Source organism: Streptomyces sp. NPDC057010 (genome assembly GCF_042673805.1).
Classification (GTDB): Bacteria; Actinomycetota; Actinomycetes; order Streptomycetales; family Streptomycetaceae; genus Streptomyces.
The window spans coordinates 1-52,737 of the sequence record NZ_JBHUSC010000042.1 but is presented as its reverse complement, the minus strand read 5'-3'; the positions used below and the strand labels follow the sequence as shown (position 1 = coordinate 52,737).

General features: G+C 72.4%; 60 protein-coding genes (1 of these 60 only partly in view). 29 read left to right on the top strand and 31 right to left on the bottom strand.

All coding sequences use genetic code 11. From position 1 onward, the window contains the following. Together ACFTXQ_RS27820 and ACFTXQ_RS27815 are read left to right on the top strand one after the other, a co-directional pair. Positions 1–428 carry the 3' portion of an ADP-ribosylglycohydrolase family protein gene (locus tag ACFTXQ_RS27820; protein ID WP_382645498.1) on the top strand. The gene continues 943 nt to the left of window position 1, outside the view, so only the last 428 of its 1,371 coding nucleotides appear in the window; its start codon lies beyond the left edge, outside the window; it ends in the stop codon at positions 426–428. A 98-nt stretch (positions 429–526) separates the two neighbouring features. After that, on the top strand, positions 527–1,387 hold the full coding sequence (locus tag ACFTXQ_RS27815) for a TIGR03619 family F420-dependent LLM class oxidoreductase (protein WP_382645473.1): 861 nt from the start codon (positions 527–529) through the stop codon (positions 1,385–1,387). Positions 1,388–1,418: 31 nt separating this feature from the next. On the opposite strand, the gene ACFTXQ_RS27810 is transcribed toward ACFTXQ_RS27815, so the two are convergent. From ACFTXQ_RS27810 to ACFTXQ_RS27800, 3 genes are read right to left on the bottom strand one after another with little or no spacing between them, the layout of a single operon-like run. Further along, positions 1,419–1,823 carry a PIN domain nuclease gene (locus ACFTXQ_RS27810; RefSeq protein WP_382645470.1) on the bottom strand — a complete coding sequence of 135 codons (405 nt, stop codon included), beginning with the start codon at positions 1,821–1,823 and terminating at the stop codon, positions 1,419–1,421. Then, positions 1,820–2,068, bottom strand: coding sequence for a type II toxin-antitoxin system VapB family antitoxin (locus ACFTXQ_RS27805; RefSeq protein WP_382645468.1), 249 nt, complete (start codon positions 2,066–2,068; stop codon positions 1,820–1,822). Before ACFTXQ_RS27805 ends, ACFTXQ_RS27810 begins: the two co-directional genes overlap by 4 nt. 44 nt (positions 2,069–2,112) lie before the next feature. After that, positions 2,113–2,538: an ATP-binding protein gene (locus ACFTXQ_RS27800; RefSeq protein WP_382645465.1), complete on the bottom strand. Its 426-nt coding sequence runs from the start codon at positions 2,536–2,538 to the stop codon at positions 2,113–2,115. A 127-nt stretch (positions 2,539–2,665) separates the two neighbouring features. Between ACFTXQ_RS27800 and ACFTXQ_RS27795 the strand changes: the two genes are divergently transcribed. Genes ACFTXQ_RS27795 through ACFTXQ_RS27780 form a run of 4 tightly spaced genes read left to right on the top strand, consistent with a single transcriptional unit; the run spans position 2,666 to position 4,718 of the window. Continuing rightward, positions 2,666–3,502 carry a helix-turn-helix domain-containing protein gene (locus ACFTXQ_RS27795; RefSeq protein WP_382645462.1) on the top strand — a complete coding sequence of 279 codons (837 nt, stop codon included), beginning with the start codon at positions 2,666–2,668 and terminating at the stop codon, positions 3,500–3,502. Beyond that, a complete protein-coding gene (locus ACFTXQ_RS27790) occupies positions 3,499–3,738 on the top strand; it encodes a DUF397 domain-containing protein (protein WP_382645459.1) in 240 nt (79 codons plus the stop codon). Before ACFTXQ_RS27795 ends, ACFTXQ_RS27790 begins: the two co-directional genes overlap by 4 nt. A gap of 24 nt (positions 3,739–3,762) precedes the next feature. Beyond that, on the top strand, positions 3,763–4,323 hold the full coding sequence (locus ACFTXQ_RS27785) for an NADPH-dependent FMN reductase (protein WP_382645456.1): 561 nt from the start codon (positions 3,763–3,765) through the stop codon (positions 4,321–4,323). After that, positions 4,320–4,718, top strand: coding sequence for a VOC family protein (locus tag ACFTXQ_RS27780; RefSeq protein ID WP_382645453.1), 399 nt, complete (start codon positions 4,320–4,322; stop codon positions 4,716–4,718). The genes ACFTXQ_RS27785 and ACFTXQ_RS27780 overlap by 4 nt, the downstream gene beginning before the upstream one ends. On the opposite strand, the gene ACFTXQ_RS27775 is transcribed toward ACFTXQ_RS27780, so the two are convergent. Beyond that, positions 4,682–5,503, bottom strand: coding sequence for a DUF4239 domain-containing protein (locus ACFTXQ_RS27775; protein WP_382645450.1), 822 nt, complete (start codon positions 5,501–5,503; stop codon positions 4,682–4,684). The two genes, ACFTXQ_RS27780 and ACFTXQ_RS27775, sit on opposite strands and share 37 nt — an antisense overlap. Before the next feature lie 36 nt (positions 5,504–5,539). Next, a complete protein-coding gene (locus ACFTXQ_RS27770; RefSeq protein WP_382645447.1) occupies positions 5,540–5,842 on the bottom strand; it encodes a hypothetical protein in 303 nt (100 codons plus the stop codon). Between the two features lie 148 nt (positions 5,843–5,990). Here ACFTXQ_RS27770 and ACFTXQ_RS27765 point away from each other — a divergent pair, with 148 nt between their 5' ends. Then, positions 5,991–6,350, top strand: coding sequence for a type II toxin-antitoxin system RelE/ParE family toxin (locus ACFTXQ_RS27765; protein WP_382645444.1), 360 nt, complete (start codon positions 5,991–5,993; stop codon positions 6,348–6,350). Continuing rightward, entirely contained in the window at positions 6,347–6,688 is a 342-nt protein-coding gene (locus ACFTXQ_RS27760; protein ID WP_382645441.1) for a helix-turn-helix domain-containing protein, read from the top strand. Before ACFTXQ_RS27765 ends, ACFTXQ_RS27760 begins: the two co-directional genes overlap by 4 nt. A 76-nt stretch (positions 6,689–6,764) precedes the next feature. Here the strand turns inward: ACFTXQ_RS27760 and ACFTXQ_RS27755 are convergent, their stop codons facing one another. From ACFTXQ_RS27755 to ACFTXQ_RS27730, 6 genes are all read right to left on the bottom strand, one after another. After that, a complete protein-coding gene (locus tag ACFTXQ_RS27755; protein WP_382645438.1) occupies positions 6,765–8,336 on the bottom strand; it encodes an APC family permease in 1,572 nt (523 codons plus the stop codon). A 282-nt stretch (positions 8,337–8,618) separates the two neighbouring features. Then, positions 8,619–10,100: an aldehyde dehydrogenase family protein gene (locus tag ACFTXQ_RS27750; RefSeq protein ID WP_382645436.1), complete on the bottom strand. Its 1,482-nt coding sequence runs from the start codon at positions 10,098–10,100 to the stop codon at positions 8,619–8,621. After that, positions 10,097–11,839 carry an amidohydrolase family protein gene (locus ACFTXQ_RS27745; RefSeq protein ID WP_382645433.1) on the bottom strand — a complete coding sequence of 581 codons (1,743 nt, stop codon included), beginning with the start codon at positions 11,837–11,839 and terminating at the stop codon, positions 10,097–10,099. Before ACFTXQ_RS27745 ends, ACFTXQ_RS27750 begins: the two co-directional genes overlap by 4 nt. Before the next feature lie 308 nt (positions 11,840–12,147). Then, positions 12,148–13,269: an LLM class flavin-dependent oxidoreductase gene (locus ACFTXQ_RS27740; RefSeq protein ID WP_382645430.1), complete on the bottom strand. Its 1,122-nt coding sequence runs from the start codon at positions 13,267–13,269 to the stop codon at positions 12,148–12,150. 107 nt (positions 13,270–13,376) lie between these two features. Next, the gene (locus ACFTXQ_RS27735; RefSeq protein WP_382645427.1) at positions 13,377–14,165 is read right to left on the bottom strand and encodes an SDR family NAD(P)-dependent oxidoreductase; all 789 of its coding nucleotides are present in this window, start codon (positions 14,163–14,165) and stop codon (positions 13,377–13,379) included. 24 nt (positions 14,166–14,189) lie between these two features. Further along, a complete protein-coding gene (locus ACFTXQ_RS27730; RefSeq protein WP_382645425.1) occupies positions 14,190–15,137 on the bottom strand; it encodes an LLM class F420-dependent oxidoreductase in 948 nt (315 codons plus the stop codon). Positions 15,138–15,336: 199 nt separating this feature from the next. Here ACFTXQ_RS27730 and ACFTXQ_RS27725 point away from each other — a divergent pair, with 199 nt between their 5' ends. Together ACFTXQ_RS27725 and ACFTXQ_RS27720 are read left to right on the top strand one after the other, a co-directional pair. Beyond that, on the top strand, positions 15,337–15,609 hold the full coding sequence (locus ACFTXQ_RS27725; RefSeq protein ID WP_382645422.1) for a hypothetical protein: 273 nt from the start codon (positions 15,337–15,339) through the stop codon (positions 15,607–15,609). After that, complete coding sequence (locus tag ACFTXQ_RS27720; protein WP_382645419.1) at positions 15,606–15,998, top strand: type II toxin-antitoxin system VapC family toxin; 393 nt, start codon at positions 15,606–15,608, stop codon at positions 15,996–15,998. Before ACFTXQ_RS27725 ends, ACFTXQ_RS27720 begins: the two co-directional genes overlap by 4 nt. A gap of 12 nt (positions 15,999–16,010) precedes the next feature. On the opposite strand, the gene ACFTXQ_RS27715 is transcribed toward ACFTXQ_RS27720, so the two are convergent. From ACFTXQ_RS27715 to ACFTXQ_RS27705, 3 genes are read right to left on the bottom strand one after another with little or no spacing between them, the layout of a single operon-like run. Beyond that, positions 16,011–16,805, bottom strand: a complete 795-nt coding sequence (locus ACFTXQ_RS27715) for a hypothetical protein (protein ID WP_382645416.1) — start codon at positions 16,803–16,805, stop codon at positions 16,011–16,013. A gap of 32 nt (positions 16,806–16,837) precedes the next feature. After that, complete coding sequence (locus ACFTXQ_RS27710) at positions 16,838–18,070, bottom strand: sensor histidine kinase (RefSeq protein WP_382645413.1); 1,233 nt, start codon at positions 18,068–18,070, stop codon at positions 16,838–16,840. Continuing rightward, positions 18,067–18,726, bottom strand: coding sequence for a response regulator transcription factor (locus ACFTXQ_RS27705; protein WP_382645410.1), 660 nt, complete (start codon positions 18,724–18,726; stop codon positions 18,067–18,069). The genes ACFTXQ_RS27710 and ACFTXQ_RS27705 overlap by 4 nt, the downstream gene beginning before the upstream one ends. A gap of 90 nt (positions 18,727–18,816) precedes the next feature. Between ACFTXQ_RS27705 and ACFTXQ_RS27700 the strand changes: the two genes are divergently transcribed. The 5 genes from ACFTXQ_RS27700 to ACFTXQ_RS27680 all read left to right on the top strand — a co-directional run bounded on the left by ACFTXQ_RS27700 (position 18,817) and on the right by ACFTXQ_RS27680 (position 23,056). Then, complete coding sequence (locus tag ACFTXQ_RS27700; protein WP_382645407.1) at positions 18,817–19,341, top strand: hypothetical protein; 525 nt, start codon at positions 18,817–18,819, stop codon at positions 19,339–19,341. Beyond that, positions 19,338–20,474 carry a peptidoglycan-binding protein gene (locus ACFTXQ_RS27695; RefSeq protein WP_382645404.1) on the top strand — a complete coding sequence of 379 codons (1,137 nt, stop codon included), beginning with the start codon at positions 19,338–19,340 and terminating at the stop codon, positions 20,472–20,474. Before ACFTXQ_RS27700 ends, ACFTXQ_RS27695 begins: the two co-directional genes overlap by 4 nt. Continuing rightward, positions 20,471–21,205 (top strand): ABC transporter ATP-binding protein, encoded by a 735-nt coding sequence (locus ACFTXQ_RS27690; RefSeq protein WP_382645401.1) that lies wholly within the window; start codon positions 20,471–20,473, stop codon positions 21,203–21,205. The genes ACFTXQ_RS27695 and ACFTXQ_RS27690 overlap by 4 nt, the downstream gene beginning before the upstream one ends. After that, complete coding sequence (locus ACFTXQ_RS27685) at positions 21,202–22,413, top strand: ABC transporter permease (RefSeq protein ID WP_382645398.1); 1,212 nt, start codon at positions 21,202–21,204, stop codon at positions 22,411–22,413. The genes ACFTXQ_RS27690 and ACFTXQ_RS27685 overlap by 4 nt, the downstream gene beginning before the upstream one ends. Positions 22,414–22,615: 202 nt before the next feature. Continuing rightward, complete coding sequence (locus ACFTXQ_RS27680; protein ID WP_382645395.1) at positions 22,616–23,056, top strand: NUDIX hydrolase; 441 nt, start codon at positions 22,616–22,618, stop codon at positions 23,054–23,056. A gap of 60 nt (positions 23,057–23,116) precedes the next feature. On the opposite strand, the gene ACFTXQ_RS27675 is transcribed toward ACFTXQ_RS27680, so the two are convergent. Then, positions 23,117–23,962, bottom strand: coding sequence for a trypsin-like serine protease (locus tag ACFTXQ_RS27675; protein ID WP_382645392.1), 846 nt, complete (start codon positions 23,960–23,962; stop codon positions 23,117–23,119). A gap of 439 nt (positions 23,963–24,401) precedes the next feature. Beyond that, positions 24,402–24,890: a DUF3995 domain-containing protein gene (locus tag ACFTXQ_RS27670; RefSeq protein ID WP_382645389.1), complete on the bottom strand. Its 489-nt coding sequence runs from the start codon at positions 24,888–24,890 to the stop codon at positions 24,402–24,404. Positions 24,891–25,060: 170 nt separating this feature from the next. Here ACFTXQ_RS27670 and ACFTXQ_RS27665 point away from each other — a divergent pair, with 170 nt between their 5' ends. Then, positions 25,061–25,564, top strand: coding sequence for an FBP domain-containing protein (locus ACFTXQ_RS27665; protein ID WP_382645387.1), 504 nt, complete (start codon positions 25,061–25,063; stop codon positions 25,562–25,564). Between the two features lie 45 nt (positions 25,565–25,609). Here the strand turns inward: ACFTXQ_RS27665 and ACFTXQ_RS27660 are convergent, their stop codons facing one another. From ACFTXQ_RS27660 to ACFTXQ_RS27645, 4 genes are all read right to left on the bottom strand, one after another. Continuing rightward, entirely contained in the window at positions 25,610–26,158 is a 549-nt protein-coding gene (locus ACFTXQ_RS27660) for a DUF1062 domain-containing protein (protein WP_382645384.1), read from the bottom strand. A gap of 194 nt (positions 26,159–26,352) precedes the next feature. Beyond that, a complete protein-coding gene (locus ACFTXQ_RS27655; RefSeq protein WP_382645381.1) occupies positions 26,353–26,769 on the bottom strand; it encodes a PIN domain nuclease in 417 nt (138 codons plus the stop codon). After that, positions 26,766–27,020, bottom strand: a complete 255-nt coding sequence (locus tag ACFTXQ_RS27650; protein ID WP_382645378.1) for a type II toxin-antitoxin system VapB family antitoxin — start codon at positions 27,018–27,020, stop codon at positions 26,766–26,768. Before ACFTXQ_RS27650 ends, ACFTXQ_RS27655 begins: the two co-directional genes overlap by 4 nt. 113 nt (positions 27,021–27,133) lie before the next feature. Continuing rightward, positions 27,134–28,354: an amidohydrolase family protein gene (locus tag ACFTXQ_RS27645; protein WP_382645375.1), complete on the bottom strand. Its 1,221-nt coding sequence runs from the start codon at positions 28,352–28,354 to the stop codon at positions 27,134–27,136. 131 nt (positions 28,355–28,485) lie between these two features. Here ACFTXQ_RS27645 and ACFTXQ_RS27640 point away from each other — a divergent pair, with 131 nt between their 5' ends. The 4 genes from ACFTXQ_RS27640 (at position 28,486) to ACFTXQ_RS27625 (ending at position 33,440) form a co-directional block, all read left to right on the top strand. Continuing rightward, positions 28,486–31,548: a BTAD domain-containing putative transcriptional regulator gene (locus ACFTXQ_RS27640; RefSeq protein ID WP_382645373.1), complete on the top strand. Its 3,063-nt coding sequence runs from the start codon at positions 28,486–28,488 to the stop codon at positions 31,546–31,548. A 186-nt stretch (positions 31,549–31,734) separates the two neighbouring features. Further along, positions 31,735–31,923 carry a hypothetical protein gene (locus ACFTXQ_RS27635; protein ID WP_382645370.1) on the top strand — a complete coding sequence of 63 codons (189 nt, stop codon included), beginning with the start codon at positions 31,735–31,737 and terminating at the stop codon, positions 31,921–31,923. 145 nt (positions 31,924–32,068) lie between these two features. Further along, positions 32,069–32,839 (top strand): class I SAM-dependent methyltransferase, encoded by a 771-nt coding sequence (locus ACFTXQ_RS27630; RefSeq protein ID WP_382645368.1) that lies wholly within the window; start codon positions 32,069–32,071, stop codon positions 32,837–32,839. 28 nt (positions 32,840–32,867) lie between these two features. Next, positions 32,868–33,440 carry a Uma2 family endonuclease gene (locus tag ACFTXQ_RS27625; RefSeq protein WP_382645365.1) on the top strand — a complete coding sequence of 191 codons (573 nt, stop codon included), beginning with the start codon at positions 32,868–32,870 and terminating at the stop codon, positions 33,438–33,440. Between the two features lies 1 nt (position 33,441). On the opposite strand, the gene ACFTXQ_RS27620 is transcribed toward ACFTXQ_RS27625, so the two are convergent. Further along, positions 33,442–35,112, bottom strand: a complete 1,671-nt coding sequence (locus ACFTXQ_RS27620) for a FadD3 family acyl-CoA ligase (protein ID WP_382645362.1) — start codon at positions 35,110–35,112, stop codon at positions 33,442–33,444. Between the two features lie 93 nt (positions 35,113–35,205). On the opposite strand from ACFTXQ_RS27620, the gene ACFTXQ_RS27615 reads away from it, so the two are divergent. From ACFTXQ_RS27615 to ACFTXQ_RS27605, 3 genes are all read left to right on the top strand, one after another. Continuing rightward, positions 35,206–36,357, top strand: a complete 1,152-nt coding sequence (locus ACFTXQ_RS27615) for a lipid-transfer protein (protein WP_382645360.1) — start codon at positions 35,206–35,208, stop codon at positions 36,355–36,357. Positions 36,358–36,427: 70 nt separating this feature from the next. Beyond that, entirely contained in the window at positions 36,428–36,880 is a 453-nt protein-coding gene (locus ACFTXQ_RS27610; RefSeq protein WP_382645357.1) for a Zn-ribbon domain-containing OB-fold protein, read from the top strand. Beyond that, on the top strand, positions 36,877–37,653 hold the full coding sequence (locus ACFTXQ_RS27605) for an enoyl-CoA hydratase/isomerase family protein (RefSeq protein WP_382645355.1): 777 nt from the start codon (positions 36,877–36,879) through the stop codon (positions 37,651–37,653). Before ACFTXQ_RS27610 ends, ACFTXQ_RS27605 begins: the two co-directional genes overlap by 4 nt. Here the strand turns inward: ACFTXQ_RS27605 and ACFTXQ_RS27600 are convergent, their stop codons facing one another. After that, positions 37,654–38,265, bottom strand: a complete 612-nt coding sequence (locus ACFTXQ_RS27600) for a hypothetical protein (RefSeq protein ID WP_382645352.1) — start codon at positions 38,263–38,265, stop codon at positions 37,654–37,656. Positions 38,266–38,442: 177 nt separating this feature from the next. Here ACFTXQ_RS27600 and ACFTXQ_RS27595 point away from each other — a divergent pair, with 177 nt between their 5' ends. Together ACFTXQ_RS27595 and ACFTXQ_RS27590 are read left to right on the top strand one after the other, a co-directional pair. Then, the gene (locus ACFTXQ_RS27595; RefSeq protein ID WP_382645349.1) at positions 38,443–39,018 is read left to right on the top strand and encodes an NADPH-dependent FMN reductase; all 576 of its coding nucleotides are present in this window, start codon (positions 38,443–38,445) and stop codon (positions 39,016–39,018) included. 98 nt (positions 39,019–39,116) lie between these two features. Beyond that, positions 39,117–39,620 (top strand): hypothetical protein, encoded by a 504-nt coding sequence (locus ACFTXQ_RS27590; protein WP_382645346.1) that lies wholly within the window; start codon positions 39,117–39,119, stop codon positions 39,618–39,620. A gap of 57 nt (positions 39,621–39,677) precedes the next feature. Here ACFTXQ_RS27590 and ACFTXQ_RS27585 read toward each other — a convergent pair whose 3' ends face one another. The 3 genes from ACFTXQ_RS27585 to ACFTXQ_RS27575 form a co-directional block, all read right to left on the bottom strand. After that, positions 39,678–40,175 (bottom strand): peptidylprolyl isomerase, encoded by a 498-nt coding sequence (locus ACFTXQ_RS27585; RefSeq protein WP_382645343.1) that lies wholly within the window; start codon positions 40,173–40,175, stop codon positions 39,678–39,680. Between the two features lie 67 nt (positions 40,176–40,242). Continuing rightward, positions 40,243–42,666 (bottom strand): PQQ-binding-like beta-propeller repeat protein, encoded by a 2,424-nt coding sequence (locus ACFTXQ_RS27580; RefSeq protein ID WP_382645340.1) that lies wholly within the window; start codon positions 42,664–42,666, stop codon positions 40,243–40,245. Between the two features lie 244 nt (positions 42,667–42,910). Then, positions 42,911–43,711 carry a VOC family protein gene (locus tag ACFTXQ_RS27575; RefSeq protein WP_382645338.1) on the bottom strand — a complete coding sequence of 267 codons (801 nt, stop codon included), beginning with the start codon at positions 43,709–43,711 and terminating at the stop codon, positions 42,911–42,913. Between the two features lie 296 nt (positions 43,712–44,007). On the opposite strand from ACFTXQ_RS27575, the gene ACFTXQ_RS27570 reads away from it, so the two are divergent. After that, positions 44,008–44,655: a TetR family transcriptional regulator gene (locus tag ACFTXQ_RS27570; RefSeq protein WP_382645336.1), complete on the top strand. Its 648-nt coding sequence runs from the start codon at positions 44,008–44,010 to the stop codon at positions 44,653–44,655. Between the two features lie 130 nt (positions 44,656–44,785). On the opposite strand, the gene ACFTXQ_RS27565 is transcribed toward ACFTXQ_RS27570, so the two are convergent. Then, positions 44,786–45,301 (bottom strand): nitroreductase family deazaflavin-dependent oxidoreductase, encoded by a 516-nt coding sequence (locus tag ACFTXQ_RS27565; protein WP_382645333.1) that lies wholly within the window; start codon positions 45,299–45,301, stop codon positions 44,786–44,788. After that, positions 45,301–46,527: an acyl-CoA dehydrogenase family protein gene (locus tag ACFTXQ_RS27560; RefSeq protein WP_382645330.1), complete on the bottom strand. Its 1,227-nt coding sequence runs from the start codon at positions 46,525–46,527 to the stop codon at positions 45,301–45,303. The genes ACFTXQ_RS27565 and ACFTXQ_RS27560 overlap by 1 nt, the downstream gene beginning before the upstream one ends. 156 nt (positions 46,528–46,683) lie before the next feature. Here ACFTXQ_RS27560 and ACFTXQ_RS27555 point away from each other — a divergent pair, with 156 nt between their 5' ends. Further along, complete coding sequence (locus ACFTXQ_RS27555; protein WP_382645327.1) at positions 46,684–47,874, top strand: acetyl-CoA acetyltransferase; 1,191 nt, start codon at positions 46,684–46,686, stop codon at positions 47,872–47,874. Positions 47,875–48,558: 684 nt separating this feature from the next. On the opposite strand, the gene ACFTXQ_RS27550 is transcribed toward ACFTXQ_RS27555, so the two are convergent. Beyond that, positions 48,559–48,765: a DUF4287 domain-containing protein gene (locus ACFTXQ_RS27550; protein ID WP_382645325.1), complete on the bottom strand. Its 207-nt coding sequence runs from the start codon at positions 48,763–48,765 to the stop codon at positions 48,559–48,561. Positions 48,766–48,860: 95 nt separating this feature from the next. On the opposite strand from ACFTXQ_RS27550, the gene ACFTXQ_RS27545 reads away from it, so the two are divergent. Next, positions 48,861–49,523, top strand: a complete 663-nt coding sequence (locus tag ACFTXQ_RS27545; RefSeq protein WP_382645322.1) for a pyridoxal 5'-phosphate synthase — start codon at positions 48,861–48,863, stop codon at positions 49,521–49,523. Positions 49,524–49,529: 6 nt separating this feature from the next. On the opposite strand, the gene ACFTXQ_RS27540 is transcribed toward ACFTXQ_RS27545, so the two are convergent. From ACFTXQ_RS27540 to ACFTXQ_RS27530, 3 genes are all read right to left on the bottom strand, one after another. Then, entirely contained in the window at positions 49,530–49,940 is a 411-nt protein-coding gene (locus ACFTXQ_RS27540) for a Zn-ribbon domain-containing OB-fold protein (protein ID WP_382645319.1), read from the bottom strand. Further along, entirely contained in the window at positions 49,937–50,389 is a 453-nt protein-coding gene (locus ACFTXQ_RS27535; RefSeq protein ID WP_382645495.1) for a DoxX family membrane protein, read from the bottom strand. The genes ACFTXQ_RS27540 and ACFTXQ_RS27535 overlap by 4 nt, the downstream gene beginning before the upstream one ends. Positions 50,390–50,459: 70 nt before the next feature. Beyond that, positions 50,460–51,230: a maleate cis-trans isomerase gene (locus ACFTXQ_RS27530; protein ID WP_382645316.1), complete on the bottom strand. Its 771-nt coding sequence runs from the start codon at positions 51,228–51,230 to the stop codon at positions 50,460–50,462. Between the two features lie 151 nt (positions 51,231–51,381). Here ACFTXQ_RS27530 and ACFTXQ_RS27525 point away from each other — a divergent pair, with 151 nt between their 5' ends. After that, positions 51,382–52,539: a flavin-containing monooxygenase gene (locus ACFTXQ_RS27525; protein ID WP_382645314.1), complete on the top strand. Its 1,158-nt coding sequence runs from the start codon at positions 51,382–51,384 to the stop codon at positions 52,537–52,539. Positions 52,540–52,737 lie beyond the last annotated feature (198 nt).

Below are 52,737 nucleotides of genomic sequence, written 5' to 3'. Positions count from 1 at the left end.
GCCTGCTGGCGGCCCGCCCCGGCCACCAGCCCGTGACCGACGCCCTCCAGCGCGCCCTCTCGGCCGTCACCCAGGGCCCGCCCACCCCCGACCGCGTCGGGGCCCTCTCCCCCACCGCCGACGCCGAGCACGCCCTCGCGACCGCCGTCTACTGCACCCTCGTCGCCGAGGACATCCCCCACGGGCTGCACCTCGCCGTCACCCACAGCCCCGACCCCGCCGCCACCGGCGCCCTGTGCGGGGCCCTGCTCGGCGCCCTGCACGGCGAGACCGCCCTGCCCGCCGCCCGCCTCGCCACGCTCGAAGGCCGCGCCACGCTGCTCGAACTCGCCGACGACTTCGCCCTGGAGATGACCCAGGGCCCCGCCCTCCACGGCCCGGCGGCCCCCTCCGCACCCGGCTGGACCGACAGGTACCCGCCGCTCTAGCGGCGGGGTCCGCCCCCGCACCTCCCTGACGCCCCCTCAACTTCCGTACGCTCAGCCCGTACCGTTGCGGTTCCCACGTCCCGGAGGTGCCTGAAGCCATGCGGATCGCCACGACCGTCTTCCTCACCGACCGCACCGTCTCCCCCGTCCGTCTCGCCCGGAGCCTGGAGGAGCGCGGCTTCTCCGGCCTCTACCTCCCCGAGCACTCGCACATCCCGGTCTCCCGCGACACCGGCGCGCCCATGGGCGGCGAGCTCCCCGAGATGTACGGGCGCACCCTCGACCCCTTCGTGGCCCTCGGGCAGGCCTCCGCCGTGACCGAGCGGCTCCAGCTCGGCACCGGCATCACCCTCGTCGCCCAGCACGACCCGATCGACCTCGCGAAGCGGATCGCCACGCTGGACCACCTCTCCGGCGGCCGCTTCACCCTCGGCATCGGCTACGGCTGGAACGTGGAGGAGGCCGCCGATCACGGCGTCGAGTGGCGCACCCGCCGCGAACTGGTCCGCGACCGGATGGCGCTGATGCGCGCCCTGTGGGCCCCCGAGCCCACGGCGTACGTCGGCGAGTTCTCCTCGGTGCAGGCCAGCGCCGCCCACCCCAAGCCGGTCCAGCCCCCGCGCGAACTCAGCCCGGGCCACCCCCTCCACGGCCCCCGCACCCTGATCGGCGGCGCCGCCGGCCCGAAGCTCTTCGCCGCCATCGCCGACCACGCCGACGGCTGGCTCCCGATCGGCGGCCGCGGCCTGACCGAGTCCATGCCGGTGCTCCGCCGCATCTGGGAGACCGCCGGCCGCGACCCGAAGACCCTCCAGGTGATCCCGTACGCGGTCCAGCCCACGCCCGGCAAGATGGCCCACTACGCGGACCTCGGCCTGGAGGAGATCGTCCTCCAGCTCCCCTCGGCCCCGGAGGCGGAGATCCTGCGCACGCTGGACGACTTCGCGCAGTACCTCTGACCTGCGGTGCACACCCGGCCGTCCGCCCCGGTCAGTCGAGGATGCGGCGCACGGGCTGACCCGTCACGCGCGCGATGGTTTCGAAGTCCGAGTCCTGGTGGAGGACCGTCAGCTTGTGGTGCCGGGCGATAACGGCAACGAGCAGGTCGACCGGACTTGCGCACTGGTGACAGCCCTCGTCCGCCAGCCGCAGCTGAAGGGCCGAGGTTTCCTCCCATACGGAGTCCCGTGCCACGAAGTACGGGAAGGTCTCGCGCAGCAGACCGTCGGCCTCGTAGTAGGCGGGGCGGCCGCCGACGGCGCGCAGGAACTCCTGACGTACCGGTTCACACAGGCCCACTACGCCGGAGGTGACCAGTTGGTCCCATGCGGGACCGGTCTGCCCGCGATAGAAACGGACAAGTGCGCTCGTGTCGATGAGGAAGCTCTCGCTCACGCGGCCGGTCGCCCTCCCGGCCCGTCCTCCGCCTCGGCCCGGGCGCCGCCGTCCTCGATCGCAGAGAAGTCGATCTCACCATCGGCAACCATCTGGCGCATGCGCTCCACCGCCGCGGCTCTGCGGCGGCGGTCGGCGATCTCCCGCAGTGCCGCGTTCACGGTGTCCCGCTTCGTCGTCGTACCGAGGTGCCGGGCGGCCTCCGCCAAGGCCTCGTCGTCCAGGTCGATCACCGTTCGGGACATGCCGACCTCCAGAAGCCGCGTATATACGATCCCCAAAAAAGATATCACCGGCGGGGGAGCTCGGCCCAGACCGTTTTGCCGATCAGGCGGTCGAGGACGCCCCAGTCGGTGGCCACGGCATCCACGATGCGCAGGCCGTAGCCCGTTTCTGCCTGGTACGCGTGCGGCTGGAGGGCCGGGCGGCGGTCCCGGCGGGCGTCGGAGACCTCGATGCGCAGGACCCCCGCAAGCAGGGTCATGCGCAGCTCGAAGTCCCGGCCGGGGACGCGGCCGTGGGTGACGGCGTTGGCGGCGAGCTCGGCGACGAGCAGCCCCGCGTCGGCCGAGAGGGCGGTCGGTTCGGGGATCCCCCACGCGTCCAGCTCCACGAGGGCCAGCTGCCGCGCGAGGCGGGCCCCGCGCCGGGTGCAGCTGAAACGCTGAGTGAACGTGCGTACGAAGGTCACGGCGGGGCCGGATGGTGCGGTCATGATGCACAACGTCCCGCGTGAGCAGGGGAGTTCCCAGCACCGCAACTACTACTTTTCAACTGTACGAGCCCACTCTCTGGACAGTAGCGGTCACCGTCCGTGAACCTGGCTTGCGGAGGTGACCGCGATGACGCATGCCGACGAGAGCGGTGACGGCGAGGTCGAGCCGGACAACGACCTGCGGAGCTTTGGGGAGACGCTCAAGGCCACCCGTAAACGGGCCGGCATGACGCAGGAGCAACTGGCCGCGGCGATCGGCTACTCGGTCCAGTACGTCGGCTCGGTGGAACAGGGCCGACGCCACCCGTCCACGAGGTTCGTCGACCGGGTGGAGGTGGCGCTGGACGCGTACGGCGTCATCCGCATCGCCGCCGCCCAGCTGTCGCGGAGGCGGGGGCTGGCGAGGTGGTTCCGGAGGTGGGCGGAGCTGGAGGAGAAGGCCCGCACTCTCAATACGTACGAATCCCGTTCGATCCCGGGCCTGTTACAGACCGAGGCCTACGCCCGCGCCCTGGTCGCGGCCGTCCTGCCGCCGCCCACCGCCGAGGAGGTGGAGGCCCGCATCACGGCCCGGCTGGGCCGACAGCAACTCCTGTACCGGACTCCGTACACGGTGTTCAGCTTCATCATCGACGAGGCGGTGATCCTCCGGCAGACCGGAGGTCCCGACGTGACGCGCGAGCTGATCGACCACCTGCTGGAATGCGCCCGACTGCCCAACGTCGACCTGCAGATCATGCCGCTGGTCAGCCCCGAGCACGCGGGCCTCGGTGGCCCCTTCCGCCTCCTGGAAACCGAGGAGCACGAATGGGCTGGGTACAGCGAGGGCCAGCAGTCAGGCAGGGTACTGACCGACCCGAAAGACCTCAGCCTGCTCCACCAGCGGTATGCCAAACTTCGCATCCAGGCCCTCAATCCTGCGGACACCGTGGGCCTGTTGATGCGATTGCGAGGATCCCTGTGAACAGCTCCCGACTCCGGTGGTTCAAGAGCAGTTACAGCAGCGGTGATGGCGATGACTGCGTCGAGGTCGCGCTCTCCTGGCACAAGTCCTCCTACAGCGGCAGCCAGGGCGACGACTGCGTCGAGGTAGCCACCTGCGCCGACACCATCCACATCCGGGACTCAAAGGTGCCGGCCGGCCCCCAGCTGGCGGTCGGCCCGGGTGCCTGGGCGGGGTTCCTCGGCCACCTCGTCTGAACCGGCGCGCATAGGGTGATCGGCATGAAGATCCTCGCCCTGTGCGGAAGTTTGCGTGCCGGTTCCCTGAACGCGTCCGCCCTGCGGTCCGCGGCCGAGCTGTGCGACCGCGATCCGTCCTGGGAGTTCACCCTCGAACCGGCGCTGAGCCGGCTGCCCTACTTCGAGGCCGACGTGGAGCAGCACGACCTCCCCGAGGTCGTTGCGGGTCTCCGGGCCCGGCTCGGTGCGGCGGACGGGCTGCTCATCTCGACCCCCGAGTACGCGCACGGCACCTCGGGGGTCCTGAAGAACGCCCTGGAGTGGCTGGTGGGGGGCGGGGAGATGGCGGGCAAGCCGGTCGCCCTGATGAGCGCCTCGCCCGCCGCCACGGGCGGCAACCGGGCCCAGGCGTGGGTGGCCGAGACCCTGACGGTGATGGACGCCCGGGTGCTCCCGGACGGGCTGCTGATCCCGCAGGCCACCCGCAAGATCGCGGACGGGCGCATCACGGACCCCGCCACCCTGGAGGAGCTGCGGGGTCTGCTCATCCGCCTCGCGGAAACCGGCGCGGCCCGCACGGGGTTTCGTACGCTGGCCGCATGATCGACTCACGTACGCACATCCGTGTCGCCCGGCCCTCCCTCGACCTGAAGGCCGCCGAGCGGTTCTACGTCGACGGGCTCGGGCTCCAGGTCCAGTGGCGCAGCGCCGAGAGCGTGCCCGGGGAGCACGACCTGCTGATGGTCGGGCCGGCCGGGGGTGGCTGGCACTTCGAGCTCACCCGGGACGCCGCGAACCCGATCGCGCCCGCGCCCACCGTCGACGACCTCTTCGTGGTCTACCTGGGCGAGGCGCCGGACGAGGCCCTCGTCCAGCGCCTCGTCGACCACGGCGGGACGCGGGTGGCCGCCCACAACCCGTACTGGGACGAGTGGGGCGTGACCGTCGAGGACCCGGACGGCTACCGGCTCGTGCTCTGTTCCCGCACCTGGGGCTGAGCCCAGAACTGCGCCAGGGCCGCCTCCTTGTAGGGCTCCGGGTTCACGCTCAGGTCCCCCGCGAAGGGGCGGTCCATGGCCATCACCAGCAGCAGGCTGAAGCCGATCAGCCCGGCCACCGCCGATACGAAGAGCAGCTGCATCTTCAGGCTGCGCAGCCCGAACAGGAAGGTCAGGGGGACGATCACGAGCGCGCCCCCGTAGACGAGGACCTGGAGCAGGATCGGCAGCGAGGCCTCGGCCATCGTGATGCGGGCCCGGCGCTGGGCGGCGACGTCGTTGAGGCGGGTGACCGCTTCGGCGTAGAAGGTCTCGGCGCGCGCGCCCTGCGGCTCGTACGCCTGGAGGGCCTGGTAGAGGGCCCGCGTTTGCCGCGATGTCGCGTCGTAGCTCGGCTCGCCGTCGCGCATCAGCGGCCACTGCACCTCGACGACGGCGTGCGTGTAGGCGCCGACGGCCTCCTGCACGCGCGCGCGGTCGGCCTCGGGGAAGGCGTCGGCGCTGCGCACGACGAGGGCCAGGTCGGTGGCCTCGGTGGCGACGATGGTCTGGGTGTTCTCCAGCTGCGTCCAGAGGGTGACGACGACGAAGGCGAGGATGATGCCGTAGATCGCGCCGAACATGCCGAGCGCGACCCCGACCATCTCGTTGTGGTCCCCGCGGGCCAGGTGCGGGTAGCGGCGGCGCGCGGCCATGCTTCCGGCCACGGCGATGGCGGTGAGGCCGCCGACGAAGAGGACGGCCATGACGAACGTGCTGAGGTGATTGAGCAACCAGAGGGTCATGCGCTGCTCAACGAGCGCCGCCGCCCGACCGCGCTGCTAGCCGCCGACCTTCGGGGTCTTCGGCAGGCCGTGCAGGGCCGTCTTGGTGCCGGTGAGGGAGCTGCCGGTCGCCTTCGAGGCGGAGCCGACCGCTCCGGTGGTCGCCCCGACGGCCGTCTTCGTGTCCTGGACGGCCTGTCCGGGGTGGTTGGCGATCTCGCCGAGGCGCCGGGTGATCGGCGGCCCCTCGATGGTGCGCCCGTCGGCGTTCGCGTCGGCGTGCGCGGCGACGGGGGTGAGGGCGAGGGCGGCGCCCCCGGACAGGACCAGGGCGGCAAGGGTGCGCTTGATGGCAGTCATGCCCCGCCCAACGACCCCGCCGCTCCCCGGGTCACCGTCTCCGCCCCCCTTTGGAGTGAGACTGCCGAAGGCCCACACCCACCGATATGACACTTGCGTAATATGCCGCACCTGTCATACTCGAAAGGGAAGGTCCGTGGACTGAGAAGTGATCGTCGTGGAGCCTGCACTTTCCTGGCTGCACGCTCTGCGCCAAGACGACCGGCCTACGCTCATCCAGATCAGCAAGGCCATTACCGCTCTGCGGCAAGAAGGACCGTCCACAGGCCGCCCCCTGGTGGACACCGTCAAGGGATCCCGGCTGGCCAACCTCAAGGAGCTTCGGCCCGGGTCGGTCGGCACCAGCGAAGTGCGGCTGCTGTTCGTCTTCGACCCCCTGCGGCGCGCGGTGTTCCTCGTCGGCGGGGACAAATCCGGCGACTGGCAGGGCTGGCATCACTCCGCGATCCCCCGCGCCGAGAAGGCGTACGAGGATTACCTGACGCAATCGGAGGAGGACACACCATGAGCCAGAAGCCCGAGCGCCCCGCGCAGGTCGCCCGCTGGGACGACCTCGTCGAGGAATTCGGTTTCTCTCCCGCCGAGCGGGCCGAGATCGACCGTGGCGCCGCGGAGATGATCTCCGTCGTCCGCGCCCACCGCCTGGCGGAGGTGCGCAAGCGACAACACACCACGCAGGTTCAGGTCGCCGAAGCCATGGGGGTCACGCAGGCACGCGTCTCGCGAATCGAAAGCGGCGAATTGGAACGCAGCGAGGTCGAAACCCTCGCCGCATACGTGCGCGCCCTCGGCGGCAAGCTGAAGATCGTGGCCGAGTTCGGGGACGAGCAGTACGTTCTCGGCTGAACGCCCGCGGCCCCGGATCGGGGGGATCCGGGGCCGTGGGGATGACTCGGCTGGCGGGGGCGCTGGGCCCTCGGGGTCAGTCCTCGACGACCAGGGCCGGGGTGGACTTGGTGAGGACCTCGCCGCGGAAGAAGGCGGGGCTGCGGCGCTCGGTGATGAACATGATCACCAGGCCGAGGGCCAGCAGGCCGACGCCGATGACGAAGACGTTGCCGACGTCGAGGCCGGGGAGGTGGGAGCCGGAGCCGTAGGCCGGGTCCCAGGCGTCGTAGAGGGTCTTGAAGAAGACCGCGGCCAGCAGCACGCCGCCCAGGATCGGGAAGACGCCCTTGAAGAAGAGGTCGCGGGCGGAGCGGCCGAGGTCCTTGCGGAAGTACCAGACGCAGGCGAAGGCCGTCAGCGAGTAGTAGAAGCAGATCATCAGGCCGAGCGCGAAGATCGTGTCGGTCAGGACGTTCTCGCTGACCAGGGTCATCACCGTGTAGAAGGCGCCGGTGGCGAGGCCCGCCATGATCGTGGCGCGGCCCGGGGTCTTGAACTTCGGGTGGACCTTGGCGTAGGAGGCGGGCAGGGCCTCGTACGTGGACATGGCCAGGACCGTACGGGCCACCGGGATGAAGGTGGTCTGCAGGGAGGCGGCGGCGGAGGCCAGGACCGCGACGAAGAGCAGGATGCCGAGCATCGGGCCCATCACGGGGCCGGCGAGCGCGGCGAAGACGTTGTCGGAGGTGTCCGGGTTGCCGAGGCCGAGGCCCTCGTCGCCGGAGCCGACGGCCATCTGGGCGGCGATGCCGGTGGCCAGGTAGGAGCCGACCAGGACGACCATCGCGATGAGGGAGGCGCGGCCGGGGGTCTTGGCGGAGCCGGTGGTCTCCTCGTTGGTGGCCAGGCAGGCGTCCCAGCCCCAGTACATGAAGATCGAGAGCGAGAGTCCGGCGGTGAAGGCCGCCATGGACTCGACCGCGAAGGGGTTCATCCAGGACCAGGAGAAGTCCAGGCCGGTGTCGAAGGTGCCGGCCGAGGCCTTCTGGAAGGCCATGGCGACGAAGATGGCGAGCACGACGAGCTGGAGGCCGACCAGGGCGTACTGGATGCCCTTGGTGGCGGTCATGCCGCGGTAGCTGATGGCGGTCGCGATGCCGATCAGGGTGAGGCAGGTGGCGATGTGGGCGAACTTGTTGTCGTCCAGGGCGGCGATCGACGGGTTGTTCGTGATCTCGCCGGCCAGCAGCCAGAAGTACGAGGTGGCGACGCCGGCGAGGTTGGAGAGCACGATGATCGTGGCGATCACCAGGCCCCAGCCGCACATCCAGCCGATCCGCGGGCCGAAGGCCTTGACGGTCCAGGTGAAGGAGGTGCCGCAGTCCGGCATGGCCTTGTTGAGCTCGCGGTAGGCGAAGGCCACCAGCAGCATCGGCAGGAAGCCGGCCAGGAACACCGCCGGCATCTGCACGCCGACCTCACCGGCCGTGGAGCCGAGGGTCGAGGTCAGGCAGTAGACGGGGGCGACGGTGGAGATGCCGATGACGGCACTGCCCACCAGTCCGACGGACCCCTTGCCGAGGCCCTTGCCGCGGACGTCGCCCTCGCCCTGGGCTACGCCGCTTACCGTGTCTCCGACCTGAGGCCGAACGTCCAGCTCTGTCATGAGTCAGGACGTTAGACGCTGCGTTTTCCATATCCGGAGGTCTTAAGTCCGCATCACGGACCGGCAAAATGCCTTGGATCCTTGAAGTCAAGACACTTCACGGGCTCGTAATACAAGGTTCACTTGACTTCTCGGCCGCCGTTCGGCAGGTGGCGGACATGGCGTTCCGTTATGCGGAAACCGCAGCCTTGTCCGTTTTCTACCCGTTTCAACTTTCCCGTGTGACGGCCGCCACTCCCCGGGCAGCGGCCTGGGCGGGGGGCCTCCCCCGCCCAGGTCATCTCAGCCCGTCCAGACGATCGACTGCACCTCGCTGTAGGCGTGCAAGGCGTACGAGCCCACGTCCCGGCCCACGCCCGACCGCTTGAAGCCGCCGAACGGCGCCTCCATGTTGCGGCCGATGGTGTTCACGCCCACCCCGCCCGCCCGCAGCCGGCGCGCCACGCGGAACGCGCGGGCCGAGTCCCCGGACCACACGTAGCTCAGCAGGCCGAAATCGCTGTCGTTGGCCAGCCGGACCGCCTCGTCCTCCCCGCTCTGCCCGTCCCCGTCGAAGGGGACCACCACGACCACCGGGCCGAAGATCTCCTCCCGGACCACGCGCATGTCGTTCGTGCAGTCCACCAGGAGGGTGGGCGCCACGTAGAAGCCGCGGCCCTCCCCCACCACCGGGCGCTCGCCGCCGTAGGCGATCCGCGCCCCCTCCTTGCGGCCCAGCTCGACGTACGACTCGACGCGGTCCCGGTGCGCCGCCGTGATCACCGGCCCCACCACCGTGCCCGCCGCGCCCGGGTCGCCGACCTTCATGAAGGCCAGGTAGCCGGTCAGCTTCTCGATCAGCCGGTCGTAGACCGACCGGTGCGCGATCACCCGGGTCGGAGCCGTGCAGATCTGCCCGGAGTAGAAGGAGAAGGTCGTCCCGATGCCCATGACCGCCGCGTCCAGGTCGGCGTCGTCCATGACGACCGCCGCGCCCTTGCCGCCCAGCTCCATCAGCTGCCGCTTCATGCCGCGGCCGCAGACCTCCGCGATGCGCTGGCCGACGGCCGTGGAGCCGGTGAAGGACACCATGTCCACGTACGGGGAGTCGACGGCGGCCTCCCCGACCTCCACCGACCGGCCCGACACCACGTTCACCACGCCCGCCGGGGCCCCGGCCTCGTGCAGCGCCTCGGCCATCTTGAACACCGACAGCGGATCCTGCGGGGCCGGTTTGACCACCACCGTGTTGCCCATGGCCAGGGCCGGGGCCACCTTGCCCGCCGGGTTCGCCCACGGGTTGTTGTAGGAGGTGATGCAGGTGACCACGCCGACCGGCTGGCGCACCTCCAGCGCCCCCAGGATGCTCGCCTTCCCCATTGGGCCGGCCTCCGTCACCTGCGGCGGAAGGCCCCGCTCCACCGGCTCCAGGGCGCCCTTCGCGTACCGCCGGAAGCGGGAGACCCCGACCCCGACCTGCATGCCGCGTGCGATCCCGGTCGGGGCGCCCGTCTCGGCCCGGGCCAGCGCGGCCCACGGCTCGAACTCCCGCTGCATGATGTCCGCGGCCCGGTCGAGGATCGCCGCCCGCTCCTCCGGCCTCGTACGCGACCAGGCCTCGAAGGCACCGGCCGCGGCGCGCGCCGCCTCCTCGACCTGGGCGCGCGAGGCCTCGGGCGCGAGGCCGACGACGGATTCGTCCGCCGGGTTGACCACCTCGTAGTGGCCGCCCGCCGGCTCCACCCACTCGCCGCCGACGTACAGCCGCTGGGCGTCGTCCGTCATCGCGTGCTCACCGTCCTCGTGTCGCGGCCGGACCGGAGCACGATGCCCGGAACCGCGCCCGTCACCTCGTCGTCGCGGATGGTCTCCACGCCGTTGACCCGTACGGACACGATCCCGATGGCCCGCGCGTCCAGCCGCGGGCTGTCCCCGGGCAGGTCGTGGACGAGCGTCGCCGGGCCGGCCTCGATGCGTTCGGGGTCGAAGAGCACCAGGTCCGCGTGGTAGCCCTCGGCGATGCGGCCGCGTTCGCGCAGCCCGAACAGCTGCGCCGGGTCGTCCGTGAGCATCCGTACCGCCTGCTCCAGCGGGACCAGCTTGCGGCCGCGCAGGCAGTCCCCGAGGAAGCGGGTCGTGTACGGGGCCCCGCACATGCGGTCCAGGTGCGCGCCGGCGTCGGAGCCGCCGAGCATGACGTCCTCGTGCTGCCAGGTCTCGGCGCGCAGGGCCCAGCTGGCCGGGTCGTTGTCGGTGGGCATGGGCCACAGCACCGTACGCAGGTCGTCGTTGGCGCAGATCTCCACCAGGCAGTGGAAGGGGTCCTGGCCGCGCTCGGCCGCGATGTCGCCCACGACGCGGCCGCTGAGGCCCTCGTTCTCCTTGCTGTACGTGTCGCCGATGACGTAGCGCCCGAAGTGGGCGAGGCGCCGGAAGACGCCGGCCTCCTTGCTGTCGGCGCGGCGCAGCATCTCGGCGCGGACGTCCGCGTCGCGGAGCTTCTCGATCCGCTCGGGGACGGGCAGGCCGAGGACCTCGCCCCAGCCGGGGATGAGGTTGAGCGCGCAGAAGGTGCCGAGGGACATGTTCATGGGGGTGAGGATCGGCATGGTCAGCGCGACGATCCGGCCGCCGGCCTTGCGGGCGCGTTCGCTCGGGACCAGCTGGCGCGGGACGCGCTCGGGGACGGCGGCGTCGATGGTGAGGACGTTCCAGTTGAGGGGCCGCCCGGCGGCGGCGCTCATCTCGACGAAGAGGTCGATCTCGGCGTCGGAGAACTGGTCGAGGCAGCCGGCGACGATCGCTTCGAGCTGGGTGCCTTCGTGGTCGGCGACGGCGCGGGAGAGGGCGAGCAGTTCGGCCGGCTCGGCGTGGCGGGAGGCCACGGGGGCGCCGGCGCCGTCGGAGTGCGTGGAGGACTGGGTGGTCGACAGGCCCCAGGCGCCGGCGTTCATGGCGTCGTGGAAGAGGGCCAGCATCTCGTCCATCTGCTCGGGGGTGGGCCTGCCGCCGACGGCCGCCTCGCCCATCACGTGGCGGCGGAGCGCGCAGTGGCCGACCATGAAGCCGGCGTTGACGGCGATACGGCCGTCCAGGGCGTCGAGGTACTCCCCGAAGGTGGACCAGGTCCAGTCGACGCCCTCCTCCAGGGCCTTGAGGGCCATGCCCTCGACCTTGCTCATCATGCGGCGGGTGTAGTCGGCGTCCTCGGGGCGGGCCGGGTTGAGCGGGGCCAGGGTGAAGCCGCAGTTGCCGCCGGCGACGGTGGTGACGCCGTGGTTCATGGAGGGGGTGGCGTAGGGGTCCCAGAAGAGCTGGGCGTCGTAGTGGGTGTGCGGGTCGATGAAGCCGGGGGTGAGGACGAGGCCGGTGGCGTCCTCGGTGGTGCGGGCCTCTTCCGTGACCGTGCCGCCTGGCTCGGCGATGACGACGATCCGCCCGTCGCGGATACCGACGTCTGCGACGCGGGCGGGGGCGCCGGTGCCGTCCACGACGGTCGCGCCCTTGATCAGGTGGTCGAGCATGACGTCCCTTCTCGGGTGAGTTGGGGCTCCGCCCCAAACCCCGCGCCTCAAACGCCGGCGGGGCTGGCTTGCCCGGAGGGCAATTTCAGCCCCTCCGGCGTTTGAGGAGCGGGGGTCCGGGGGCTGGCCCCCGGCAGCGGCGCCGCAGACGGAGAATTCAGCCTCGCCGGCGATTGAGGCGCGGGGGTGCGGGGGCGGAACTCCGCGCCCCGGCCGGAGGCCGCCGGGCCGCGGGCGCGGCGGGGGCTCCGGTCGGGGCAGGTGCGGGACGGCGGTCCGGGAAGACGCCGTCCCGTTCCCCCGCCGGGTCAGACGGCCTGGCGGAAGCGCGTGGTCCGGTGGACCGGGTCGGTGTCGATGTGCGGGATCACGTGTTCGCCGATCAGCTTGATCGTGGTGAGGGTGTCCTCCTTGGACACACCCGTCGGCAGGCCGAAGGACAGCTGGTCGGCGCCGGCCTGCTCCCACCGCTTGCACTGGGCGCGGACCTCCGACGGGTCACCGCAGATCAGGAGTTCCTCCGCGATGAGCAGTTCGATGATCTCCGCGTTGTACTCGGGGAGGGTCTCCGGCCACTGCGGAATCGCCTCGGGCCGCGGGAACGTGTCGTGGTAGCGGAACACCAGCGACTGGAAGCGGTTCATGTTCGCGTTGACCGCGATCTCCACCGCCTTCTCGTGGGTCTCCGCACAGATCGCCGTCGAGGTGACCATGACGTTGTCGTTGACGAAGGCGCCGATGGCCTTCGCCTCCTGGATCGCCGTCTTGTACTGCTCCAGGACCCACTCCATGTCCGAGACCTTCTGCACGCTGAAGCCGAGGACCCCGAGGCCCTTCTTCGCGGCCATCGCGTACGAGGAGGGCGACCCGGCGGCGTACCACATGGCCGGGTGCGCCTTCCCGTACGGCTTCGGGAAGACCTTCCGCGGCGGCAGCGACCAGTGCTTGCCGTTGAACCCCTCGTATTCCTCCTGGAGGAACATCTTGGGGAACTCGGCGATGGTCTCCTCCCAGATCTCCTTCGTGTGGTTCATGTCCTCGATGCCGGGAAGGAATCCGAGGATCTCGTGGCTGCCCGCGCCGCGGCCGGTGCCGAATTCGAAGCGGCCCTTGGAGAGGTGGTCGAGCATGGCGACCTTCTCGGCCACCTTGACCGGGTGGTTCACCGGGGCGAGCGGGTTGAAGATGCCGGAGCCGAGGTGGATGCGCTCGGTGGCGTGGGCGAGGTACCCGAGGAACACCTCGTTCGCCGACAGGTGCGAGTACTCCTCCAGGAAGTGGTGCTCCGAGGCCCAGGCGTACTTGAAGCCCGACTTGTCGGCCTGGATGACGTACTCGGTCTCCTCGATCAGCGCCTTGTGCTCTGCCTCGGGGTCGACCTTGGACCGCGCCTCAGGCACGTATCCCTGCACAAAGAGCCCGAATTCCAAGGGGGTTCACCGTCCTTTGGTTTCTGACGTTGCGTCAGATTCGATGTCTCGACTGTTCCATCGCGGGGGCGGGAGCGTCAATACCTGACGCTCCATCAGATACGTACCTACAGGATGCTGACGCCCGCCATCCAGCCGCCGTCGATGACGAACGGCTGGCCGGTGATGTACGAGGAGTCGTCGCCGGTCAGGAAGAGGGCCAGCCTGGCGATCTCCTCCGGCTGCCCGACCCGGCCCATCGGGACGACCCGCTTGTAGAGGTCGGCCATCGCGTCCCGGGCCTCGTCGGTCATGTTCGCCGGATCCAGCAGGCCGGGATTGGCCATCGGGGTGTCCACGGCGCCCGGGCACATCGCGTTGACGCGGATGTTCTTGGCGGCCAGCTCCAGGGCCGCCACCCGGGTCAGGCCCAGGATCGCCGCCTTGGTCGCCGCGTAGGTGCCCACGTAGGCCATGCCCGTCAGGCCCGTGTAGGAAGAGGTGTTGACGATGGTGCCGCCGCCGGCCGCCTCGATCTCGGGGGCGACGGACTTGATGCCGAGGAAGGCGCCGACCTGGTTGACCTGGACCACCTGCTGGAACTCCTCCAGCGGGGTCGCGGTCAGTTCGTTGAAGCGCAGGATGCCCGCGTTGTTGACCAGGCCGTCGATCCGGCCGCCGAAGGCCTCCTTGGCGGCGGCTATGGCCGCCGCCCAGTCCTCCTCGCGGCTCACGTCCATCCGTACGTACCGGGCCCGGTCCTCGCCGATGTCCTTGGCCACGGCCGCGCCCTGCTCGTCCAGTACGTCCCCGAGGAGCACCTTGGCGCCCTCGGCGGCGAAGAGGCGCGCCTCCTGCTCGCCCTGACCCCGTGCGGCGCCGGTGATGATCACCACGCGCCCGTCCAGCTTGCCCATGTCCGTACTCCTGGTCGCTAGTCGCTAGTCGTTGAGGAGGGGGGCCACCTCGGCCCCGAAAGCGGTGATCTGGTCGACGAGCTCGGCGCGGTCGCGATTGCGGAAGCGGACCTGGATCTGGTCCACGCCGAGCGCCTTGTACTCCCGCAGGGACTCGGCGAGCGCCTCCGCCTTGCCGGTGAGGGTGCGGCGGCCGGTCTCCCAGCCGGGCGCCCCCACGTAGAGCGGCTCGGTGATCGCACCGAACTCGATGGGACCCTCGACCCCGGCGGCCTCCCGGAGCTCCTTGATCCGGGCGATCTGCGCCGGGAGCCTGTCGCGCGGGTCGCCCTGCGGGAGCCAGCCGTCCCCGCGGACGGCGGCCCGGCGCACGGCCGCGGGCGAGGAGCCGCCGACCCACACGGGGATCCGCTCCTGGGCGGGGCGCGGCAGCTGGCCGAGGTCCTTGAAGGAGAACAGCTCGCCCTCGAACTCCGGGTACTCCTCCGGGCCGAGGGCGGCCCGCAGCGCGTCGAGGGTCTCGTCCAGGACGGCCCCGCGGCGGGCGAAGTCCACGCCGAGGACCTCGAACTCCTCCTGGACGTGCCCCGCGCCGACGCCGAGGACCAGCCGGCCCCCGGAGAGGTGGTCGAGGGTGGCGTACTGCTTGGCGCTGATCAGCGGGTGGCGCAGGCCGAGGATGGCGACGTGGCTGAGGAGCCGGACGTTCTCGGTGATGCCGGCGAGGAAGGAGAGGGTGGCCACGGGGTCGTACCAGACGGTGCTCATGGGGCCCGCGAGCCGGCGCGGGATGGCCACGTGGTCGCAGGTGGCGACGTACCCGAAGCCGGCCCGGTCGGCGGCCCGCGCGACCTCGGCGAGGTCGGCGGCGGTGGCCGACGCCTCCCAGGGTTCGGCGTAGATGGTGCTCTGCGACTGGACCGGGAGCTGCATCCCGTAGACCAGCCGACCCTCCGGAAACACGCGCGCCATGCCGGACCCGCCTCGCCTTCGTCTGCCGATTCGTCATATCGGTGCCGGGCCATCGTCGTAGCTGACGGACCGTCAGGCAAGGGGTCGTCCGGCACCGATCTCGGCGGCGACGTCGGCGAGCGGAGCGTGGAGATGCGCGGATGGCCTCAGGGCGGGCGAGCGCCGCGACGAATAACATTCCCTTTATTAAACTTGCTCCATGACCGACCAGCCCGCACCGGGTGAGGGCCCGACCCGCCCCGTGTCCGTCTCCCTCCACGAGGGGACGATTGCCGCGCTCAAGGCGCGCACCGGCAAGCGCGGCATGTCCGCGTACATCGAAGCGCTCGTTCAGCGGCAGCTGGAGCGTGAGCGGCTCCGCGAACTGATCGAGGACTCCGAATCCGTGAACGGGCCGGCCGACCCGGCGGCAGTCGATGCCAAGCGCGCCATCCTGCGCGGCGAGACGGCGGCCTCGTCGGACTCCGCGTGAGCGGGACGCTGATCCTCGACTGCGAGGGCCTCTCCCTGCTCGTGCGCCGAAACCCCGGCATGCTGGAGTGGCTGACGGCCGCTGAAGCCGAAGACATCCAGGTGGTGATCAGTTCGATCACCCTCGTCGAGGCACGTGACCCGAGGGTGAACCAGGCCCGGTTCGACTACGCGGTCTCCCGCGTGAACGTCATTCCGCCGAGCGAGGCCATTGCGCGGCAGGCGAGCAAGCTGCTCGCCGCTGCCGGGCTGCACGGGCACAAGTACGCACTGGACGCTATCGTGGCGGCCACCGCCCTCGACCAGCCGGGACCCGTCACCCTGCTGACCTCCGATCCGGAGGACCTGACCGCGCTGTGCGGGAACCGCGTGCGGGTGGTCCGGGTGTGACGGCTCGGGCCGTCAGAAGCCTTCCGGGCCCATCGCGATGACCGGCTTCGCCGCCGGGTCCAGGGTTTGCAGGACCTGCCGCATCGCGTCCTTCGGGATGCCGACGCAGCCCTGGGAGGGGCCGTCGTGGTCCACGTGCAGCCAGATGTTGCCGCCCTTGGCCTCGCCCTCCGGCTTGGCGGGATCCAGCGGGGACGTGCCGGGCCGGCGGTTGAAGTCGATGGCGACGACGTAGTCGAAGGACCCGGCCAGGGACTCCCCGTTCACCCCGCGACCCGTCGCGACGAAGGCCCGGTCCTTGTCGTACGGGAGCCGCGTGCCGGGCGGGGCGGGCAGCAGGCCACCCGCGTCGGTCAGCGCGAAGACCCCCTGCGGGGAGGTCAGATCGCCGTACGTGCGCTGCGTGGACCAGCCCTTCGCACCGTTGCGGGCCGGCCAGCTCGCCACCCGCACCCAGTCGGCGCCGGCCTGCGGGCGGGTGTAGAGCGTGGCGGTGGATTCCGAGGAGTCCCGGGCCTTGCCGGTGACCAGGACGAGCTGGCGGGAGTCGGCCGGGATCTTCGCCCGGGTCTGCTCGCTGATGCCGGTCAGCCCCTGGAGGCCGGACCGATCGGCATCGCGCGCGGCCCGCTCCGGGGCCGCCGGGCGGCCGTCCGAGCGGGCCTGCGGAGCGGCGCTTCCGCCGGCCTCGTCGTCAAGGGTGTACAACCAGCCCGCCGTGAAGGTCAGCAGGCCGAACGTGGCGGCGAGGGCCACACGACGGGACGTGGGCGCTTGGCGGGAGCGTGCTCGGGCGTGCTTGCTCATTGGACCGACCGTACATGAGCCGATCTTCGGGGCTACCGGACTCCGTCCGGCCCGCCGGGCTCCCGCGGCGGGAAGCGGACGCTGACCGTCAGCCCGCCGTCGGGCGCCGGATTGGCCCGCACCACCAGCTCCGCGCCGTGCGCCCGCGCGATCGACGCCACGATCGAAAGCCCCAACCCGGCGCCCTCACCTGCGGTGTGCTGCCGCGCGGCGCGTCGCCGGAACGGCTCCAGGAGCATCGGCGCATCGGCCGGATCGATCAACGGCCCCGTGTTGGACACCGTCAGCTCCCCGTCCGCGGTGGTGGCCACGGCGAGCCGGCCGCCCGCACGGTTGTGACGTACGGCATTGCCCACCAGGTTCCGGACCAGGTGGCCCAGCAGGGTCCGGTCGCCCGCCACGGCCAGCGGAGCGAGCGTCCGCTGCACCGTCAGCCCCCGCTGCGCGCAGGCCGCCAGCTCGGCCGCGGCGAGCTCCGCCACGTCCACCCGCTCCACCGGCCGGCCGGACTCCAGCCCTTCCTCCGACACCGCGAGCAGCAGCAGCGACTCGATGAGGTGCTCGCTCGCATCCGCGACGCCGATCAGCTTGGTCCGGATCCGGGCGACCCGCTCCGGCGGCGGATCCCCGGCCAGCCCGATCTCGGCCGCCGCCCGCTGCACGGCCAGCGGGGTGCGCAGCTCGTGCGCCGCGTTCGCCGCGAACCGCCGCTGGGCGGAGACCAGGTGCTCCATCCGCCCCAGCATCGCGTCGAAGGTGTCGGCGAGTTCCTTGAGCTCACCGGGCGGGGCGTCGAGCGCGATCCGCTCGTGCAGGTTCTCCCCGGACAGGCGCCGCGCCGTCCCGGTGATCACGGCGACGGGGCGCAGCACCCGGCCGGCCATCCACCAGGCCAGCCAGATGGACAGCACGGCGAAGACGGCCAGGGCGAGGAGCGAGACGCTCAGCAGCCGCCGCTGGGCCGCCTCGGTGACGGCATCCGACACGGTGTGGGTGTAGACGCGCAAGCCCTTCAGCTCCTCCGCGGACGGCACCTCTCCCGGCGCCGCCGTCCCGGCGGGCACCGGGCTGCGGGCGGGGTCCGGCTCCGGCTGCCGCTCGCCGCGGCGCAGTGCGGGGCTGACCGTGCTGACGGCGCCGCTGACGCTCGTGTACAGCCCCTGGCCGACCAGCAGGTAGACCAGCGCGACCAGGCCGCCGCCCGCCAGGAGCAGCAGGGCCCCGTACAGCGCGGTGAGGCGGCCGCGCTCGGTGCGGGGCTTCATCCGGCGATCCGGTAGCCCGCGCCCGGCACCGTCTCGATCACCGGCGGGTCGCCCAGCTTGGCGCGGAGCTTGCTCAGCGTGACGCGGACGGCGTTGGTGGAGTAGCTGGTGTCCTGCTCCCACACCTCCTCGATGAGGTCGTCGCTGCTGACCACCGCGCCCTCGGCCCGCAGCAGCGATTCCAGTACGGCGAACTCCTTGCGGGAGAGCGCCAGCCGGTGCCCGTCGCGGGTCGCGGTGCGGCGGGCGGTGTCGATGGCGAGCCCGGCACGCTCCAGTACGGGCGGCAGGGCGGGGCGGGCCCGCCGGCCGAGGGCCAGGACGCGGGCGAGGAGCTCGTCGTAGGCGAAGGGCTTGGTGAGGTAGTCGTCGGCGCCCAGCCCCAGGCCCTCCACGCGGTCCCGGACGGTCCCGGACGCCGTCAGCATCAGCACGCGGGTCAGCAGCCGCTCGCGCACCACCTGCCGGCAGACCTCGTCGCCGTGCAGGCCGGGCAGATCGCGGTCGAGGACGAGGACGTCGTACGCGCCCAGGCGCAGGCGCCGCAGGGCCTCCGGGCCGTCGGCCGCCTCGTCGACGGCCAGCGCGTCGCGGCGCAGCCCTTCGGCGATCATCTCCCGGAGGAATTCCTCGTCCTCCACCACCAGTACGCGCATGCCGTCCTCTTTACCGGAGAGCGGCATTTCGTCGTTGTAAGCGGAGGCGGAGAGGGAAGCGAAATCCCGGTCCGGCGCAGGCTCGGGCCCATGAAGCGATCCTCATCCCTCATCATGACCACGGCCGCGGTCGTCACCGGGCTGGCCCTCGCCGTCACCGGGTGCTCGGGCGGTACGTCCGGTTCGGGCTCGGGCTCGGGCTCGGGCTCCGGGAGCGACGGTGGCAGCAGTGGCGGCGGTGGCGGCAACGGCCCCAGCGCCCAGCAGATCGACGACGCCCTCAAGCTGCGCAAGTGCCTGCGCGAGCACGGCATAGACGCACCCGACCCCGAGCCCGGCCAGGATCCGCGCGGCCTGGCCCTGGGCGGGGACGTCGACCAGGCCAAGCTCCAGGAGGCCATGAAGACCTGCGGTGCGCAGGGCCCGGGCGCCGGCGGCGGCATCACGCAGGAGCAGAAGGACCAGACGCTCAAGCAGGCCCAGTGCCTGCGCGCCAACGGCCTGAACGTCAAGGACCCGGAGTTCACCGCCAACGGCATGACCCCGATGGAGGTCCCCAAGGGCCAGGAGAAGGCCTTCGAGGAGGCCATGAAGAAGTGTGAAGCCGCCCGGTGAGGCAGCGGAAACGGAACCGGGGCGCGTGGCTGCTGGCCGCCGTCGCGGCGGTCCTGGCCGTGTCGGGCGGCGGCTACGGCTACGCGGTGCTGGCACAGCCCCGGCACCAGCCGCCGCGGCAGCAGCAGCAGGACGGGCTGCCCGCGGACACGGCGCCGGTGCAGCGCGGGGACCTCAGCGCCGGCCTCCAGGTCGAGGGCACCCTCGGCTACGCGCAGGAGCGCAGGCTCAACGCGGCCGGGCCCGGCGTGATCACGTGGAGCGCGGGCGAGGGCACGGCGGTCGAGCGGGACGGGAAGCTGTACGAGGTCAACGGCCGGCCGGTGCGCCTGATGTACGGGGCCGTGCCGATGTACCGGCCGCTGAAGGCGGGCGACAAGGGCGAGGACGTCAGGCAGCTCAAGCGGAACCTCCAGGCGCTGGGGTACGGGAACGGCCTCGACGCGGAGGACCCCGCCTTCACCGCGGGTACGGCGACGGCGGTCAAGCGCTGGCAGAAGGCGCACAAGGCCGCCGAGACGGGCGAGGTCGGCAAGGAGGACGTGGCCTTCGCCTCCGGGCCGCAGCGCGTACGGAAGACCGACGCGGCCGTCGGGGACGAGCCGGGGCCGGGCCGGCCGGTGCTGACGCTGACCGGCACCGAGCGGATCGTGCGCCTCCAGCTGGACGCCGCGAAGGCGGCGGCGGGGGCGGCGAGGACGGGCGAGAAGGTGAGCGTACGGCTGCCGGGAGGCGCCTCGGCGAGCGGGAGGGTCGAGGCGGTGGGTGAGGGATCTGGCCCGGGGTCGGGGTCCGGGTCCGGCTCCGAGCAGGACGGTGGCGCCGGTGGCGCGGGCGGTGACAAGAAGGCCAAGGTCGAGGTGCTCATCGCCTTCGACAACCCGGACGGGATCAAGGCCCCCGACCAGTCCCCGGTGTCGGTCGGCCTGACCGGAGAGACCCGCAAGGGGGTGCTCTCCGTACCGGTCAACGCGCTGCTGGCGCTGACCGGCGGGGGCTTCGGCGTCCAGGTCGTCGAGGGCGGCCGGGTGCGCGAGGTCCGGGTGGAGCTGGGCATGTTCGGCAGCGGCCGGGTCGAGGTGACCGGCGACTCCCTCAAGGAGGGCATGCGGGTGGGGGTCCCGAAACCATGACCGACACCCATACCCATACGCATACCCATACGCATACGCACGGGGATCCGGTGGTCGAGCTGTCCGGAGTCACGAAGGAGTACGCGGGCGGGGTCACGGCGCTGCGCGGCGTGGACCTCACCGTCCTGCGCGGCGAACTGCTCGCCATCGTCGGTCCGTCCGGCTCCGGGAAGTCCACCCTGCTGCACGTCGTCGGCACCCTCGACCGGCCCACGGCCGGCCGGGTCGCCATCGCCGGGTACGACATCGCGGCCCTGTCGGACCGGGCGCTGTCGGCCCTGCGCTCGCGCCACGTCGGCTTCGTGTTCCAGTCCTTCCACCTCGTACCGGGCATCAGCGCCCGGGCGAACGTCGCCGAGGGACTGCTCTACTCGGGCCTCTCGCGGGCGGAGCGCGGCCGCCGGGCGGCCGAGGCGCTGGAGCGGGTCGGCCTCGGCGACCGCATGGACCACCGCCCGCACGAGCTGTCGGGCGGGCAGAAGCAGCGCGTGGCGATCGCCCGCGCGGTGGCGGGGGCTCCGGACCTGCTGCTGGCCGACGAGCCGACCGGAGCGCTGGACACGGCGTCCGGGGAGGCGGTGATGGAGCTGCTGCACGAGCTGAACCGGGACGGGGCCACCATCGCCGTGATCACCCACGACAACGAGATCGCGGCGAGCCTGCCGCGGCAGGTGCGGATCCGGGACGGGCGGATCGTGGCGGACGTACGGCGGGCGGGGGTGGTGGCGTGAGGGGCGCGCGGAAGCAGAAGGGGCTTCGCCCGCCGAGGCTGTCCCCGCAGGACGTCCTGCATGTCGGATCGGCGGGGCTCCGCGCCCGCCCGACGCGGGTGTTCCTCTCCGCGCTCGGCATCGCCATCGGGATCGCGACGATGATCGCGGTGGTCGGGATCTCCGCCTCCAGCCAGGCCAAGCTGCTGCGCGAACTCGACCGGCTGGGCACGAACATGCTGGTCGCCACGCCCGGCCAGGGGATGTTCAACGGGCAGGACACCAAGCTGCCGAAGGACTCCCCCGGCATGATCGCCCGTATCGAGGGGGTCGAGTCGGTCGGTACCACCGGTGACGTGGCCGAGTCCGTACGCCGGTCGGAGGCCATCCCGAAGGAGGAGACCGGCGGGATCGCGCTGAAGGCGGCGAAGGACGACCTCCTGGGCACCCTGCGGGCGGAGATGGCCCACGGCACCTGGCTCAACCCGGCCACCGGCCGCTACCCGTCGGTGGTCCTCGGCGACGTCTCCGCGCGCCGGCTCGGCATCACCAGGCCCGGCGGGCAGGTCTTCATCGGCGGCCGGTACTTCACGGTTATCGGCATCCTGCGGCCGGTCCCGCTGGCCCCCGAGATCGAGCGCTCGGCGCTGATCGGCTGGGACGCGGCCGAGCGGCTGCTGGGCTTCGACGGCCACCCGACGGCGGTCTACGAGCGGTCGGCGGACGACAGGGTGCGGGAGGTCCGCACGCTGATCGCCCCGACGGCCAACCCCCAGGCCCCGAGCGCCGTCTCGGTCAGCGACCCGTCGGCGGCGCTCCAGGCGAAGGCGGCCACGGAGGGCGCGTTCAGCACCCTGCTGCTGGGGCTGGGCGGGATCGCCCTGCTGGTGGGCGGGGTCGGGGTGGCCAACACCATGATCATCTCGGTGCTGGAACGCCGCCACGAGATCGGCCTGCGGCGGTCCCTGGGCGGCACGAAGGGCCAGATCCGGATCCAGTTCGTGACGGAGTCCCTCCTGCTGTCCGGCCTCGGCGGCCTGGCCGGCATCGCCCTGGGCGCGACGGCCACGGCGGTCTACGCACAAGCGGGCAACCTCCCCTGGGTGGTCCCCCTCTGGTCCCTGACCGGCGGCTTCGCCGCCACCCTCACCATCGGCACCGTGGCGGGGCTCTACCCGGCAACGCGCGCGTCCCGCTTGTCGCCGACGCTGGCGCTGGCGGTGGTGTAGGGGGGATTCTCAGCGTCGCCGGGGGCCATGTTCGGGCGCGCCGGGCCATATTCGCCCGGCCGGCGTTTGAGGCGCGGGGTCCGGGGGCCGGCCCCCGGCAACGGCGCTGCACCGATCCAGCACCGCCGGCGTTTGAACGCCGGGTCCGGGGCGGAGCCCCGCGAGACGACGCCGCGCCCACCCCCCGGCGTACGCTGAACCGATGCGAACTCCACGTCACGCCGCCCGCGTTGTCATCGTGTCCCCCACCGGCTCGGTGTTCCTCTTCCGCGAGAACAACGTAGAGGTCGGCATCCACTGGCTGCCCCCGGGCGGCGGCATAGACCCCGGCGAAACCCCGGAGGAGTGCGTACGGCGCGAGCTCCGCGAGGAGACCGGCTGGACCGACCTCGACCCCGGCCGACTCCTCTGCACCTGGGAGCACGACTTCACGCACCAGGGGATCCCCGTCCGCCAGCACGAGCACATCTACGTCACCACCGGCCCCCACCGGGAGCCGGTCCTCGAAGCCCCCGACATCCACTGGCAGTGGCTCTCCCCGCAGCGCCTCGCCACCCTCGGCGAACCGCTGTGGCCCCCGCGCCTGCCGGACCTCCTGGCGAACGCGCCTGCGGAACCTGTCCACTTGGGCCTGCTGGCCTAGGGGACGGGGCAGGGCTGGGCCGGCGGGGCTCGGGCCGGCGGGGCTGGGGCGCGGGGCGCCCTACCTGGCGGCCGCGCCAGTCGCCTTGGCGTACAGCGACGCCGCGTAGTCGCCGAGGACGGTACTGGTCGACACGTCGTCCGTGTCGCCGCCGGTCAGGATCCCGATGATCTTTCCGTCGCGCGCGATCCACGCGCTGCCACTGGTCCCGCCGGGGAAGTCCGCGCAGTCGAAGCGCTGCTGGGTCGCACTCTCCCGGACCGTGACCGCCGTGCACGTACGGGGAACCTTCCGGTCGGCGGGGTACCCGGTGACGGTGACCTCCTCGCCCGCCCGCCCGCTGGTGTCCAGCACGGCCGCGCCGGTCACGTCCTCGATGGTGCGACCCTTGTCGTCGGGGGCCAGGCGGGCGAAGGCGAGGTCGTAGTCGTCGTCCGTGCCCTCGGCCCAGCGGCCGTCCTCGTAGGCCTGCTCGATCTTCCATGTGCCGTACGGGGCAACGCCGTTGGCGTACGCGGGTGCGAAGACGGCCGTCCCGTTGCTCTGGTCCCCGTCGAGCAGGCAGTGCCCGGCGGTGACGATCAGGTTGCGGCCGGGGCTGTGCACCACGGTGGCGGTGCAGAAGTGGTCGCTGTCCAGGCCGTTGGTGAAGAGCGCCCCGGTGAAGGCCGCGGGCCCGCCCGGCTTGGGGGTGACGGCCGGCGGCAGCGTGGTGGCGGGCGGCGCGGAGAGCTGAGGCTTCGCCGCTTGCGAACGCGACGGAGTCGTCGCCGACCCGGTCGGCGCGGCCTTCGCCCGTACGGGTGCAGCCCCCTCGGGGGGCGGTACCAGCTCGGCCACGGCGGCGGAGGCCCCCAGAGCCGCGACCGCACACAGCACCACCGTCACCACGTTCCGCCTGTCCACCGGCATGATGATCCTTCCGCTTTGCCCTGGCGAAGCATGCCCCGGGGGCAGGGGTGGGTGCAAGGGGCGGGGGGTTCGGGGGCCAAGGCGGGCGGCGTCAGGGAGGGTTTGGGGGTTTCCCGTCAGTCTCATCGTCTCTCCGGTTCGGGCCGGCCTGTCAAGGGCGCTCCGCGTCGCTTCGCGATGGCCTGCGGCCACCCTTGACAGGCCGGCCCGAACCGGAAATCCGAAGACCGACGGGAAGCCCCCAAAAGAACGGTCCACGGGTCAGACGGATAGGCCCGGGCGAGCCAGGGACGTGCGGGCCCGCTTCCCGAGTCCGGCCCGTGCCCACCATCCAGGCTGGGCCGCGCCAGGGTCCGGGCCGCAGACGCGTCGGATCGCTACGCGCTCCTCACGGCTTGGCGTCCGACCGCCGTCTGGGGCTGGGGGGCGGCTCTCAGTGGCCGTCCCGGCTCCGCAGCCGCTGCCATGCCGCCGTTGCCAGCGTGATGCCCCAGAGGAGGAAGAGGGCGTACCAGAAGAGGCCCCAGGCGGCCTGGGGGTGGGCGTCGCCCTCGGCGAAGGCGGGGGCGGAGACCACGCGGCCGGCGGCCAGGAGGTACTGCATGGCGAAGTAGGTGAAGCCCCAGAGGGTCATGCCGATCGCCGCGAGGCCCGCCGGGACGGCGAGGAGGGAGGCGGGCAGGCGGCGGCCCCAGGGGCGGGCCAGGGCGAGGGAGAGGACCGCGCCGAAGACGGCCACCGCGCCCATGCCCCAGTAGCCGATGGCCGCCTCCATGTTGTCGTGCGGGGCCGTGACAAAGTCGCCCGGGAAGGCCGCGGCCACGCCCGCGCCCCACCAGAAGTGCGGAGCCGCGTACGCCAGGGCCGAAGCCGCCGCCACGTAGCCGGCCCAGGTGCGTGCGGGCTTGGTCGGCGTGCTCATGAAGTCCTCCTGGATGCCGGGGTTCGGTTGGCCAAGCCTCGCCCGGCGGGTGCCTTCGGCGGATCCGGCAGCGGCAGGAGTTCCGCTCCCCCGGGCGGGGGAGAGCCGGTACGCCCCGGGTGGTGATATTCGGGTGCGGGGGGTGGAGGGGGCACGTAGCGTCGGGGGACGTGGACCCGCTCAGTGAGAAACAGATCCGCTCGTCCTTCGTGAACTGCACCAAGGGTGAGGCGACGCGCCTGAAGCTGCCCCTCGACTTCGGCGAGCTTCCGTGGGAGGACCTCGACTTCCTCGGGTGGGTCGATCCGGGCGCTCCGCTGCGGGCGCATCTCGTCGTGCCGCGGGCCGAGGGGGCCCTCGGGATCACCCTGCGGGTGCCCGGCGCGACGCGTACCAGTGCGGTGAAGTCCAGCCTCTGCCAGCTCTGTCTCACCGGGCACGCATCATCCGGCGTGACCCTGCTCACCGCCCCGCTGGCCGGTCCCCGGGGGCGTCAGGGCAACACCGTCGGCGTTTATGTGTGCGCCGACCTCGCCTGCTCCCTGTACGTACGGGGCAAGCGACAGCCGAAGCTGCGCGCGGGCCGGCAGGAGGAGAGCCTGACGGTGGAGGAGCGGATCGAGCGCACTCTGGGGAACCTGGGTGCGTTCGTGGCGCGGGTGGTGCAGGGCTGAGCTCCGGGGGCCTGTCCGGGGGTACCGGACAGGCCCCGTGGGGGCTCAGCGCTTGAGCGTGAAGGTGAAGTCTCCGGAGAGCCTGCCGCTCAGCCGGACTGCCGAGACGAGCTTCCCCTCCGTGATCAGCCGCTCGGCCTCGGCCCGCGGAATGGCGCAGCCTTCGGCGATCAGCCGCACCGGCCGGACGGGGATCCGCGCCGCGAAGCGGACCGAGATGTCGATCACCTCGCGGGCCAGGTGATGCGATCCGCCGGTGTCGAGGCGCCAGGCGCCCTCCCAGTCCAGGGCGAAGCGGTTTCGGCGCTGTACGAGCGGATCCTGGAGCACCTCGGCTGCCAGGGCGGGGTCGTTGGCGTGCAGGCGGTCCAGCAGCTCGGGCCGTACGGAGCGCACGTTCACCCGCTCCAGGACCGTGAGTTTCGCGGTCTCCCCGCAGGAGGTGCAGAGCACGAGGAGCCAGACGTCGAGGAGCTTGTGGTGGGCGTTGACGCGGAACTTGCCGGGTGCGCGGAAGCGTTCGGACGCGCACGTGTGGCAACGGCGGGAGACGAGAGGGAGAGAGGTGGGCATGACAACCCAGTTGTCGAGCACAGAAGTACACCGGATTCAGTGAGAAGACCGCAGCAGAAAGGAGCGCGGCGCACAGGTGCGACGCGCGACAGATCAGCACTCGGGGTGTCTCACAGGGTGTACAACGGCACGTCCTTGCCCAGACGACTTGGTTCGGCAGCACGGTAACGGCGCGCACCGGCGCCGCTCCACTGGTTTTCGCCGCCGCAGGGCCCCTAGTCGGCGGCTCCGCGCGGCACGACCCACCGCATGGGCTGGCCCGTCACTTCGGCGATCATGTCGTAGTCGCCGTCGTAGTGCAGGACGGTTGCGCCGTGGCGCTCGGCGGTCGCCGCGATGATCAGGTCGACGGCTGACACCGCCTTCCAGTTCCCTGCTTCGATGAGGTACTTCTGGACCTCCAGAGCGCGGTCCCAAGCCTCGTCCGGGGTCGAGAGCCAGGCGAAGGCTCCCATGCCCTCCCGCACCCGGTCCGCGTCCGACTTGGAGCGGGCACTGTGCATGATCTCGATCTCTACCGCACCGCACACAGCAAGCAGCCCGGCGGTGTGCAGGGGATGGATCACGGCATGGACGGCCGGTTTGGGGTAGCGCGCGAGAGCGGACTTGTCGATCAGGTAGCGCCCCCTCATGCCGCCCTCTCCTGGACGCGCCCCGCCTCCGGGGCCGAGTAGGGGGAGGGGTCGGCGCCGGAGGACTCCACCGGGCCGGTCAGCTCGGGCAGTCCGCCTTCCGCAAGCCAGGACAGGAAGTCTTCCCGCTTGCGCCGGTTGACCACGTCCTCAAGGGCCGCGTTCACCGTCGCGACCTTCGTCTTCGTGCCGAAGATCTCCGCCGCCTCCGCCAGGAGGGCGTCGTCCACGTCGATCACGGTTCTGGCCATGCCGGACCTCCTGGAGATGGGGGCCAACCCGCCCCGTCCACTTAAACGATATCAAGATCGTTGACGAGAGATATCGTTTCTGCAAACGGCGGCGGGCCCCCTTCCCGAAGCGGTTACGCGCCCGGCCACAGGCCCTGCGGGGTGAGGCCCAGCAGGTCGATCGCGTTGCCGCGGACGATGCGGTCCACCACGTCCGGGGACAGGTGACCCATCTGAGCCTCGCCGACCTCGCGGGACTTCGGCCAGGTCGAGTCCGAGTGGGGGTAGTCCGTCTCGTAGAGGACGTTGGCGACGCCGATCGCGTCCAGGTTCTTCAGGCCGAAGGGGTCGTCGAAGAAGCAGCCGAAGACGTGCTCCGCGAAGAGCTCGGACGGCGGGCGCAGGACCTTGTCGGCGACGCCGCCCCAGCCGCGGTTCTCCTCCCAGACCACGTTCGCGCGCTCCAGGATGTACGGGATCCAGCCGATCTGGCCCTCCGCGTACATGATCCTGAGGTTGGGGAAGCGCTCGAACTTGCCGCTCATCAGCCAGTCGACCATCGAGAAGCAGCAGTTGGCGAAGGTGATGGTCGAGCCGACCGCCGGCGGGGCGTCCGCCGAGGTGGACGGCATGCGGGAGGAGGATCCGATGTGCATGGCGATGACCGTGCCGGTCTCGTCGCAGGCCTGGAGGAAGGGGTCCCAGTAGTCCGTGTGGATGGACGGGAGGCCGAGGTGGGGCGGGATCTCCGAGAAGGCGACCGCGCGGACGCCGCGCGCCGCGTTGCGGCGGACCTCGGCGGCGGCGAGGTGCGCGTCCCACAGGGGGATGAGGGTGAGGGGGATCAGGCGGCCGCGGGCGTCCGGGCCGCACCACTCCTCCACCATCCAGTCGTTGTACGCCCGTACGCCGAGCAGGCCCAGCTCGCGGTCGGCGGCCTCGGTGAAGGTCTGGCCGCAGAAGCGGGGGAAGGTCGGGAAGCAGAGCGCCGACTGGACGTGGTTGACGTCCATGTCCGCGAGCCGTTCGGGAACCGAGTAGGAGCCGGGGCGCATCTGCTCGTAGGTGATGACTTCCAGTTTGATCTCGTCGCGGTCGTACCCGACGGCCGTGTCGAGGCGGGTGAGCGGCCGGTGCAGGTCCTCGTACACCCACCAGTCGCCTATCGGGCCGTCGTCGCCCTTGGCTCCCATCACGGGGGCGAACTTGCCGCCGAGGAAGGTCATTTCCTTCAAGGGGGCGCGGACGACGCGGGGGCCGGTGTCCTTGTACTTGGACGGGAGCCGGTCCCGCCAGACGTGGGGGGGCTCAACCGTGTGGTCGTCCACCGAGATGATCTTCGGGAAGGTCTCCATACCCCATACGGTAGCGCTGATCTGACGAACCGTCAGCTAGTTGGCGGGCGATCGGTCCGGTACGGGCTGACGTGTACGCGCAAGACAGGGCAGACTGACCCTTAAACCGACGGAAGGCAGGGGGACGACAGATGGACGGCGTACCGGCCATCCCGCACCCGCGGAATCACCCCGAGGCCCTTGCGGCTGCCGCCGCACGCGACGCCGTCCCCCCTGCGGCCGGCTCCGCCCCCGCCTCGGGCACCACCGGCCGCCCTGCCCTGGCCGAGACCGCCGCGCGCCCCGCCGGGGAGTCGCGGTTCGCCGTGCTCGGGCCGATCCGGGCCTGGCGCGGGGGCGAGCCACTGCCCTCCGGCACCCCCCAGCAGCGCGCCCTGCTCGCCGCGCTCCTGCTGCGGGGCGGCCGCACCGCCACCGCGCCCGAGCTGATCGACGCCATCTGGGGCGAGGACCCGCCGCAGCAGGCCCTCGCCACCATCCGCACCTACGCCTCCCGCCTGCGCAAGGTCCTCGACCCCGGGCTGCTCGTCACCGAGTCCGGCGGCTACGCCATCCGCCTGCGCTCCGCCGCCACTCTCGACCTCGGCGTCGCCCGCAGCCTCGCCGCCGACGCCGAGGCCGCCCGCGCCGCAGGGGACCGCCCCCGCGCCCGTACGCTGCTCGCCCGCGCCCTGGACCTGTGGGACGGCGAGCCCCTCGCCGGGATCCCCGGCCCGCACGCGGAGACCGAGCGCACCCGGCTGGAGGAGTGGCGCCTCCAGCTGCTGGAGACCCGCCTCGACCTCGACCTGGAGGTCGGCCACCACGCCGGGGCCGTCTCCGAGCTCACCGCCCTCACCGCCGCCCACCCGCTGCGCGAGCGGCTGCGCGAACTGCTCATGCTCGCCCTCTACCGCAGCGGCCGGCAGGCCGAGGCCCTCGCCGTCTACGCCGACACCCGCCGGCTCCTCGCCGGGGAACTCGGCGTCGACCCGCGCCCCGAACTGGCCGCCCTCCAGCAGCGCATCCTCAACGCCGACGCCGACCTGGCCCGCGCCGAGGAGCAGACCCCCACCGCCGCGCCCGCACCCGTGAGGCCCGCCCAACTTCCCGCGACCGTCCCCGACTTCACCGGCCGCAGCAGCTTCGTCGAGGAACTCGGCGCCATCCTCTCCGGCGGCACCGAAGGCCAGGTCATGGCCGTCTCCGCGCTCGCCGGCATCGGCGGCGTCGGCAAGACCACCCTCGCCGTGCACGTCGCGCACGCCGCCCGCCCGCACTTCCCGGACGGCCAGCTCTACGTCGACCTCCAGGGCACCGAGGCAAGCCCCGCCCAGCCCGAGGCCGTCCTCGGCTCCTTCTTGCGCGCCCTCGGTACCCCCGACACCGCCATCCCCGACTCCCCCGCCGACCGCGCCGCGCTCTACCGTTCCACCCTCGACGGCCGCCGCGTCCTGGTCCTCCTCGACAACGCCCGCGACGCCGCCCAGGTCCGCCCGCTGCTGCCCGGCACTGCCGGCTGCGCCGCCCTCGTCACCAGCCGGGTCCGCATGGCGGGCCTCGCCGGGGCCCATCTCGTCGACCTCGACGTGATGAGCCCCGAGGAGGCCCTCCAGCTGTTCACCCGCATAGTGGGCGCCGAACGCGTAGGAGCCGAACGCCAGGCCGCCCTCGACGTCGTCGGCGCCTGCGGCTTCCTGCCGCTCGCCATCCGCATCGCCGCCTCCCGGCTCGCCGCCCGCCGCACCTGGACCGTCTCCGTCCTCGCCGCCAAGCTCGCCGACGAACGCCGCCGTCTCGACGAGCTCCAGGCCGGCGACCTCGCCGTCAAGGCCACCTTCGAGCTCGGCTACGGCCAGCTGGAGCCCGCCCAGCAGCGCGCGTTCCGCCTGCTCGGCCTCGCCGACGGGCCCGACATCTCCCTTTCGGCGGCAGCGGCCGTACTGGACCTGCCCGAGCACGACACCGAGGACCTCCTGGAGGCCTTAGTGGACTGCTCCCTCCTCGAATCCGCAGCTCCCGGCCGCTACCGCTTCCACGACCTCGTACGCCTCTACGCGCGTGCGTGCGCCGAGCGCGACGAGCAGCCGCCGTGCGGGCGCGACGCCGCCCTCGACCGGCTGCTGGACTTCTACCTGGCCACCGCCTCCGGGGTCTACGCGCTGGAGCGCCCCGGCGACCGCCTCCCCGCCCACCTCTCCGACACCCACTACCCCGGGCTCGTCTTCGGCGAGCCGCGCGCCGCCCTGGACTGGCTGTACGCGGAGGCCGACCCGCTGCTGGCGTGCGTACGGCAGGCCGCCGTACGGACGGACGAGACCGGCGTGCTGCGCCGCGCGGTGGACCTGCTGTGGGCCGCCAAGGACCTCGCCGAGTCCGGGGCCAACTCCAAGCAGTACGAATCGGCCGCCGTCGCCGTACGCGACGCGGCGCAGGCCGCGAAGGACCCGTACGCCGAGGGCCGGGCCCGCACCACCCTCACCAACGTGCACCTCGTCGCGGGCCGCTTCACCGAGGCCGACGACGAGGCCCGCCAGGCCACGGCGCTCGCCCTCGATGCCGGCGACCCGCTGCCCAGCTGCTGGGCGCCCAACGACCGCGGGATCATCGCCCTCTACCAGGGCCGGCACGCCGACGGCGAGCGGTACCTGTTGGAGGCCATCGAGAACTTCCGCGCCGACGGCAACAACGTCGGCGAGGCCAGCGCCCTGTGCAACCTCTCGCGCATCCACGTGGAGCTGGGCCGGCTGACGAGCGCCATCGACCTCGCCCAGCAGGGCATCACCATCTACGACCGGATGGGGCTGACCCTGCGCCTGGCCAACGGCCGCTACGCGCTGGGCATCGCCCTCACCCAGGCGGGCCGGCTCGGCGAGGCGCTGTCGCAGCTCACCGAGGCGCTGGCGCTGTTCCACGACAACCGCCAGCCGCTGTGGGAGGGCGTGACCCACTTCCGGCTCGCCGAGGCGCACCTCGCGGCGCGCCGGCCCACGCTGGCCGCCTCGCACGCCGAGCAGGCGATCGCGCTGCGCGGCATCGGCGGCGAGTGGCGGCGGGCGACCGTGCTGACGGTCCTGGGCAGGGCGCTGCGGCGGCTGGGGCAGACGGATCGTGCGCGCGCGTGCTGGCGGGAGGCGGAGACGGTGTTCGCGCAGCTGGGCTCGGCGGAACTGGCCGAGGTACGGGCCCTGTTGTCCTCGGAGCTCGCCGCCTGACCCGCCTCCTGATCTGCGATGATGCCCGTTGAATGCGGCGTTCATCGTTCGTTTATCGCCGGACGGCACGATAAGTGCATCGACCCGGCGCGCCGGGGGAGGCGCCAGGGTCGGTTGGAGGACTACCCGTTCGGCGGTCCGCGGGGGAATCGCCGAACGGGCCCTACCCATCCATCAGGAGAACCGATGACGACGAACGAGAACATCCTGCCGAACGACGGCACCATCAAGCCGCTCGACAACCACGCCTCGGGCGCCGAGATCGAGACTCTGGACAACCACGCGTCGGGGATCGAGATCAAGCCCCTCGACAACCACGCCTCGGACGAGGAGATCCAGACGCTGGACAACCACGCGTCCGGTCCGCGTCCGTAACGCAGCGGTACGCACGCAGCGCGCACGCAAAGACGTACGGGGGAAACGCACGGGGGACGGCGGCCGCGGTGGCCCGGAGGGGGAGCCCCCGCGGCCGCCGCCGTGCGTCCGCGCCCGGCCGCACCCGGGGATCTAGGCTGGACGCGTGTTCACCACCCACGGGCCCAGCGTCCGCGAACTCGCCGTGCAGGCCCTCTCCTCCGTCGAGCGCGGTTACGACCTGCTCGCGCCGAAGTTCGACCACACCCCCTTCCGCACCCCGGACCGGATCCTCGACGCCGTCGAGGAGACCCTCGCCCAGCGCGAGGGCTCCTTCGGCGCCGGGCTGGACCTGTGCTGCGGCACGGGCGCCGGGATCGGCATGCTGCGGCGGCTGTGCCGGGAGCGCGTGACCGGAGTCGACCTGAGCGCGGGGATGCTGGCCGAGGCGGAGCGCACCCACGGGGCGGGCTCCCCGGCCGTGGACTTCGTACGGGCCGACGCGCGGGCCCTGCCGCCCGCGCTCGCCGGCTCCTACGACCTGGCGGTGAGCTTCGGGGCCTTCGGCCACTTCCTCCCCGCCGAGCGGCCGGCGCTCTTCTCCGGGGCCCACGCGGCGCTGCGCGAGGGCGGGGTCTTCGCCTTCCCGATCGGCGCGCCGATCCCGCCGTCCTCGCCGGTGTGGTGGGCGGTGGCCGGATTCGACGCGGCGATGCGGGTGCGCAACGCGGTGTGGCGGCCGCCCTTCGTCATGTACTACCGGACCTTCCCGCCGAGCGGCGTCCTCGCCGACCTGCGGGCGGCCGGCTTCGCGGTGGAGACCGTACCGCTGGAGCCCTTCGGCCGCCTGCCCTCGGGCGCTCCGCGCTGGCGGCTGGTCCTGGCCCGGCGGACGGAACAGTCTCGGACACCCGCCCGGAAGCACGCTGCCGAGTAGGCTGGCCCGGCACCCTCTGGAGGACACCATGGCAGCCGAGCTCCCCGAATGGATGCTCCCGCCCCGCCCGAGCGGCTGGGAAGCGGACGACCTCGATCATTGGGCCCAGGCCCCCCGGCACACCGAGCTCATCGACGGAGCGCTGATCTTCATGATGTCCCCGCAGCGGTCCTGGCATGCCCGGCTCGTGGACAACCTGACCTTCAGTCTGCGGCAGGCCGCGCCCGACGGCATTGAAATCGAAAGGGAGATGACCGTCCGCCTCGACAAGCGGAGCCGCCCCGAACCGGACATCCTGGCAGCGACGGTCGCCTACGACCCTGATCGCACCCGCTACCTCCCCGAGGAGGTCGTCCTGGTGATCGAAGTGGTGTCCGAGGAGTCCGCCGACCGTGACCGCTCCATGAAGCCGTTCAAGTACGCCCAGGCGGGCATCCCCCACTTCTGGCGTGTCGAGGACGAGGCGACGGGGCCCGCCGTCCATGTCTACGAACTGGACACGGTCACCCGGGCGTACGTTGCCACCGGGATCCACCGCGAGTGGCTGAAGGTGTCCGTGCCCTTCCCCGCAGCCGTCGACCTGGGCAAGCTCGTCCCCTGACTCAGCGGGCCCGCAGCTCGCGCTTGAGGACCTTGCCGCTCGCGTTGCGGGGCAGTTCGGGGACGAACTCGACGGCGCGCGGCACCTTGTAGTTGGCCATCTCCCGCCGGGACCAGGCGATCAGGTCGTCGGCGGTGAGGGTGGAGCCGCGGCGGCGGACCGCGTAGGCCTTGCCGACCTCGCCGAGGCGGGGGTCCGGGATGCCCACCACCGCGACGTCGGCGATGTCCGGGTGGAGGCCCAGGAGTTGCTCGATCTCGGCGGGGTAGGCGTTGAAGCCGCCGACGATGAACATGTCCTTGATCCGGTCGGTGATGCGCAGGTTGCCGGCCTCGTCGAGGACGCCGACGTCGCCGGTGCGCAGCCAGCCCTCGGGGGTGACGGCCGCGGCGGTCTCGGCCGGGTCCTCGAAGTAGCCCTGCATGACGTGGTGGCCGCGCACCCACACCTCGCCCGCGGTGCCGGGGGGCTGCGCGGCCCCGTCCGGGCCGGCGATCCGCACCTGGGTGTCCGGGATGGCCCGCCCGGAGGTGGCGGCGATGACCTCCGCCGGGTCGCCGCGGCGGCACATGGTGACGATGCCGCTGGCCTCGGAGAGCCCGTACGCGGTGAGGACGGTGGCGATGTGCAGCTCGGCGCGCAGCCGCTCGACGAGCCGGAGCGGGACCACGGCCGCGCCGGTGACGACCAGGCGCAGGGCGGAGAGGTCGTGGTGGTCGCGCTGGGGGTGGTCGAGGAGGGACTGGTGGAGGGTGGGCGGTCCGGGGAGTACGGAGATCCGCTCTGCGGCGACGTTGGCGAGGACGGTGTCCACGTTGAAGACGGGCTGGGGGACCATCGTGGCGCCGCGCATCAGGCAGGCGATGATGCCGGCCTTGTAGCCGAAGGTGTGGAAGAAGGGGTTCACGATCAGGTAGCGGTCGCCCTCGCGCAGGCCGGCGAGCTCGCTCCACACGTCGTAGCAGCGCAGGGACTGGGCGTGGGTGATGACGGCGCCCTTGGGGCTGCCGGTGGTGCCGGAGGTGAAGATGATGTCGGAGGGGGCGTCGGGGGTGATCGCCCCGGCGCGTTCGCGGACCGCCCCGGCCGATATGTGGTCGCCGCCCGCCAGGAACTCCTTCCACGTGCGGAAGGACTCGGGGGCGTCCTCGGCGAGGACGACGACCTGGTCGAGGTGGGGCAGGCCGGGCAGCGGGCCGGTGCCGGGGCCTTCGGCGGCGGCGCGGCGCAGGGAGGCCACGTAGGAGGTGCCGAGGAAGGTGCCGGTGACGAAGAGCAGGCGGGCGCGGCTGCGCTGCAGGACGTATGCCGCTTCCGCGCCCTTGAAACGGGTGTTGAGGGGGACGAGGACCGCGCCCGCGGAGACGGCTCCGAGTGCGGAGACGATCCACTCCAGGGTGTTGGGGGCCCAGACGGCGACCCGGTCGCCGGGCCCGACGCCGGCGGCGATGCAGGCGGCCGCGGCGCGCTCGACGCGTTCGCCGAGCTGCGCGTAGGTGATGCGGGCGCGGCCGTCGACGACCGCCTCGCGGTCGGCGTACCGGGCCGCCGCGTCCCGGACGAGTCCGGCGATGGTGCCCCAGCGCAGGTCACCGCGCGGGTCCTCGTGCGCGCCCGCAGTGCCGTCCTCGATGCCGTCCTCGATGGCTTCCTCGATGCCGTCCTCGTCCATCGTGCGCCCTCCCCGGTGCCAGTAGCTGACTATCCGTCAGATTAGCTGTAGCCTTCGCGGCTGTCAGTACTGGTGCACCCCCCGGAGGTGGCGATGGCCGCAACGCTCAAGGACGCGACGGCGATAGTCGGTATCGGCCAGACCCCCTTCGCCAAACAACTACCCCAAACGGAGAAGGAATTGGCCTGCCGGGCCATACTGGCCGCGCTCGCCGACGCCGGCATCGCCCCGTCCGAGGTCGACGCCTTCGCCTCCTACACGATGGAGGAGACCGACGAGGTCGAGGTCGCCAAGGCCATCGGCGCCGGCGACGTCACCTTCTTCTCCAAGATCGGCTACGGCGGCGGCGGTTCCTGCGCCACCGTCGGCCACCTCGCGGCCGCCGTCGCCACCGGCCAGGCCACCGTCGGCGTCGCCTGGCGCTCCCGCAAGCGCGGCTCGGGCCCCAGACCCTGGAAGAACACAGCCGTCCAGCTGCCCACTCCCGGCCAGTGGACCCGCCCCTTCGGGCTGCTGCGCCCCGCCGACGAGATCGGCATGCTGGCCCGCCGCTACATGCACGAGTACGGGGCCACCCGCGACCACCTCTTCAACGTGGCGATGGCCTGCCGCAACCGGGCCAACGAGAACCCGGCCGCGATGATGTACGAACGCCCGCTGACCCGCGAGATGTACATGACCTCCCGCATGATCAGCGACCCGCTCTGCCTCTTCGACAACTGCCTGGAGACCGACGGCGCCCTGGCCTGCGTGATCGTTTCCGCCGAACGGGCCCGGGACTGCCGCCAGAAGCCCGTCTACGTGCACTCCGTCGCACAGGGCCTGCCCGCCCAGCACCACGGCATGGTCAACTACTGGAACGACGACCCACTCTCCGGCCCCGCCTGGACGGCCGCCCGACACCTGTGGAAGCAGGCCGACTTCGGTCCGCAGGACGTGGACGTCGCCCAGATCTACGACGCCTTCACTCCGCTCATCCCGCTGTCCCTGGAGGGCTACGGCTTCTGCGGGCGCGGCGAGGGCGCCGCCTTCACCGAGGGCGGCGCACTGGAGATGGGCGGCCGGCTCCCGATCAACACCGGGGGCGGCGGGCTCAGCGAGGCCTACGTGCACGGCTTCAACCTGATCAACGAGGGCGTCAAGCAGCTGCGCGGGATCTCCACCGCCCAGGTGCCGGACGCCGCGACCTGCCTGGTGACCGCGGGCGAGGGTGTCCCGACGTCCGCGATCCTGCTGCGAGCCTGAGCGGCGGCCCGCCGCCCCGAGCCAGAGCCGCCCGAGCCAGAGCCGCCCGAGCCCCGAGGAGGGCCACGCCATGACCACCCGCACCACCGAGGAATCGCTCCTGCTCCCCGTCCCCGACGAGGACGGCGCCCCCTTCTGGGAGTACGCCGCCCGGGGGGAACTGCGCATCCAGGCCTGCGCCACGTGCGGCAGACTCCGCTTTCCGCCCCGGCCGTGCTGCCCGCACTGCCAGTCCTTCTCCTCGGAGTGGCGCCTGATGAGCGGCCGCGGCCGCATCTGGTCGTACGTCCGGCCGCACCCGCCGCTGCTGCCCGCCTACGCCGCGCAGGCCCCGTACAACGTGATCCTCGTGGAGCTCGCCGAGGCCCCCCACATCCGCCTGGCCGGGAACCTCGTCACCGCCCCCGACGCGCCGCTGAACTCGCTGGACCCGGCCCGGCTGCGCATCGGTGCGCGCGTCCAGGCGGTCTTCGCCGAGACGGGCGGGGTGACCGTACCGCGCTGGATCCTGGAGAAGTCATGACGCTGCGGGTGGAGCGGGACAAGGCCACCGGCGTCGCGGTCGTCACCCTGGACCGGGAGTCGAAGCACAACGCCATCGACCTCGCGACGGCCGCCGAACTGAGCGCGGTGTGGCGGGAGTTCCGCTACGAGGAGGACGTGCGGGCGGTGGTGCTCACGGGCGCTGGGACGGCCGCGTTCTGCACCGGCATCGACCGGAGCGTGGACGTCCCGCAGCCCGCCTCCCCGTACTCGGTCGACGATCCGCTGGTCGCGATCGGCCCCAAGGCGGCCGACCTGTGGAAGCCGGTGGTCGCCGCCGTCAACGGGATGGCGTGCGGCGGGGCCTTCTACCTGCTGGGCGAGTCCGAGTTCATCGTCTCCTCGTCGTCCGCGACGTACTTCGACCCGCACACCGCCTACGGGATGGTGAGCGCCTACGAGGCCGTGTACATGGCGCAGCGGATGCCCTTCGGCGAGGTCGCCCGGATGTCGCTGATGGGTACGGCGGAACGGCTCTCCGCGCAGCGGGCGTACGAGATCGGGCTGGTCTCGGAGGTGACGCCGCCCGAGGAGCTGCTCCCGGCGGCCCTGCGGGTGGCGCAGACGCTGGCCGGGTTCCCGACGGAGGCCGTGCAGGGCACCGTACGCGCCCTGTGGTCGGCGAAGCTGGCGTCGCTCCAGCAGGCCCTGGCGCAGGCTCCGGCGCTGATCACGCTGGGGAACCTGGCGCCGGAGCGGCAGGCGGAGCTGTTCGGCGGGCGGCGGCCGGGGACGGAGTTCCGGCTGCGCTGATCAGCGCTTGGCCGGGGACTTGGTCGGCTTCGGCGTGGGCTTGGACGTGGGCTTGGACGTGGACGTGGACTTGGACCCGGAGGCGCCGTCGCCCGGGGTGGGGCCGCCGGTGGCGGTGTCGGTGTCGGGCGCGGCGAGGCGGCAGGTCTTGACCTCGGCGGCGTGGGACGGGTCCTCCAGGGGCACGTCGACCGTGCGGGTCTCGCGCGCCTCCAGGGTCACCCGGACCACGGACGATTCGACGACCGTGCCGGCCGCGTTCTCGCGGTACAGGTTCACCTTGACGCTCGCCTTGCGGTCGAGCCGGGAGGTGAAGCTGACGGTGGTGGTGGCCTGCTGGGGCCCCGCGCACGTGACGACCACGGCGGTGGCCGGATCGCCGGTCGGGCTCGCCGAGGGCGTGGCGGAGGCCGTGCTGTTGTTGCCACCGCTGTGGGACTTCTTCTTCTTGGTCTTGGAGCTGGAGCAGCCGCCCCCGCCGCTGCTGCTCTTGCTCTTCCCGCTGCCGCTGCTCCCGCTGCTGCTGCTTCCGCCGTGCGACGAGAACCCGGTCAGGGCGAACACCACGGCCACCAGTACGGCGGTGAATCTGATCTGACGTCCAGCCGGCACGGCTCGACCCCTCCCCCTAGGACGAATGGCCGGTCACGCTACCAGGCGCCGCACACCCAACTGGGTAAACCGAACGGTGCAGTTGCGTGACTGAACTGAACGGTTTAGTGTCATGCCTGTCGGGGCCGCAGCGGCCCCGGCCACCGCGAACCACGCGACCACACAGGGGGAACCGTCATGTCCGAGTTCAAGATCCTCGCCATCTCCGGCAGCCTGCGCGCCGACTCGCACAACACCGCCCTGCTGCGCGCCGCGCGCAAGCACCAGCCCGGCGGCCTCGACATCGAGATCTACGACGGCCTGCGCGAGCTCCCCCCGTACGACCAGGACCTCGACAACCCGCAGGACCGCCCGGCGGCCGTGGCCGACCTGCGGCGGCGCATCGCGGAGGCCGACGGGCTGCTGATCGCCACCCCCGAGTTCAACTACTCCGTCCCCGGCACCCTGAAGAACGCCCTCGACTGGGCCAGCACCGACTGGACCAAGCAGGAGGGCCTGCTCCTGAACCGCAAGCCGATCGCGATCCTGGGCGCGGCCCCGACCAACTTCGGCACGGTGCGGGCGCAGCTCGCGCTGCGGCAGGTGTTCGTGTGGACCGACAGCGACGTGGTCGTGAAGCCCGAGGTCCAGGTGTTCCGGTCGCACGAGCGCTTCGACGAGGAGGGCAACCTGACGGACGAGACCACGATCGACCTGGTCCGGCAGCTGCTCGGCGCCCTCAAGACCAAGGTCGAGGCGGCGTCGGCGCGCTGACACCGCCGGCCCGTCCACCCGCCGGGCCTTCCCGGGTGCGGGGGCCGGGGGCCGGGCGTAGCGTCGGGATCGAGACCGCACACCTCGGAGGGCCGGGCATGATCCGCAACGCACTCGGCTCGCTGATCGGTCTCATCGGAGCGGCGGCCGCCGTCTGGAGCCCCTTCCGTGCCTGGTACGACGGCCGTCACGGACGCGATTACCGCGTCCAGGACCTCTTCACCACCACCGGCATCACCGACCACAAGGCCGCGCTGATGGGGTCGCTCCTGCTCCCCTTCCTCTTCGCCGCCCTCCTGGCGCTGGTGGCGGTCCTGCGCCGCTCACGGCTGCTGATGGCGCTGGCCGGGGTCGTGGTGCTCGGCTTCGCCGTCCTGTGGATGGTCCGCCAGGGCCAGGCGGCCGGGAGCCTCACCGTCGGAGCCGACGGAAAGGGCCTCGGCGACGGAGTCGCCAACGCCTTCGGCGCCGGCGCCCTGCTGATCCTGGGCGCGGCCGTGATGCGGGGCCGCCCCGGACGCCGCACGCGGGCGACGCTGCCGCCGGTCACCCCCGACACGTCCGCCGACGGGTCCCGGGACACGCGCCCGTCCGGCGGCTGACATGGCGGCGGCCCCGGCCCCCGGGTGGGGGCGGGGCCGACCGGCAAGGCGGAGGGATCAGGCAGCGTCGACGACGCCCGAGGCCGCGACCTCGATCTTGGCGCGGGTGGCGCCCGACTGGGAGCCCAGGGACTCGATCTTCTTGACCAGGTCCGAGCCCTCGACGACCTCGCCGAAGACGACGTGCTTGCCGTCCAGCCACGGGGTGACGACGGTGGTGATGAAGAACTGCGAGCCGTTGGTGTTGCGGCCGGCGTTCGCCATCGACAGCAGGAACGGGCGGTCGTGCTTCAGCTGGAAGTTCTCGTCGGCGAACTTCTCGCCGTAGATGCTCTTGCCGCCGGTGCCGTTCTGGTTGGTGAAGTCACCACCCTGGAGCATGAACTGGGGGATGACGCGGTGGAACGGCGAGCCCGCGTAGCCGAAGCCGTGCACGCCGGTGGCGAGCTCGCGGAAGTTCTGGGCGGTCTTCGGGACGACCTCGTCGAAGAGGTGGAAGACGATGCGGCCGGCGTTCTCGCCGTCGATGTTGATGTCGAAGTAGACGTTGCTCATGGGGTCCATCCTGTCACTCCCGGTGCGTTCCGCTACCGGGAGGGGGCCCGGCCGGGGCCGAGTCGCCTCAGCCGGCCGTACGGGTACCCGTTCCCTTCGCCGCATCCAGGGCGTAAACGCAGCGGTCCTTGCTGCACGCGTAGACCACGCCCGCCTCGGCCACCGGGGCGCCCGTGATCTCCCCGCCCGTGGCCAGCTTCCAGCGGAGCTGGCCGCCCGCCGCGTCCAGGGTGTACAGGCAGTGGTCGGCGGAACCGAAGTGCACGCGGCCGTCCGCGACCGCCGGCAGGCCGGTGATCTCGCCGCCCGCCGCGAACCGCCACTTCGGGGTGCCGGTGACCGCGTCGAGCGTGTACAGCGCGCTGCCCGCGCCCAGGTGGACGCTGCCGTTCGCGACCAGGACCGGGTCCGCCGAGGAGCGCGCCTCCGTCGCGATGCGCCAGCGGTCCTTGCCGGTGGCCGCGTCGAGGGCGTAGACCGTGCCCAGGTAGTCGGCGAGGTAGACCCCGCCGCCCGTCACCGCCGCGCCCGGCGCGAAGGCCGGCGGGGCCAGGAAGACCGCGGGGGCCTCGAAGTGCCAGCGCACCCGGCCCGAGGCCCGGTCCACGGACAGGACGCGGGTGCCGGCGACGACGTAGACGTTGCCGTCGGGGGCCGGGGTCACGCGGACCGGGACGTTCCCGCAGGAGGCGGCGTCGCCGACCGGGTAGGACCAGGACTCGCGTCCGCTGCGGGCGTCCAGGGCGCGCAGCCGCGCGTCCTGCCACACGTACACCGTGCCGTCGTGGAGGACGGGGGCCGCCTCCGGGGTCTCGAAGTCGGTCTGGCCGCCGGTCAGCTCCCACAGCTTCTGGCCGTTGGACGCCTCCCAGCCCTGTACGCCGCCACCGCGCGTGGCGGTGACGACCGTGCCCCGCTCCGCCCGTACGGCGTACACCCAGGCGTCGGTGGACAGCCGCCACCGCTCGGAGCCGTCGGTGGCGTCCAGCGCGTAGAGGGAGGGGCCGTCGGAGGCGTGGATCCGGCCGTCGGCGACGGCCATGGACCAGGCGACGTCGCGCGTCTTGAACTGGCGGCGGCCGCTGGCCACGTCCAGGGCGTGCACCTCGAAGGAGGTGACGTACAGCAGGTCGCCGGCGACGGTCGGGGTGCCCCACACCTCGTTGGACATGCGGAAGCGCCACGGACGCCAGCGGCCGCTGTCCGGGGCCGGGCCGCTGCCGCCGGTACCGGGTGCGGAGGCCATGCCCGCCGCGGACGCGGGGGCCGGCACCGACGCCACGGCCGCCGAGCCGCCCGGCGGGCGGATCCAGCCGGTCGCCGAGTCCGCGGAGGCGTGCCCGGCGGGCGCCGAGGCGGTCGCGCGCGGCCCCGGCCCGATCGGCACCGGGGAGCCGCCGAGACGGACGGGCTCGCCCGAGGGCACCGGGGACCGCGGCGGGTGGTGCGGGCGCTGCGGGACGGCCTGCCCGGTGCGCGGGTCGACCCAGGGGTCGGCCTCGCGGCGGTGCGTGGCGGGCCCCGAGATCGGCCCCCGGGGTCCGGCCGCGGCGCCGGCGCCCCTGCCCGACCCGAGCGCGGGCGGCGTGGGCGGCGTACGGTGCCCCGCCCGCCGGGCCTCGATCATCGCGACGGCCCGGCCGGGCAGCCACGCCGAGGCGGTCCCGCTCTCGTCTCCGCCCTCGAACAGGTGCGGGGCGAGCTGCGCCTGCAGGTCGGCCGGGGTGGGCCGCAGGGCGGCGTCCATCTGCATGCAGGAGTCGATCAGCGGCCGCAGCTCCTCCGGGAGCCCCTCCAGGTTGGGCCCCTCGCGCAGCAGCATGAAGACCGTCTCCACCGGGTTCGCCCCGTGGTACGGCGGATGCCCGGTCGCGGCGAAGACCAGCGTCGAGCCGAGCGAGAAGACGTCGCTGGCGCCCTTGACGCTGCGCGAGTCCTTCGCCTGCTCGGGCGACATGTAGGCGGGGGTGCCGACGGCGACGTTCGTCATGGTCAGGCGGGTGTTGGAGACGCCGCTCGCGATGCCGAAGTCGATCACGCGCGGGCCGTCCTCGACGACGAGCACGTTGGACGGCTTCAGGTCGCGGTGGACCAGCCCCGCCCCGTGGATCGACTGCAGCGCCTCGGCGATCCCGGCCGCGAGCCACCGTACGGCCTGGGCGGGCATCGGCCCGCACTCGTTGACGATCTCCTCCAGGGAGGGCGCCGGCACGTAGGCGGTCGCCAGCCACGGCACGGCGGCGCGCGGGTCGGCGTCGACGACGGCCGCGGTGTAGAAGCCGGACACGGCGCGCGCCGCCTCCACCTCGCGGGTGAAGCGCACGCGGAAGAGCTGGTCCTCGGCGAGCTCGGTGCGCACCGTCTTGATCGCGACCCGCCGTCCGGACGCGGACCGTGCGAGATAGACCAGCCCCATGCCGCCGGCGCCGAGCCGTCCCAGCACCTCGAAGGGGCCGATCCGTCTCGGGTCGTGCTGCGTCAGCTGCTCCACCACTCGCCTCCACACCTCCCCGTACGGGCCCTCGCTCCGGGCCCGTGTCCACCGCGCTCGCGACCGTTACGGGGCCTTGCCCCGTGCAGGGTCTCACTCCGGGCTCCGCCCGGGTCGCGCAACCCCGATTCTGTCAGGCCCGCGCCTGGTCCGGTCCCGGCACGGCGAGCGGGGCCAGCGTGGGATAGCCCACTCGACGGCGCCTTCGACAGCGCATTCGACGCCGGATCGCGTCCGCCGGCCGCTACGGGGCCAGCCGCGTCCTGGGTTCGGAGAGGAGCCCGAAGACCGCCCCCTGATTGTCGGCCACGACCGCGATCCGCCCGTACGGGGTGTCGAAGGGGTCGGCGGTGACCCGGCCGCCGAGCCGCTGCACCGTCGCGACGGACCGGTCGCAGTCGGGGACGGCGAAGTAGGCGAGGAAGTGCGCGGGCATGATCTCCGGGAAGGCGTCGGTGATCAGGCTGCGGCCGAGGACGGCGGTCTCGCTGCCGGGCGCGCTGCCGGGCGGGGACCAGACGCGGTATTCGACACCGGCCTCGTCGTCGTTCTGGTCCTCCGGGACGTAGCCGAAGACCTTGGCGTAGAAGGCGTCCACGGCGTCGCGGGCCCGCGTGTAGACCTCGCTCCAGCAGTACGTGTACGGCTCCAGCTGGGCCTCGAAACCGTGGTGGGTGCCGGGCTGCCACAGGCCGAAGACGGCGCCGCCGGGGTCGGCGGCCATCGCGGCGGTCCCGTACGGGCCCACGGGCATCGGCTCCATCACCATCTGGCCGCCGGCGGCGCGGATGCGCTGGGCGCAGGCGTAGGCGTCGGTGGTGTAGAGGTAGACCCCCCATACGGTGGGCATCCGGCCGTCGGGCTTGGGGGCGAGGGCGGCCACGTTGCGGCCGCGGCTGTAGGCCTGCGTGTAGTGGCCGTACTCGGCGCCCGCGCTCTCGGAGAAGGTCCACCCGAAGAGCTCACCGTAGAAGCGCTTGCCGGCTTCGACGTCCGGCAGCGAGGCGTCCACCCAGCAGGGTGCGCCTTCCGCGAATGCGGCCATGAGCCCGGTTCCTTCCGTTGTGCGGGGGTGTGTACCCTCCCACCTCTCCCAGCCATGATCCGCCATGAACAGTCCGAGAACTTGTCCACAGCCTGTTGATAAGACTATTCGGGGGAAAGGGGCGGGAACCGGGCGGGGGTGGGCGGGGGCGGCGCGGCCGGTGCGTCGGGCGGCGCGAAGGCCGGATTCCGTCCCCGCGGCCCCGCGGGACCGTTCCGCGGCCGGGCCGGGGACCCCGTAACCCCATTTGCAGGCGGCCGAATAGCGCGCCGATCACCCCTCGGTAAGCTGACGGCATGACAGGACAAGTACGCACCGTCGACGGGCGTGTCGCCGGCCGGCGCGGCCAGGCGACGCGGCAGAAGCTGCTCGACTGCCTCAGCGAGATGCTCAGCTCCTCGCCGTACCGCGACGTCAAGGTGATCGACGTCGCCCGCAAGGCCGGCACCTCCCCCGCGACCTTCTACCAGTACTTCCCGGACGTCGAGGGCGCCGTCCTGGAGATCGCCGAGGAAATGGCCACCGAGGGCGCGCAGTTGACGTCGCTCGTCGAGGGCCGCACCTGGGTCGGCAAGTCCGGTTGGGCCGCAGCGGAGGAACTCGTCGAGGGCTTCCTGGACTTCTGGCGGCGCAACGACGCGATCCTGCGGGTCGTCGACCTCGGCGCGGCCGAGGGCGACAAGCGCTTCTACAAGATCCGCATGAAGATCCTGAACTCGGTCACCAACTCCCTGACGGAGTCGATGAAGGAGCTCCAGGCCAAGGGCAAGGTCGACAAGGACCTCAGCCCCGCGGCGATGGCCGGCTCGCTGGTCGCGATGCTGGCCGCGGTCGCCTCGCACCAGAAGGGCTTCCAGACCTGGGGCGTCAAGCAGGCCGAGCTCAAGCCGAACCTGGCCCTGCTCGTCCACCTCGGCATCACGGGCAAGAAGCCAACGAAGTAGCGGCGGACCCCTCCAGGGTCCGCTGCCCCCGGCCGGCTCCCGGGCCGGCGCTGTCCTTGCCGGCTCCTCCGATGCCGGCGCTGCCTCCGTCGGCTTCGATGCCGGCGCTGCCCTTGACGTCCGCCTGTGATCAGCGACGCTCCAGGCGGAACAGCCGGATCTCGCGCTCGATGCGCGCCTGGTACGTCGCGTACGGCGGCCAGAACTTCAGCACCGCCTGCCACGCCGCCGCGCGCTCCTCACCCTCCAGCAAGCGGGCCCGTACGGCGATGTCCTGGCCTCGCCAACTCACGTCCGCGTCGGGGTGTTTGAGGAGGTTGCCGGTCCATGCCGGGTGCCCGGGCCGGCCGAAGTTGGAGCCGATCAGCAGCCAGGTCGCCCCGTCGCCCTCCGGCATGCAGGCGAGCGGCGTGGTGCGCGGCTCGCCGGTCTTGGCTCCCTTGGCTGTGAGGATCACGCCCGGCAGCATCTGGGCGCTGAGCATGACCTTTCCGCGGGTCAGTTTGTGGACCGCCTTGTCCATGGCGGGGATGAAGTGCGGTGCGATCTTGGCGAACAGCATGGTCGAGGAGACCTTCTGCATCACCTTGACGCCGATGCCGGTGCCGGGGCCGGTGCCGGGGCCGGGGCCGGGATTCGCAGCCATCAGACGGCCACCTTTCGGGAAGGCGCGGGTGTGAAGAGGCCGGCGCCGTCCGCGGCGTGCGCCCGCAGCCGGTGGACCGGGCCGAAGAGGAGCTCGTCGGCCGCCGCCCGCTTGAAGTAGAGGTGCGCGTCGTGCTCCCAGGTGAAGCCGATGCCGCCGTGCAGCTGGATCGCCTCGCCCGCCGTCGTCCGCAGGGCCTCCAGGGCCTGGGCGAGCGCGAGGCCGCCCTGGTCCGGGTCCCAGGCGGCGTAGTAGGCCGCCGAGCGGGCCGCCTGGACCTGGACGTAGAGGTCGGCGAGGCGGTGTTTGACCGCCTGGAAGGAGCCGATCGCCCGGCCGAACTGCTCGCGCTGGGTCACGTACTCGACGGTGCGGGCGAGCGCCTGCCCGGCCGCGCCGACCGCCTCGGCGGCGAGCACGGCGGAGGCGGTGCGGCCGGTGGCGGCCAGGGCTCGGAGGACGGGGGAGGTGTCGGCGTGGGGCCCGCCGTCGGCGGCGTCCGCCGCAGGGTCGCCCAGCAAATCGGCCGGTACGTCGCGGAGTTGGATCCTCGCCTGCGGGCGGGTCTCGTCCAGTACGGTCTGCCGTGACCGTGCGAGACCGGGCGCGTCCTCCCGTACGAGGAACAGCAGCGTACGGCTCCGCGCGAAGCCGCCGGTGTGCGCGGCGACCAGCAGGAGCTGGGCGCTGTGCCCGTCGAGCACCTGGGCGACCTCGCCGTAGAGGCGCCAGCCGCCGCCGTCCGCGTCGGGACGGGCCTGCACTCCGCCCGCGCGGCCGCCGCCGGACCACTGGCCGGCGGTGTTGTCGCCGGTCAGCGCGAGGGCGGTGGCCAGGGACGGGCCGGGGACGGCGAGGGCGGCGGTGAGCCCGCCCGCGGCGAGCGGCGGGAGCAGCGCGGAGCGCTGGGCGGGGGTGCCGAGGGCGGTGATCAGCGGCGCGCACAGCACGGCGGTGGCCAGGAGCGGCGAGGGCGCGAGGGTGCGTCCGATCTCCTCGCAGGCCAGGGCCAGGTCGGCGGGGGTACAGCCGATGCCGCCGTACTCCTCGGCGATGGCGAGGCCCGGCAGGCCGAGCCGCTGGGCGAGCTGCTGCCACAGCTCGCGGTCGTATCCGGCGGCGGTGCGGACGGCGGCTTTGACCTCGTCCGGTCCGCAGCGCTTGCCCAGGATCTCGCGCAGGGTACGGCGCATCTCGTCCTGCTCCGCGGTGAAGGCGGCATCCATCGTCGGGCTCCTCCCCGTATCTGACGGGGCGTCATGTTAGGGCGAGCGGCGACAGATGCACAGGGGGCGGGGGGCGGGGGACTGGGTTCGTTCGGGTGCGGTTCGGGTTCGGGTTCGGGCTAGCACCTGACGTACCGTCAGATGTACCTTCACTGCATGCCTGGACTCATACCCGGAACCGGATCCCCCCGCCGCAGGGTCGCGGTGGTCGGTGTCGCCCTCTCCGACTGCGGCCGGGTGGACGGCCCCACGCCCTACGCCCTGCACGCGCAGGCCGCCCGGCGCGCCCTGGCCGACTCCGGCCTGGACCGCTCCGTCATCGACGGCTTCGCCTCCGCCGGCCTCGGCATCCTCGCGCCGGTCGAGGTAGCCGAGTACCTCGGACTGCACCCCACCTGGGTCGACTCCACCTCGGTGGGCGGCTCGACCTGGGAGGTGATGGCCGCCCACGCGGCGGACGCGATCGCCGCGGGGCACGCGAACGCCGTCCTGCTGGTGTACGGATCCACGGCCCGCGCGGACATCAAGGCCCGCCGGCGGACCTCGAACCTGTCCTTCGGGGCGCGGGGGCCGCTGCAGTTCGAGGTCCCGTACGGGCACACGCTGGTCTCCAAGTACGCGATGGCGGCGCGCCGCCACATGCACGAGTACGGGACGACGCTGGAGCAGCTGGCCTCGGTGGCGGTGCAGGCGCGGGCGAACGCGGGCACGAACCCGGACGCGATGTTCCGCGAGCCGATTACGGTCGAGGACGTTCTGTCCGGGGAGATGATCGCGGACCCGTTCACGAAGCTGCACTGCTGCATCCGCTCGGACGGCGGCTGCGCGGTGCTCCTGGCGGCGGAGGACTACGTACCGGACACGGCGAAGGCGCCGGTGTGGGTCCTGGGGGCGGGGACGTCGGTCTCGCACACCACCATGTCGGAGTGGGAGGACTTCACGGTGTCCCCGGCGGCGGTGTCGGGCCGGCTGGCCTTCGAGCGGGCCGGGCTCACGCCGGCGGACGTGGACCTGGCGGAGATCTACGACGCCTTCACGTACATGACCCTGGTGACCCTGGAGGACCTCGGGTTCTGCGCGAAGGGCGAGGGCGGGGCCTTCGTGGAGAAGGGCCGGCTGCTGCGCGACGGGGAACTCCCGGTCAACACGGACGGGGGAGGACTGTCCGCGTGCCACCCCGGGATGCGCGGCCTGTTCCTGCTGGTCGAGGCGGTCCGCCAACTCCGCGGCGAGGCGGGCGCAGGCCAGGTCACCAAACCCGGCGGCCGCCTGCCGGAGGTCGCCCTGGCCTCGGGCACGGGCGGCTGGTTCTGCTCGTCGGGGACGGTGATCCTGGGGCGGGGGTGAGGGGAGGCCGGGCGGGGGCACGACCCCCCTCTCACCGCCGCTGCGACGCGGTGGTTGCCCACCCGCCACCCTCGGCGGCGAGACGAGACTCGGCATCCGGCGAGCGGCGTCCGTCCCACCTGCAGTTCGCTCGGCCAAGCCGGCCAGGGAGGCGGGGCTTCTGGGTTCGGAACCCAGGCGTTCGGCATCAGAGAGGGTTTGGGGGTTTCCCGTCAGTCTCATCGTCTCTCCGGTTCGGGCCGGTCCACGGGTCAGAGACACGGGCACGGGGAAGCCAGGGAAGTGCGGGCCCGCTTCCCGAGTCCGGCCCGTGCCCACCGCCCGGCCCGGGCATCAGCCCGACACTCGCCCAGGGCATGGGCACGCGTGCCCCGGGCCGGGGGCGGCTCTACCTGCACGAAACAGCGCCGAGAAGCCCATCGGGAGCGGGAGACGCGTCAGATCGCTACGCGCTTCTCCCGGCTTGGCGTCCGACGCCCGTCTGGGCTGGACGTAGGCCGCCCACCGTCCTCGCGCTGTACCATCGCGGCCGTCGGCCGGCCTCTGGTGATGCCGGCCCGACGGTGGGGAGAACATGCCGGTGAGCTCAGGATCCGAATCAACGAGGTCGTGACCACCGACGAGGCCGAGGCGACCGTGGTCGTGCGGTGCATCAGTGAGCGGGTCCGTAATGCCCCCTCGGGGCTACTTGTCCTCGGCCAGGGTGTGCGCGACGAGGGCGTTGGCGTGGCCGTGGCCGAGGCCGTGCTCCGTCTTGAGCCAGGAGACGAGTTCCATGTGCTTGGTCAGCGGTGAGGAGCGGATGAGGGCCGTCCAGTCGGCGATCGGCCGGCCGTACTTCTTCTCGATCGACGGGAAGTAGCTGGCGGGGCCCTTCACGATCTCAGCCATGATGCGTCTCCTTTGGTTTGGTGCCGTCGCATGTATGACTGAGGCTGGAGCGAAAACTCATCGGTGATCGGTGGCCCGTGGTGTTCGATGGGGGGATGAGTCGTGATGAGTTTCGTGAGGTGTTGCACTCCCTGCGGGTGTGGGACCGGCCGCTTCCCGGGTTTGATGTCGGGGAGGCGCCCCCGGAGCCGTTGGGGCTGTTTCGGGAGTGGTTCGTGCAGGCCGCCGGGGCGGGGCAGTTGGAGCCGCACACCATGACGCTGGCGACGGTGGACGCGGAGGGGCGGCCCGACGTGCGGACGTTGATGCTGCACGACGTCGACGGGCGGGGGTGGCACTTCGCCTCGCATTCCGGCAGCGCCAAGGGGCGGCAGTTGGCCGGGCGGCCGGAGGCGGCGATCGGGTTCTACTGGGCCGCGGTGGGGCGGCAGGTGCGGATTCGGGGGCGGGTGAGTGCCTGCGGGGCCGAGGAGAGCCGGGCGGATCTGGCGGTGCGGTCGCGCGGGGCGCTGGCCGCTGCGCTGACCGGGCGGCAGAGTGAGGTGCTCGGCTCCGTCGAGGAGTTGGCGCGGGCGTCGGCGGCCGCGTGGGAGCGTGCCGGGGCCGAGCCGGACGCGCCGGCCCCGACGTGGACCCGGTACGTGCTGGACGCCTCCGAGGTGGAGTTCTTCCAGGGGGATGCCGCGCGGCGTCACGTCCGGCTGCGGTATCGGCGCGGGGGTGCGGGGGACTGGGTGCGCGAGTTGCTCTGGCCTTAGGGCCGGTTACGGCTTGAACACCGGGATCCAGGTGCCTTCCGCCGCCTCCCGGAAGGAGACGCGCAGGGGCATTCCGATGCGGAGGTCGGCCGCGGTGCAGTCCACGACCTCCGTCATCATCCGGGGGCCCTCCGCCAGGTCCACGACGGCCCCCGTGTACGGGACGCGCGTGCCGAACGGCGGGAGGTCGTTGCGGTGGATCACCGACCAGGTGTAGAGGGTGGCGCGGCCGCTCGCCTCCTCCCACGTCACCCGGTCCTCCCCCGCCCAGCAGAACGGGCAGAACTCGCGCGGGTAGTGGTGCGCCCGGCCGCAGTCCGCGCAGCGGCGCAGCAGGAGCCGGCCTTGCGCCGTCGCGGTCCAGTAGGGCCGGGTGAAGTCGTCCGCCTCGGGGAGGTCGTACCGCACCGTGGTCATGAGAAGAGTCCGATCGTCGCGTCCAGGGACCACGTCTGCCAGGACATGGCGAGGAGGGCGACCAGCGAGATGAGCGCCATCATCGCGTTCTGGCCCTGTTCGGCCCAGTCGTGGATCATGAGGATGAGGTAGAGCAGGTTCAGGAGCAGGCCGCCGACCAGCGCGATCGGGGTCAGGAAGCCCAGCACCAGGCCCAGTCCGAGGGCGAGTTCCGCGTAGACGACGATGTACGCCATCAGCCGCGGCCGGGGCTGGACGACCTTCTCGAAGCCGCCCTTCACGAAGGGCCAGCGGTGTTTGCCCGCGACGTCCGCGGCCCAGGCGATGCCGGTTCCGCGTTCGAACCAGCCCTTCTTGTCCTTGTGCCGCCAGCTCTCGAGCCACCACAGGCCGAGGCCTATCCGGAGCACGGCGAGCCATTCGGCCCCGCTGAGCCAGATGGTCTGCATCAGTACGGTCACCCCACCCCTCGATCTGACGGTACGTCAGTTCAGCGGATCCGGGGCGATCGCGCAAGGGCTAGGAGACGGCGAACAGCCGGCCGTAGCCGCCGATGCCCGCCGTCGGCGCTCCGGCCGCGCGCAGGGCCGCCCACAGGAGGGTCTGGTTCGCGGTCAGGACCGGCCGGCCGAGGGTGGTCTCCAGCGCCTCGATCGCACCGACCGCCCGGAAGCCGTTGCCGCCGATCACGACCGCGCCGGCCGTGTCCGGAACGTGCGCCGCGACCCAGTCGTGGAGGGAGTCCGGCCGGATGAGCGTCTGGCCGCTGGGCAGCTCGCACGGGGCGGCGTACGGAACCTCGAAGCCGGACTCCTCGTAGTAGCCGCGCCCCAGGTCGTTCAGGGTCTCGTCGAACCAGGGCGGGTCGACGAGGGCGAGCCGCGCGACCCCCAGGGCCCGCAGCGCCAGGACCGTGGCGGCGCAGGTGGCGACCACCGGCAGGCCGTGCGCCCGCTCCCGCAGCCGGGCCAGCATGTGCCCCTCGGCGCGGGCGCCGATCACGTAGGCGGAGCTGGTGAAGGCGAAGGCGACGGCCGCGACCGGCGCGGCCGCGAGCAGCTCGGCGGCCTCGTCCACCCCCGGCGGCTCGGCGAAGGCCCGTACGGGCACGAGCGGGATGGTCGGGTCCATCGCCCCGCCCCGCCCCATCGCACCGAAGGGCACCCGGGCGGTGTGCAGGCCGACGTCCGGCGGGGCCATGGCGCGCAGTTCCGACTCGGGGCCGACGTCGGCGTGCGGGGTGAGGACGCCGAGGCGGACACGGACGTCCCACCCGTCGGGCTGCCACATCACGCGTTCCTCTCCGAGGGGGCGGGACACCCCAGTTTGTCCGTACTTGCCCCCCTGTGCCGCAGAGCCGCGCCGACCCGTGATCGATCCGCAATCGATTCCCTCCTTGTCCGAGACCCATCAACCCAGCGTGGCGATACGCTCACACCTCATGCCCGGACTCCCCACAGCACCCGACATGACCACCCAGCCGCGCCCCGTGTACGTCATCGGCGGCGGCCCCGGCGGCCTCGCCGCGGCGGCGGCGCTGCGCGCCCGCGGGATCCGCGCGGTGGTCGTCGAGAAGTCCGACGCGGTCGGCGCCTCCTGGCGGCGCCACTACGACCGGCTCCACCTGCACACCACGCGCCGGCTCTCCGCCCTGCCGGGCCTGGCCATGCCGCGCCGCTTCGGGCGCTGGGTGTCGCGCGACAACGTCGTGCGGTACCTGGAGAAGTACGCCGAGTACCACGAGCTGGAGCTGGTCACCGGCGTCGAGGTCACCCGCGTCGAGCGCACCGCCGACGGCTGGCTCCTGCACGCCTCCGGCGGCCGCGAGCTCACGGCCGCGGCGGTCGTCGTCGCCACCGGCTTCAACCACACGCCCGCCCTCCCCGACTGGCCGGGCCGCGACACGTACGGGGGCCGGCTGCTGCACGCCGCCGAGTACCGCCACCCCGAGCCGTACGCGGGCCAGGACGTCCTCGTCGTCGGCGCCGGCAACACCGGCGCCGAGATAGCCGTCGACCTCGCCGAGGGCGGGGCCGCCCGCGTCCGGCTCGCCGTGCGCACCGCCCCGCACATCGTGCGCCGCTCCACCGCCGGCTGGCCGGCCCAGCGCACGGGCATCCTCGTACGGCGCCTGCCCGTACGCCTCGTGGACCGGCTGGGCCGCCTCGTCGCCAAGGCCTCCGTCCCCGACCTGTCGGCATACGGGCTCCCCCGCCCCGAGACCGGCCTGTACAGCAGGGTCAAGGAGGGCTCGATCCCGGTCCAGGACGTCGGCCTCATCGACGCCGTACGCAAGGGAAGGGTGGAACCGGTCGCAGCCGTGCACTCCTTCGAGGGTGACGAAGTGGTGCTCGCGGACGGCACACGACTCACACCGGACGCGGTGATCGCGGCCACCGGCTACCGCCGCGCCCTGGAGGGCCTGGTCGGCCACCTGGACGGCGTCCTGGACGACCGCGGCCGCCCCCGCGCACACACGCCCCCGGGCCTGCACTTCACCGGCTTCACGAACCCCATCAGCGGCATGTTCCGCGAAATGTCCCTGGACGCGCAGAAAATCGCCAAGGCGCTCTCCCGCCACCTCGGCACGACAACGTGAGCCGGGGACGACCGCGCCGGGGCCGGGGGCGGGGTGGGGTGTCGTCCGGGACTAAAACGAGATGACTTCGGCGCGAGCCACCGCCCGGCAGAGCAACCGCCCCAGGGCGCCGAACATCGAAGCCCGTCCCGGACGACACCCCACCCCGCCCCCGGCCCGGGGGGGGCCGGGGCCGCCCGGGGGGGGGGTGGCGGGCGG

Bases quoted from the DNA above. Each gene is read 5' to 3' on its own strand.
- ACFTXQ_RS27815 (WP_382645473.1), top strand. From the start codon at position 527: ATGCGGATCGCCACGACCGTCTTCCTCACCGACCGCACCGTCTCCCCC.
- ACFTXQ_RS27805 (WP_382645468.1), bottom strand. From the start codon at position 2,068: ATGTCCCGAACGGTGATCGACCTGGACGACGAGGCCTTGGCGGAGGCC.
- ACFTXQ_RS27800 (WP_382645465.1), bottom strand. From the start codon at position 2,538: ATGACCGCACCATCCGGCCCCGCCGTGACCTTCGTACGCACGTTCACT.
- ACFTXQ_RS27795 (WP_382645462.1), top strand. From the start codon at position 2,666: ATGACGCATGCCGACGAGAGCGGTGACGGCGAGGTCGAGCCGGACAAC.
- ACFTXQ_RS27785 (WP_382645456.1), top strand. From the start codon at position 3,763: ATGAAGATCCTCGCCCTGTGCGGAAGTTTGCGTGCCGGTTCCCTGAAC.
- ACFTXQ_RS27780 (WP_382645453.1), top strand. From the start codon at position 4,320: ATGATCGACTCACGTACGCACATCCGTGTCGCCCGGCCCTCCCTCGAC.
- ACFTXQ_RS27775 (WP_382645450.1), bottom strand. From the start codon at position 5,503: ATGACCCTCTGGTTGCTCAATCACCTCAGCACGTTCGTCATGGCCGTC.
- ACFTXQ_RS27770 (WP_382645447.1), bottom strand. From the start codon at position 5,842: ATGACTGCCATCAAGCGCACCCTTGCCGCCCTGGTCCTGTCCGGGGGC.
- ACFTXQ_RS27760 (WP_382645441.1), top strand. From the start codon at position 6,347: ATGAGCCAGAAGCCCGAGCGCCCCGCGCAGGTCGCCCGCTGGGACGAC.
- ACFTXQ_RS27755 (WP_382645438.1), bottom strand. From the start codon at position 8,336: ATGACAGAGCTGGACGTTCGGCCTCAGGTCGGAGACACGGTAAGCGGC.
- ACFTXQ_RS27750 (WP_382645436.1), bottom strand. From the start codon at position 10,100: ATGACGGACGACGCCCAGCGGCTGTACGTCGGCGGCGAGTGGGTGGAG.
- ACFTXQ_RS27745 (WP_382645433.1), bottom strand. From the start codon at position 11,839: ATGCTCGACCACCTGATCAAGGGCGCGACCGTCGTGGACGGCACCGGC.
- ACFTXQ_RS27735 (WP_382645427.1), bottom strand. From the start codon at position 14,165: ATGGGCAAGCTGGACGGGCGCGTGGTGATCATCACCGGCGCCGCACGG.
- ACFTXQ_RS27730 (WP_382645425.1), bottom strand. From the start codon at position 15,137: ATGGCGCGCGTGTTTCCGGAGGGTCGGCTGGTCTACGGGATGCAGCTC.
- ACFTXQ_RS27725 (WP_382645422.1), top strand. From the start codon at position 15,337: ATGACCGACCAGCCCGCACCGGGTGAGGGCCCGACCCGCCCCGTGTCC.
- ACFTXQ_RS27715 (WP_382645416.1), bottom strand. From the start codon at position 16,805: ATGAGCAAGCACGCCCGAGCACGCTCCCGCCAAGCGCCCACGTCCCGT.
- ACFTXQ_RS27710 (WP_382645413.1), bottom strand. From the start codon at position 18,070: ATGAAGCCCCGCACCGAGCGCGGCCGCCTCACCGCGCTGTACGGGGCC.
- ACFTXQ_RS27705 (WP_382645410.1), bottom strand. From the start codon at position 18,726: ATGCGCGTACTGGTGGTGGAGGACGAGGAATTCCTCCGGGAGATGATC.
- ACFTXQ_RS27700 (WP_382645407.1), top strand. From the start codon at position 18,817: ATGAAGCGATCCTCATCCCTCATCATGACCACGGCCGCGGTCGTCACC.
- ACFTXQ_RS27690 (WP_382645401.1), top strand. From the start codon at position 20,471: ATGACCGACACCCATACCCATACGCATACCCATACGCATACGCACGGG.
- ACFTXQ_RS27680 (WP_382645395.1), top strand. From the start codon at position 22,616: ATGCGAACTCCACGTCACGCCGCCCGCGTTGTCATCGTGTCCCCCACC.
- ACFTXQ_RS27670 (WP_382645389.1), bottom strand. From the start codon at position 24,890: ATGAGCACGCCGACCAAGCCCGCACGCACCTGGGCCGGCTACGTGGCG.
- ACFTXQ_RS27655 (WP_382645381.1), bottom strand. From the start codon at position 26,769: ATGAGGGGGCGCTACCTGATCGACAAGTCCGCTCTCGCGCGCTACCCC.
- ACFTXQ_RS27650 (WP_382645378.1), bottom strand. From the start codon at position 27,020: ATGGCCAGAACCGTGATCGACGTGGACGACGCCCTCCTGGCGGAGGCG.
- ACFTXQ_RS27645 (WP_382645375.1), bottom strand. From the start codon at position 28,354: ATGGAGACCTTCCCGAAGATCATCTCGGTGGACGACCACACGGTTGAG.
- ACFTXQ_RS27640 (WP_382645373.1), top strand. From the start codon at position 28,486: ATGGACGGCGTACCGGCCATCCCGCACCCGCGGAATCACCCCGAGGCC.
- ACFTXQ_RS27635 (WP_382645370.1), top strand. From the start codon at position 31,735: ATGACGACGAACGAGAACATCCTGCCGAACGACGGCACCATCAAGCCG.
- ACFTXQ_RS27625 (WP_382645365.1), top strand. From the start codon at position 32,868: ATGGCAGCCGAGCTCCCCGAATGGATGCTCCCGCCCCGCCCGAGCGGC.
- ACFTXQ_RS27620 (WP_382645362.1), bottom strand. From the start codon at position 35,112: ATGGACGAGGACGGCATCGAGGAAGCCATCGAGGACGGCATCGAGGAC.
- ACFTXQ_RS27615 (WP_382645360.1), top strand. From the start codon at position 35,206: ATGGCCGCAACGCTCAAGGACGCGACGGCGATAGTCGGTATCGGCCAG.
- ACFTXQ_RS27610 (WP_382645357.1), top strand. From the start codon at position 36,428: ATGACCACCCGCACCACCGAGGAATCGCTCCTGCTCCCCGTCCCCGAC.
- ACFTXQ_RS27605 (WP_382645355.1), top strand. From the start codon at position 36,877: ATGACGCTGCGGGTGGAGCGGGACAAGGCCACCGGCGTCGCGGTCGTC.
- ACFTXQ_RS27595 (WP_382645349.1), top strand. From the start codon at position 38,443: ATGTCCGAGTTCAAGATCCTCGCCATCTCCGGCAGCCTGCGCGCCGAC.
- ACFTXQ_RS27590 (WP_382645346.1), top strand. From the start codon at position 39,117: ATGATCCGCAACGCACTCGGCTCGCTGATCGGTCTCATCGGAGCGGCG.
- ACFTXQ_RS27585 (WP_382645343.1), bottom strand. From the start codon at position 40,175: ATGAGCAACGTCTACTTCGACATCAACATCGACGGCGAGAACGCCGGC.
- ACFTXQ_RS27575 (WP_382645338.1), bottom strand. From the start codon at position 43,711: ATGGCCGCATTCGCGGAAGGCGCACCCTGCTGGGTGGACGCCTCGCTG.
- ACFTXQ_RS27570 (WP_382645336.1), top strand. From the start codon at position 44,008: ATGACAGGACAAGTACGCACCGTCGACGGGCGTGTCGCCGGCCGGCGC.
- ACFTXQ_RS27565 (WP_382645333.1), bottom strand. From the start codon at position 45,301: ATGGCTGCGAATCCCGGCCCCGGCCCCGGCACCGGCCCCGGCACCGGC.
- ACFTXQ_RS27560 (WP_382645330.1), bottom strand. From the start codon at position 46,527: ATGGATGCCGCCTTCACCGCGGAGCAGGACGAGATGCGCCGTACCCTG.
- ACFTXQ_RS27555 (WP_382645327.1), top strand. From the start codon at position 46,684: ATGCCTGGACTCATACCCGGAACCGGATCCCCCCGCCGCAGGGTCGCG.
- ACFTXQ_RS27550 (WP_382645325.1), bottom strand. From the start codon at position 48,765: ATGGCTGAGATCGTGAAGGGCCCCGCCAGCTACTTCCCGTCGATCGAG.
- ACFTXQ_RS27545 (WP_382645322.1), top strand. From the start codon at position 48,861: ATGAGTCGTGATGAGTTTCGTGAGGTGTTGCACTCCCTGCGGGTGTGG.
- ACFTXQ_RS27540 (WP_382645319.1), bottom strand. From the start codon at position 49,940: ATGACCACGGTGCGGTACGACCTCCCCGAGGCGGACGACTTCACCCGG.
- ACFTXQ_RS27535 (WP_382645495.1), bottom strand. From the start codon at position 50,389: ATGCAGACCATCTGGCTCAGCGGGGCCGAATGGCTCGCCGTGCTCCGG.
- ACFTXQ_RS27530 (WP_382645316.1), bottom strand. From the start codon at position 51,230: ATGTGGCAGCCCGACGGGTGGGACGTCCGTGTCCGCCTCGGCGTCCTC.
- ACFTXQ_RS27525 (WP_382645314.1), top strand. From the start codon at position 51,382: ATGCCCGGACTCCCCACAGCACCCGACATGACCACCCAGCCGCGCCCC.